Annotated in this window: 67 protein-coding genes and 1 riboswitch; of the genes, 19 read left to right on the plus strand and 48 right to left on the minus strand. The window is 38.1% G+C overall.

The features are described 5' to 3' along the window. Positions 1-25: 25 nt before the first annotated feature. A complete protein-coding gene (locus C7B89_RS23565; protein ID WP_425269304.1) occupies positions 26-121 on the minus strand; it encodes a DUF771 domain-containing protein in 96 nt (31 codons plus the stop codon). A gap of 183 nt (positions 122-304) precedes the next feature. Continuing rightward, positions 305-496 (minus strand): helix-turn-helix transcriptional regulator, encoded by a 192-nt coding sequence (locus tag C7B89_RS22070; RefSeq protein ID WP_158539210.1) that lies wholly within the window; start codon positions 494-496, stop codon positions 305-307. Between the two features lie 443 nt (positions 497-939). On the opposite strand from C7B89_RS22070, the gene C7B89_RS22075 reads away from it, so the two are divergent. Together C7B89_RS22075 and C7B89_RS22080 are read left to right on the plus strand one after the other, a co-directional pair. Further along, positions 940-1,332, plus strand: a complete 393-nt coding sequence (locus C7B89_RS22075; RefSeq protein ID WP_115674599.1) for a helix-turn-helix domain-containing protein — start codon at positions 940-942, stop codon at positions 1,330-1,332. Further along, complete coding sequence (locus tag C7B89_RS22080; RefSeq protein ID WP_115674600.1) at positions 1,307-2,368, plus strand: ImmA/IrrE family metallo-endopeptidase; 1,062 nt, start codon at positions 1,307-1,309, stop codon at positions 2,366-2,368. Before C7B89_RS22075 ends, C7B89_RS22080 begins: the two co-directional genes overlap by 26 nt. Positions 2,369-2,453: 85 nt before the next feature. On the opposite strand, the gene C7B89_RS22085 is transcribed toward C7B89_RS22080, so the two are convergent. After that, positions 2,454-3,362 (minus strand): tyrosine-type recombinase/integrase, encoded by a 909-nt coding sequence (locus tag C7B89_RS22085; RefSeq protein ID WP_115674601.1) that lies wholly within the window; start codon positions 3,360-3,362, stop codon positions 2,454-2,456. Positions 3,363-3,494: 132 nt separating this feature from the next. Beyond that, positions 3,495-3,678, minus strand: a riboswitch (cobalamin riboswitch). A 214-nt stretch (positions 3,679-3,892) separates the two neighbouring features. Here C7B89_RS22085 and C7B89_RS22090 point away from each other — a divergent pair. Next, positions 3,893-4,660 carry a GNAT family N-acetyltransferase gene (locus C7B89_RS22090; protein ID WP_054549244.1) on the plus strand — a complete coding sequence of 256 codons (768 nt, stop codon included), beginning with the start codon at positions 3,893-3,895 and terminating at the stop codon, positions 4,658-4,660. Positions 4,661-4,823: 163 nt separating this feature from the next. Here the strand turns inward: C7B89_RS22090 and C7B89_RS22095 are convergent, their stop codons facing one another. Continuing rightward, the gene (locus C7B89_RS22095; RefSeq protein WP_048395723.1) at positions 4,824-5,204 is read right to left on the minus strand and encodes a PH domain-containing protein; all 381 of its coding nucleotides are present in this window, start codon (positions 5,202-5,204) and stop codon (positions 4,824-4,826) included. A gap of 110 nt (positions 5,205-5,314) precedes the next feature. Here C7B89_RS22095 and C7B89_RS22100 point away from each other — a divergent pair, with 110 nt between their 5' ends. Beyond that, positions 5,315-5,704, plus strand: a complete 390-nt coding sequence (locus C7B89_RS22100) for a YhfM domain-containing protein (RefSeq protein WP_244205761.1) — start codon at positions 5,315-5,317, stop codon at positions 5,702-5,704. A 38-nt stretch (positions 5,705-5,742) separates the two neighbouring features. On the opposite strand, the gene C7B89_RS22105 is transcribed toward C7B89_RS22100, so the two are convergent. From C7B89_RS22105 to C7B89_RS22200, 20 genes are all read right to left on the minus strand, one after another. Further along, positions 5,743-6,477, minus strand: a complete 735-nt coding sequence (locus C7B89_RS22105) for an ABC transporter ATP-binding protein (RefSeq protein WP_244205756.1) — start codon at positions 6,475-6,477, stop codon at positions 5,743-5,745. A 6-nt stretch (positions 6,478-6,483) separates the two neighbouring features. Then, complete coding sequence (locus C7B89_RS22110) at positions 6,484-7,233, minus strand: ATP-binding cassette domain-containing protein (RefSeq protein ID WP_054549247.1); 750 nt, start codon at positions 7,231-7,233, stop codon at positions 6,484-6,486. Further along, complete coding sequence (locus C7B89_RS22115) at positions 7,226-8,038, minus strand: ABC transporter permease (RefSeq protein ID WP_054549248.1); 813 nt, start codon at positions 8,036-8,038, stop codon at positions 7,226-7,228. Before C7B89_RS22115 ends, C7B89_RS22110 begins: the two co-directional genes overlap by 8 nt. After that, the gene (locus C7B89_RS22120) at positions 8,035-9,003 is read right to left on the minus strand and encodes an ABC transporter permease (RefSeq protein WP_048395731.1); all 969 of its coding nucleotides are present in this window, start codon (positions 9,001-9,003) and stop codon (positions 8,035-8,037) included. Before C7B89_RS22120 ends, C7B89_RS22115 begins: the two co-directional genes overlap by 4 nt. Continuing rightward, positions 8,993-10,579, minus strand: a complete 1,587-nt coding sequence (locus tag C7B89_RS22125; protein WP_244205757.1) for an ABC transporter substrate-binding protein — start codon at positions 10,577-10,579, stop codon at positions 8,993-8,995. Before C7B89_RS22125 ends, C7B89_RS22120 begins: the two co-directional genes overlap by 11 nt. Before the next feature lie 28 nt (positions 10,580-10,607). Further along, complete coding sequence (locus C7B89_RS22130) at positions 10,608-11,414, minus strand: urease accessory protein UreD (RefSeq protein ID WP_115674604.1); 807 nt, start codon at positions 11,412-11,414, stop codon at positions 10,608-10,610. Further along, positions 11,407-12,036, minus strand: a complete 630-nt coding sequence (ureG, locus tag C7B89_RS22135) for an urease accessory protein UreG (RefSeq protein WP_054549250.1) — start codon at positions 12,034-12,036, stop codon at positions 11,407-11,409. The genes C7B89_RS22130 and ureG overlap by 8 nt, the downstream gene beginning before the upstream one ends. Positions 12,037-12,053: 17 nt before the next feature. Beyond that, positions 12,054-12,794: an urease accessory protein UreF gene (locus C7B89_RS22140; RefSeq protein WP_244205759.1), complete on the minus strand. Its 741-nt coding sequence runs from the start codon at positions 12,792-12,794 to the stop codon at positions 12,054-12,056. After that, on the minus strand, positions 12,736-13,182 hold the full coding sequence (locus C7B89_RS22145; protein WP_048395740.1) for an urease accessory protein UreE: 447 nt from the start codon (positions 13,180-13,182) through the stop codon (positions 12,736-12,738). Before C7B89_RS22145 ends, C7B89_RS22140 begins: the two co-directional genes overlap by 59 nt. A 53-nt stretch (positions 13,183-13,235) precedes the next feature. Next, positions 13,236-14,951: an urease subunit alpha gene (gene ureC, locus C7B89_RS22150; protein WP_054549252.1), complete on the minus strand. Its 1,716-nt coding sequence runs from the start codon at positions 14,949-14,951 to the stop codon at positions 13,236-13,238. Further along, on the minus strand, positions 14,948-15,316 hold the full coding sequence (locus tag C7B89_RS22155) for an urease subunit beta (RefSeq protein ID WP_016992588.1): 369 nt from the start codon (positions 15,314-15,316) through the stop codon (positions 14,948-14,950). The genes ureC and C7B89_RS22155 overlap by 4 nt, the downstream gene beginning before the upstream one ends. 15 nt (positions 15,317-15,331) lie before the next feature. Beyond that, complete coding sequence (gene ureA / locus C7B89_RS22160; protein WP_036080666.1) at positions 15,332-15,634, minus strand: urease subunit gamma; 303 nt, start codon at positions 15,632-15,634, stop codon at positions 15,332-15,334. A 468-nt stretch (positions 15,635-16,102) separates the two neighbouring features. After that, entirely contained in the window at positions 16,103-17,347 is a 1,245-nt protein-coding gene (locus C7B89_RS22165; protein WP_115674606.1) for a methyl-accepting chemotaxis protein, read from the minus strand. Positions 17,348-17,507: 160 nt separating this feature from the next. Beyond that, positions 17,508-18,926, minus strand: coding sequence for an aspartate ammonia-lyase (aspA, locus tag C7B89_RS22170; protein WP_004230240.1), 1,419 nt, complete (start codon positions 18,924-18,926; stop codon positions 17,508-17,510). A 155-nt stretch (positions 18,927-19,081) separates the two neighbouring features. Next, positions 19,082-19,711 (minus strand): NAD(P)-dependent oxidoreductase, encoded by a 630-nt coding sequence (locus C7B89_RS22175; protein ID WP_115674607.1) that lies wholly within the window; start codon positions 19,709-19,711, stop codon positions 19,082-19,084. Between the two features lie 70 nt (positions 19,712-19,781). Then, a complete protein-coding gene (locus C7B89_RS22180; RefSeq protein WP_048394490.1) occupies positions 19,782-20,195 on the minus strand; it encodes an Rrf2 family transcriptional regulator in 414 nt (137 codons plus the stop codon). A gap of 105 nt (positions 20,196-20,300) precedes the next feature. Further along, the gene (locus C7B89_RS22185) at positions 20,301-20,507 is read right to left on the minus strand and encodes a thymidylate synthase (protein WP_115674608.1); all 207 of its coding nucleotides are present in this window, start codon (positions 20,505-20,507) and stop codon (positions 20,301-20,303) included. A gap of 44 nt (positions 20,508-20,551) precedes the next feature. After that, positions 20,552-20,737, minus strand: a complete 186-nt coding sequence (locus tag C7B89_RS22190; protein WP_048394492.1) for a hypothetical protein — start codon at positions 20,735-20,737, stop codon at positions 20,552-20,554. A gap of 184 nt (positions 20,738-20,921) precedes the next feature. Next, on the minus strand, positions 20,922-21,899 hold the full coding sequence (locus tag C7B89_RS22195) for a thymidylate synthase (protein ID WP_115674609.1): 978 nt from the start codon (positions 21,897-21,899) through the stop codon (positions 20,922-20,924). Between the two features lie 47 nt (positions 21,900-21,946). After that, positions 21,947-22,855 carry a hypothetical protein gene (locus C7B89_RS22200; protein ID WP_115674610.1) on the minus strand — a complete coding sequence of 303 codons (909 nt, stop codon included), beginning with the start codon at positions 22,853-22,855 and terminating at the stop codon, positions 21,947-21,949. 190 nt (positions 22,856-23,045) lie between these two features. Here C7B89_RS22200 and C7B89_RS22205 point away from each other — a divergent pair, with 190 nt between their 5' ends. The 3 genes from C7B89_RS22205 (at position 23,046) to C7B89_RS22215 (ending at position 26,269) form a co-directional block, all read left to right on the plus strand. Beyond that, complete coding sequence (locus C7B89_RS22205) at positions 23,046-25,238, plus strand: ATP-binding protein (RefSeq protein ID WP_115674611.1); 2,193 nt, start codon at positions 23,046-23,048, stop codon at positions 25,236-25,238. Beyond that, the gene (locus tag C7B89_RS22210) at positions 25,213-25,839 is read left to right on the plus strand and encodes a response regulator transcription factor (protein ID WP_115674612.1); all 627 of its coding nucleotides are present in this window, start codon (positions 25,213-25,215) and stop codon (positions 25,837-25,839) included. The genes C7B89_RS22205 and C7B89_RS22210 overlap by 26 nt, the downstream gene beginning before the upstream one ends. A gap of 229 nt (positions 25,840-26,068) precedes the next feature. After that, positions 26,069-26,269, plus strand: coding sequence for a cold-shock protein (locus C7B89_RS22215; protein ID WP_004230248.1), 201 nt, complete (start codon positions 26,069-26,071; stop codon positions 26,267-26,269). Positions 26,270-26,382: 113 nt separating this feature from the next. On the opposite strand, the gene C7B89_RS22220 is transcribed toward C7B89_RS22215, so the two are convergent. Continuing rightward, entirely contained in the window at positions 26,383-27,681 is a 1,299-nt protein-coding gene (locus C7B89_RS22220) for a hypothetical protein (RefSeq protein ID WP_115674613.1), read from the minus strand. Between the two features lie 150 nt (positions 27,682-27,831). Here C7B89_RS22220 and C7B89_RS22225 point away from each other — a divergent pair, with 150 nt between their 5' ends. Together C7B89_RS22225 and C7B89_RS22230 are read left to right on the plus strand one after the other, a co-directional pair. Beyond that, entirely contained in the window at positions 27,832-29,361 is a 1,530-nt protein-coding gene (locus C7B89_RS22225; protein WP_115674614.1) for an AbgT family transporter, read from the plus strand. Positions 29,362-29,374: 13 nt separating this feature from the next. Continuing rightward, positions 29,375-30,565 (plus strand): amidohydrolase, encoded by a 1,191-nt coding sequence (locus C7B89_RS22230; protein WP_115674615.1) that lies wholly within the window; start codon positions 29,375-29,377, stop codon positions 30,563-30,565. Between the two features lie 183 nt (positions 30,566-30,748). On the opposite strand, the gene ccsB is transcribed toward C7B89_RS22230, so the two are convergent. Further along, positions 30,749-31,918: a c-type cytochrome biogenesis protein CcsB gene (gene ccsB / locus C7B89_RS22235; protein WP_112118749.1), complete on the minus strand. Its 1,170-nt coding sequence runs from the start codon at positions 31,916-31,918 to the stop codon at positions 30,749-30,751. A 343-nt stretch (positions 31,919-32,261) separates the two neighbouring features. Here ccsB and C7B89_RS22240 point away from each other — a divergent pair, with 343 nt between their 5' ends. Next, positions 32,262-32,999, plus strand: coding sequence for a class I SAM-dependent methyltransferase (locus C7B89_RS22240; RefSeq protein WP_115674616.1), 738 nt, complete (start codon positions 32,262-32,264; stop codon positions 32,997-32,999). A gap of 14 nt (positions 33,000-33,013) precedes the next feature. On the opposite strand, the gene C7B89_RS22245 is transcribed toward C7B89_RS22240, so the two are convergent. The 3 genes from C7B89_RS22245 to C7B89_RS22255 are packed head-to-tail and all read right to left on the minus strand — an operon-like array spanning position 33,014 to position 34,517. After that, positions 33,014-33,448, minus strand: a complete 435-nt coding sequence (locus C7B89_RS22245; RefSeq protein WP_115674617.1) for a GNAT family N-acetyltransferase — start codon at positions 33,446-33,448, stop codon at positions 33,014-33,016. Continuing rightward, a complete protein-coding gene (locus C7B89_RS22250; protein ID WP_387254474.1) occupies positions 33,445-33,927 on the minus strand; it encodes a GNAT family N-acetyltransferase in 483 nt (160 codons plus the stop codon). The genes C7B89_RS22245 and C7B89_RS22250 overlap by 4 nt, the downstream gene beginning before the upstream one ends. A gap of 2 nt (positions 33,928-33,929) precedes the next feature. Beyond that, positions 33,930-34,517 (minus strand): SMI1/KNR4 family protein, encoded by a 588-nt coding sequence (locus C7B89_RS22255; RefSeq protein WP_115674619.1) that lies wholly within the window; start codon positions 34,515-34,517, stop codon positions 33,930-33,932. Positions 34,518-34,723: 206 nt separating this feature from the next. Here C7B89_RS22255 and C7B89_RS22260 point away from each other — a divergent pair, with 206 nt between their 5' ends. Continuing rightward, entirely contained in the window at positions 34,724-35,275 is a 552-nt protein-coding gene (locus tag C7B89_RS22260; protein ID WP_048394516.1) for a GNAT family N-acetyltransferase, read from the plus strand. Between the two features lie 51 nt (positions 35,276-35,326). Here C7B89_RS22260 and C7B89_RS22265 read toward each other — a convergent pair whose 3' ends face one another. Both C7B89_RS22265 and C7B89_RS22270 read right to left on the minus strand, forming a co-directional pair. Further along, positions 35,327-35,884: a histidine phosphatase family protein gene (locus tag C7B89_RS22265; protein WP_115674620.1), complete on the minus strand. Its 558-nt coding sequence runs from the start codon at positions 35,882-35,884 to the stop codon at positions 35,327-35,329. Continuing rightward, a complete protein-coding gene (locus tag C7B89_RS22270; RefSeq protein WP_241489975.1) occupies positions 35,877-36,437 on the minus strand; it encodes a hypothetical protein in 561 nt (186 codons plus the stop codon). Before C7B89_RS22270 ends, C7B89_RS22265 begins: the two co-directional genes overlap by 8 nt. A 518-nt stretch (positions 36,438-36,955) precedes the next feature. Here C7B89_RS22270 and C7B89_RS22275 point away from each other — a divergent pair. Both C7B89_RS22275 and C7B89_RS22280 read left to right on the plus strand, forming a co-directional pair. After that, positions 36,956-37,126 carry an aspartyl-phosphate phosphatase Spo0E family protein gene (locus tag C7B89_RS22275; RefSeq protein ID WP_004230265.1) on the plus strand — a complete coding sequence of 57 codons (171 nt, stop codon included), beginning with the start codon at positions 36,956-36,958 and terminating at the stop codon, positions 37,124-37,126. A 172-nt stretch (positions 37,127-37,298) separates the two neighbouring features. Then, on the plus strand, positions 37,299-37,769 hold the full coding sequence (locus C7B89_RS22280; protein ID WP_048394519.1) for a hypothetical protein: 471 nt from the start codon (positions 37,299-37,301) through the stop codon (positions 37,767-37,769). A gap of 124 nt (positions 37,770-37,893) precedes the next feature. On the opposite strand, the gene thrS is transcribed toward C7B89_RS22280, so the two are convergent. The 10 genes from thrS to C7B89_RS22330 form a co-directional block, all read right to left on the minus strand. Further along, positions 37,894-39,810 carry a threonine--tRNA ligase gene (gene thrS / locus C7B89_RS22285; protein WP_115674621.1) on the minus strand — a complete coding sequence of 639 codons (1,917 nt, stop codon included), beginning with the start codon at positions 39,808-39,810 and terminating at the stop codon, positions 37,894-37,896. A 379-nt stretch (positions 39,811-40,189) separates the two neighbouring features. Beyond that, entirely contained in the window at positions 40,190-40,420 is a 231-nt protein-coding gene (locus tag C7B89_RS22290; RefSeq protein ID WP_048394522.1) for a hypothetical protein, read from the minus strand. A gap of 14 nt (positions 40,421-40,434) precedes the next feature. Then, complete coding sequence (locus C7B89_RS22295) at positions 40,435-40,791, minus strand: hypothetical protein (protein ID WP_054549268.1); 357 nt, start codon at positions 40,789-40,791, stop codon at positions 40,435-40,437. Positions 40,792-40,802: 11 nt separating this feature from the next. Next, the gene (locus C7B89_RS22300; protein ID WP_115674622.1) at positions 40,803-41,399 is read right to left on the minus strand and encodes a hypothetical protein; all 597 of its coding nucleotides are present in this window, start codon (positions 41,397-41,399) and stop codon (positions 40,803-40,805) included. A gap of 121 nt (positions 41,400-41,520) precedes the next feature. Continuing rightward, positions 41,521-42,027 carry a hypothetical protein gene (locus C7B89_RS22305; protein WP_115674623.1) on the minus strand — a complete coding sequence of 169 codons (507 nt, stop codon included), beginning with the start codon at positions 42,025-42,027 and terminating at the stop codon, positions 41,521-41,523. 123 nt (positions 42,028-42,150) lie between these two features. Then, positions 42,151-42,615 carry a hypothetical protein gene (locus C7B89_RS22310; RefSeq protein ID WP_054549271.1) on the minus strand — a complete coding sequence of 155 codons (465 nt, stop codon included), beginning with the start codon at positions 42,613-42,615 and terminating at the stop codon, positions 42,151-42,153. Between the two features lie 47 nt (positions 42,616-42,662). Continuing rightward, the gene (locus C7B89_RS22315) at positions 42,663-43,148 is read right to left on the minus strand and encodes a GNAT family N-acetyltransferase (RefSeq protein ID WP_115674624.1); all 486 of its coding nucleotides are present in this window, start codon (positions 43,146-43,148) and stop codon (positions 42,663-42,665) included. A gap of 15 nt (positions 43,149-43,163) precedes the next feature. Continuing rightward, entirely contained in the window at positions 43,164-43,511 is a 348-nt protein-coding gene (locus tag C7B89_RS22320; protein WP_016993931.1) for a DUF3147 family protein, read from the minus strand. Then, complete coding sequence (locus C7B89_RS22325) at positions 43,511-43,909, minus strand: MarR family winged helix-turn-helix transcriptional regulator (RefSeq protein ID WP_036219134.1); 399 nt, start codon at positions 43,907-43,909, stop codon at positions 43,511-43,513. The genes C7B89_RS22320 and C7B89_RS22325 overlap by 1 nt, the downstream gene beginning before the upstream one ends. 34 nt (positions 43,910-43,943) lie before the next feature. After that, positions 43,944-44,477 (minus strand): hypothetical protein, encoded by a 534-nt coding sequence (locus tag C7B89_RS22330; protein ID WP_115674625.1) that lies wholly within the window; start codon positions 44,475-44,477, stop codon positions 43,944-43,946. 187 nt (positions 44,478-44,664) lie between these two features. Here C7B89_RS22330 and C7B89_RS22335 point away from each other — a divergent pair, with 187 nt between their 5' ends. Next, entirely contained in the window at positions 44,665-44,961 is a 297-nt protein-coding gene (locus C7B89_RS22335) for a hypothetical protein (RefSeq protein ID WP_081977528.1), read from the plus strand. A gap of 14 nt (positions 44,962-44,975) precedes the next feature. Here C7B89_RS22335 and C7B89_RS22340 read toward each other — a convergent pair whose 3' ends face one another. Further along, positions 44,976-45,959, minus strand: coding sequence for an HD domain-containing protein (locus tag C7B89_RS22340; protein WP_115674626.1), 984 nt, complete (start codon positions 45,957-45,959; stop codon positions 44,976-44,978). Next, complete coding sequence (locus tag C7B89_RS22345) at positions 45,949-46,596, minus strand: class I SAM-dependent methyltransferase (RefSeq protein ID WP_115674627.1); 648 nt, start codon at positions 46,594-46,596, stop codon at positions 45,949-45,951. The genes C7B89_RS22340 and C7B89_RS22345 overlap by 11 nt, the downstream gene beginning before the upstream one ends. Positions 46,597-47,712: 1,116 nt before the next feature. Here C7B89_RS22345 and C7B89_RS22355 point away from each other — a divergent pair. Further along, entirely contained in the window at positions 47,713-48,366 is a 654-nt protein-coding gene (locus C7B89_RS22355) for a FusB/FusC family EF-G-binding protein (protein WP_115674629.1), read from the plus strand. Positions 48,367-48,447: 81 nt separating this feature from the next. Here the strand turns inward: C7B89_RS22355 and C7B89_RS22360 are convergent, their stop codons facing one another. From C7B89_RS22360 to C7B89_RS22375, 3 genes are all read right to left on the minus strand, one after another. Then, complete coding sequence (locus C7B89_RS22360) at positions 48,448-48,825, minus strand: hypothetical protein (protein WP_048394545.1); 378 nt, start codon at positions 48,823-48,825, stop codon at positions 48,448-48,450. 157 nt (positions 48,826-48,982) lie between these two features. Then, the gene (locus C7B89_RS22365) at positions 48,983-49,429 is read right to left on the minus strand and encodes an HTH domain-containing protein (RefSeq protein WP_115674630.1); all 447 of its coding nucleotides are present in this window, start codon (positions 49,427-49,429) and stop codon (positions 48,983-48,985) included. 733 nt (positions 49,430-50,162) lie between these two features. Continuing rightward, positions 50,163-51,059, minus strand: a complete 897-nt coding sequence (locus C7B89_RS22375; RefSeq protein ID WP_048394548.1) for a TetR/AcrR family transcriptional regulator — start codon at positions 51,057-51,059, stop codon at positions 50,163-50,165. Positions 51,060-51,253: 194 nt separating this feature from the next. Between C7B89_RS22375 and C7B89_RS22380 the strand changes: the two genes are divergently transcribed. Beyond that, a complete protein-coding gene (locus C7B89_RS22380) occupies positions 51,254-51,667 on the plus strand; it encodes a gamma-type small acid-soluble spore protein (protein ID WP_066036862.1) in 414 nt (137 codons plus the stop codon). A 147-nt stretch (positions 51,668-51,814) separates the two neighbouring features. Here the strand turns inward: C7B89_RS22380 and C7B89_RS22385 are convergent, their stop codons facing one another. Then, positions 51,815-52,315 carry an RrF2 family transcriptional regulator gene (locus tag C7B89_RS22385; RefSeq protein ID WP_115674631.1) on the minus strand — a complete coding sequence of 167 codons (501 nt, stop codon included), beginning with the start codon at positions 52,313-52,315 and terminating at the stop codon, positions 51,815-51,817. A 170-nt stretch (positions 52,316-52,485) separates the two neighbouring features. Between C7B89_RS22385 and C7B89_RS22390 the strand changes: the two genes are divergently transcribed. From C7B89_RS22390 to C7B89_RS22400, 3 genes are all read left to right on the plus strand, one after another. After that, on the plus strand, positions 52,486-53,127 hold the full coding sequence (locus C7B89_RS22390; protein WP_054549282.1) for an FMN-dependent NADH-azoreductase: 642 nt from the start codon (positions 52,486-52,488) through the stop codon (positions 53,125-53,127). A gap of 14 nt (positions 53,128-53,141) precedes the next feature. Next, positions 53,142-53,579 carry a carboxymuconolactone decarboxylase family protein gene (locus tag C7B89_RS22395; protein ID WP_054549283.1) on the plus strand — a complete coding sequence of 146 codons (438 nt, stop codon included), beginning with the start codon at positions 53,142-53,144 and terminating at the stop codon, positions 53,577-53,579. Between the two features lie 1,333 nt (positions 53,580-54,912). Continuing rightward, positions 54,913-56,415, plus strand: coding sequence for an SH3 domain-containing protein (locus C7B89_RS22400; protein ID WP_115674632.1), 1,503 nt, complete (start codon positions 54,913-54,915; stop codon positions 56,413-56,415). Between the two features lie 408 nt (positions 56,416-56,823). Here C7B89_RS22400 and C7B89_RS22405 read toward each other — a convergent pair whose 3' ends face one another. After that, complete coding sequence (locus C7B89_RS22405) at positions 56,824-57,432, minus strand: YpjP family protein (protein WP_112118773.1); 609 nt, start codon at positions 57,430-57,432, stop codon at positions 56,824-56,826. Positions 57,433-57,462 lie beyond the last annotated feature (30 nt).

The raw sequence follows: 57,462 nt of genomic DNA on the forward strand, positions 1-57,462 counted from the left end.
CAACCTCCCGGTAGTTTGATAGGTTTTAACCAAAGATTGAATGAAAATTATCATCTAAGAACTTTGCCATTTGAACTGCATGAAAAGACCATTTTTCACCTGTTACTTTTGGGTAGAACAAAACCTCCGTTTTTCACACTAGTATCTCTTTAAATCTCGTTGGAAAAAGAATATTAGCTTTTATCCATTCATGTTGACCAATAAACCCCACTTAATTTTTCATGTCTCAATTAATCAAGTTCTACTTTCCTAGTTGTGCTGTTGTAAACTCGATTACCACACTCCATAACTACTAAATTCATTTCTAAATCTCTTCAAATAGTTCATTCCACGGAACACCTAGTTCTTCACCTAATAACTTTGCTTCTGAAATAGTAAAGTCCATTTCTTGTCTTTCTTTTAACCCATATGTGACACGATGAATGTTTAGTTTTTTTGCTAACTCACTTTGAGTTCTTTTTTCATTTTTGCGAATTGCCATTAAACGGTAATACATAATATCTACCCCACCTTTAAATTTTAAATATAATATTTTATCAATTAAAACAAAATATGATAAAATTTTTATCAAAAATGATAAAAAAATTGACATTATGCATTTTATCTTTTATATTGTATATAGATAAAAAAATTATCAACCATTTTTTGGAAGTTGTTGTGAAATATTCTTCTACTAGTTTTTCTAAGTAATTATTATACTGAACATTAAGTCCCTGCCAGGTAAAATGTTCCATTTATAATCATTCTTAAATAAATAGTAGGAATTCCTAAATTTAATGATGTAACTTTTTGTGTTTCTTTAGACTTTCCTCATGCAGAAAGAACACTTCATATGTTTGATATAAGTTTCACCTCTCTTATGTATCTCCGATTATATATGATATTTTTTTTATCGTCAACAAAAATATTGATAAAATTTTTATCAAAGGAGTTTTTAATATGACATTAAGCGAAAGATTAGTATCTTTACGCGAAAGTAAAGGTCTTACTCAAGTAGATGTTTCCGAAAAATTAGGAATAAAAAGAGCAAGATATAATGCTTGGGAGCAAGGCTTATCTCAACCAAATATCGAAATGCTTAAATCTATCGCGGAGCTTTATAATATATCAACAGATTATTTAGTTGGTAAGAGTGATATGGTTAATGCAGAAATTGAACGTATGTCTTTAGATTCCGACATTAGAGTTATCCAACGAGCTGCATTAGAAATGACACCTGAACAAAGAGAGAAAGCAATCGAAATGTGGGATGTTTTATTTAAAGATGTTATTTCTAACGCTAAGAAGCAAGAAGGTGTAAATAACTTTGACAAAAACAGAGAAGAAGATTGATTTCGAAAAGGCAAAAAGAACCGCAACAGATCTCTTAGAAATTCATGAAGTTAATGAATTCCCAATAAATATTTTTTCAATATTTGAAGAATACGACAATCTTAATGTAGTTACTTATAAAGAAATTATGAATAGTTGCGGATTAACTAGACAACAAGTTATTAAAAATTGCAAAAGTACAGAAGGAGCACTGAGTTATAATGTTAATTTGGACGAGTATATACTCGCTTATAATGAACAAATAACTAATACAAGACCAAAAGAGATGATTTATTGGACTTTGTGTCATGAATTCGGGCATTACATTTTACAGCACAATAAAGAAAAAGGTGTTGAAATGATAAGTAGAAGATTATTAGAGCCTACAGACAGAGATCCCTTTGAAACTGAAGCTAATTTTTTTGCTCGTTTTTTCCTTACACCTCCTTCAATTATTGTTGCAGCAAACATGAATGATGCTAACAAGATTTCCTCTTATTTTGGCGTTTCATATACTTCTGCAAAGATAACAAGAAAATACATTACTGATAGTATGAAAAAAGGAATTATATTTAGTATCCCAGATATTTTAAAGTCGTGTTACTCAAAATTCATTAAACGTATTAATTATGGTAAAACATGTGTTAAATGCAATAGTTATTTTGAAATAGAAAATCTTAAAAACTGTTCGATTTGTAATGAAACAGTCTTCAATAAATATAAAAAAGGGGATAATCCAATGACGAAATATATTGGAATTAAAGTAGACCATAATGGTAGAGCTAAGTCTTGCCCACGTTGTCAAAATGAAGATTTAGATTACGACGGAAATTTTTGTAATGTTTGTTCAGCATATTTGGTAAATGAATGTGCAGCTATATATGATCATAATCCATTTGTGGAACAAGAAGAGCTTTTAGTAGATTCTTGTGGAACAACATTATCTGGGAATGCTCGTTATTGTCACAAGTGTGGAAATCCTTCAACATTTTTGAATAACAACTATTTAAATGCATGGAATTATAGAAAACCTATAATGAGCGATTCACATTATTAAAATACAAATACATATTTAGGGCTGAGTAACTTCTAGGATATTGTAGTACATAAAAAAGAGGACGAAATTTCGTCCTCTTTTTTTCCTATATATCCATATTATTCAGCGGATTATACTTATCATTTTGTTCATGTAAAGCAGTTCCCCACAATGCCAAATATTTTTCTGTCATTGAAAGCGATGTATGTCTAAGAATCTTTTGTAGTGTAAATACGTCACCACCATTCAATAAAAACTTCTGAGCAAAGGTATGTCTAAATGTATGAGCGGAAAGTCGTATGTCTTTAAAATTCATTACTTCTTGTAAATTCTTGAATACACCCTTTGTCGCTTCGTATGATATTTGTTCACCGTTTCTATGCACAAAAACAAATTCTACTTCATCATCAAAATATTTCTCATAATAAAGTTTCAAATCCATTAATTCTTTATATAATTTTTCAGTAAGTGGTACTGTTTCTAATTTACGATTCTTACCAAATATGCTGATATGCCTGATACTCACATCTGACCATCTTAATCCTCGCATCTCTCCTAAACGTATACCTGTTCCAAGGAGAGTTATAATCATTGCAGTATTCCTATAAGCTGTGAACTCATGATCTTTACGTTTCATACGTCTATAGTATCGTAACATCTGTCTTATATGCGCGTCTGTGAAAACTTCTATTCGTTCATCTGTTTGTTGTTTCTTTAATTTTAAACATGGATTATGTTGTAAATACTCATTTTCAATAAGGTGATTAAAGAACGCTTTAAGATTCTTTACCTTATTGTTAATTGTATTAGGGCCATTGCCCTTTTCGTTCTTACAATATGTTAAATACAATCGTAATGAATTCGCAGTAATGTCTGATACATCCTGTATACCGTTTTCTCGTAACCATAATTGAAAACCTTTGAAAAAACTCTTGTAATTAATTAAAGTATATTCACTCGCATTCATCATTTTTCTTTCATCCAAAAAATCTTGAATTGCAAATTTTATCAACATTAAAACACCTTCTCCAATTTATTAGATAATCAGAAAAGGGTAATCTACTTGTACATATTCCTGAAATCGCTCTAAACGTTGTTATATCAACCTTTTAGAAAGACCTTACTGTTTGATTCCTCGTAGGTTTATGGTGTGTACTCGTAACAGGCAGGTATCCTGACTCATGATCATCGCTTCTTTTCTCCTTCCCGTCCAAAGACAGTGGATACTGAAAAGTCGCTCACATTTACAGTTGCGGGACAGTGTCGGATTCGCACCGACTTCCCTTTTAAGCAAATTGCACGCAATTTACACCTATTACTACACGCTATTCAGTTGTCATAGGAATCGAGTGTACTCCACATTCCTATTAGATTACTAAAATCAATTGTAAAGTAGTGTTTTTCTAAAGTCAAATATCACAATATTTTCCAAACTACTAATAAAGTTATAGGGGGATATAAAAAAAGGTGAACTGCGTATTTTTTATCTTTCATTGACTTTATAATGAAAGATAGTGTACTTCTAATAGTGGAAGGATGAAAAATATGAAAACAAGTCAACAATTAGTAACGAGTAATTTAGAGGAAAAAATGAAACTATTTACTCGAGCCGTTTCTGGACAAATTATAGAGGAAGCTCATTTTGTCATAGCCAATACGAATATTCCAACTGATACATTTAATTTGTTAGTAGCGAAATCGCCTATAATTCATAAGGAAAATCATCTTAAACAAAGGATTAATCATTTCATTGTGAATAAACTTCCCTTCAGCACATGGGTGGATGCCAACTATCTAAGCGATGATTGGCTACAGCTGATAAAAGACTGCAATTTACAGGAAGCTGAACGAAATATGATGATGAAGCTTGACCATACACTTCACACAGGTCCACGAATTTCCAATTATCTTACCATCACAGAAGTAAGTAACAAGGAAGAGCTTCTACAATATAAGGAAGTTTTTCTAAGTTTATTTGGAGAAACAGCAGAAAGAGATGCATTAGAAATTTACTTTCATCAATTCTCACAGGAAAAACTAGCATCAAATGCTCGCATGTTTATTGGTTGTATAAAGGAAGTACCTATCGCTACGGGATTATTAATCGACAGTAAACATAGCTATGGGATTTATGATGTGATGACAAAAGATGCGTATAGGGGCAAGGGTTATGGCAGTGAGATGTTTCAATTCCTACTCAGTCAAACAATCGATAAGCAAAAGCCCGTAGTCTTACAGGCATCAGAGGATGGAAAAAATATTTATAAACGCTTCGGGTTTAAAGAAGTCGGAGAAATGATTGTATTTGAATAAAACTTCGCCAAGGCGCTCTTATTTACACTTGACAGTATTTTCGAGCTTACCGTAATCATGAAGCCGATTTAAAATCCCTTACACCGCCCCCTTCCTGGCACGACAGAAAAGCCTCGCAAATCTGCGGGCTTTTGGTTGTGCACACGTACTATTAGCACCTTCATTACGTCCCCAAAACATACTGTGCTAAGACGCTTTGCACCTTATAAATATTTGTCGCCTTATTGAAGTTTTTTTGAATCGGTAATGGACTGCCAGACACCCATATTTTAAGCTCTGCATCTAAATCAAATGTTCCAGCTGTTTCGACTGAAAAATGAACGATATTTTTATAGGGAATGGAATGATACTCTGTTTTCTTGCCAGTCACTCCTTGCTTATCAATGAGGATCAATCGTTTATTGGTAAAAATAAACGTGTCTCTAATAATTTTATAGGCGTTCTTGACTGTCTCGTTTGGAATTAATAAATTATGGACCTCCTCCTGTAGTTTTTCTAAATTCACCTCGCTTGCATTGCCGATCAATCCATCAAATAAGCCCACTATCTGTCCCCTTTCGCTCTCGTTTATTTAATGTATTACAAAAAAGTGAGAGCTACGACAGGAAATGGTGGTATTATTTAGCCTATAGAGGGGGTGAGTGGTTGCGAATAATGATAGCTGCCTTAGTGTCTCTACTAGCCGTTGTTTTACTAGGATGTAATGAAAAACCAGATGATAAATTAGCTAAGGTCAGCATTTCTATTGGTGCTAAATTTAACAAGGTGAACACTGATTTTTTTAAAGAATATACGGATGAAGAAGCACTTACACTATTCCAACAAGCCATTGCAACAACAGTCAAAAACGAGGGTGTTGTCAATATGGCTTCGCCAGAATATGATGTACAAATAGTGGACAAGGCAGGAAACAAATATCGCTATCATCTTTGGTTAGGTGATAAAGGGCAAAACAGTAGTTTGATGCATGTCGAGGATACGCATACTATCTACACAATATCTGAGGAGTTCACTGAAAAATTAGCTGCGCTAGTTCACTCATAAAAAAAACACTTCCCATTCAAAGGAAGTGTTTTGCCAAATCAATGATCCATTGCCTGAAACAGCATTTTTGCATAGCTGTCCGTGAAGGTAAAGCCGTTATTCTCTTTGTTGCTCTCATCAACAATGGTTCCAGCCTTCATCACATAAATGCGATCGCATAAATAGGAAACAGCCTTTAAGTCATGAGAGATAAAGAGAATGGCCATTGCCCTTTCTTTATTCAAGGTCTTTAATAAATCAACGATTTCTCGTTGAATCAAGCGATCTAGGCTTGAAATAATTTCATCACATACGATTAATTGTGGCTCGACCAAAAGGGATCGTAATAAATTAACTCGCTGTTTTTCTCCGCCACTTAGCTCAGAGGGCAAGGCATGTAAGATATCTGTGGGTAGCTTGACCTTCTCCAGCATGGTCTGTAAATAGGTGTCCGTTATAGGTTGCTTATGCTGAAGCGGCTCTCTTAATAGGTCCCTTACAGTCCACACGGGATTTAAAGCGGCTGTTGCATTTTGAAAAATAATCTGGCAGTTGTCATAAAAAGCTGCGCGACGATGCTTGGTTATTGGTTGCTGTTGAAAGTATACTGCCCCTTTTTCAGGAGCTTCTAGCTGCATAATTACTTTGGCCAATGTGCTTTTGCCACTGCCACTTTCTCCTACTAAGCCGACAATTTCCCCTTTTCCTACAGTAAGATGAATATGATTTAATATTGGGCGTCCCTTTCGATAGCTTTTACAAATATTGTGAACCTGAAGTAACAAAGCCCACACCTCCTCCTAAAAATGATGCGCTACTAGCTGCCTAGTGTATGGATGCTTAGGCTGCTCAAAGATTTCTGTTACTTGCCCTCGCTCCACAATTTCTCCATTTTTCATGACGAGGATAAAATCCGCGATGGAAGCAGCTACATCTAAATCATGGGTAATTAAGAGTACGGTTGTTTCTAGCCGTGTATGAAGCCTTTTCAATTGTTGAATAAATTCCTGTTGATGCAGCATATCTAAGGAAGAGGTTGGTTCATCCGCTAATAAAACAGCTGGCGCCAGATAGAGAGCACAGGCAAGCATACAGCGTTGTAGCATCCCTCCTGAAAGCTCGAAGGGATAGCGCTCCAACACATCTGCTGGTAAATGTAAATCCTGTACAATATGCTTCATTTTAGCTAGAAATACTGCCTTTGTCTGCCCCATCCGTAAGGCCGTTAATCCATACAATTGCTGTTTCATTTTTTGCGTTGGCGAAAAGCTATTAGCAGCATCCTGAAAAATCGTAAAGAAGTGCCTTTGGCGTAGTACAGATTGATCCTGTTTTGCTAATTCCACTATATTTCTTCCATTAAAAAAGATTGAGCCTTCAACTGTTGCTTGCGCTGGAAGCATGCCTAGAATGGCAGAGAGCATGGTGCTTTTTCCACTACCGCTTTCACCTATCATCACGGTAATCTGACCTTTTGGCACCGTAAACGAGAGATCGTTCAATATAAATTTTTCGTTTATTCGAACAGTAACATGCTCTATTTTAAACATGGGTCTGTCCCCCTCTCTGCTTAAATCTACTACCAATAGCTTGCACGCATAAAATCGTTACGAAAATGAACATCCCAGGAAAAAGGCCCATCCACCAAGCCCCGACAAGTAAATCATTTTGTGCCGTATAGAGCATCGTCCCCCACGATGGAATGGACGGTGGAACACCGATACCTAAAAAGCTTAAGGATACTTCCGTAAAAATAGCACCAGCAAAATTAAATATCGTCACGACAAAAATGGCGGGAAGACTATTACGCAATAAATGACGAAAAAGAATCTTCCACAGCGGCGTGCGGAACATCTTCGCCATGTGGATAAACTCTAATTCCTTCAACCGGATAAATTCAGAGCGCACGATACGGGCAGTGACAAACCAGCCTGTGCACCCCATAATCATTGCCATGCGCCATACACTTCCTTGCATAATCGCTTGAAGAGCAAGCACAATCACTAAAGATGGAATTGTTAAAAATGCCTCTAGTATACGCATCATCACTGCATCAATAGCTCCACCGAAATAGCCACTTATACCGCCATAGATAATGCCAATTATGCTGGATAGAACAACCGATAACGTAGCGATAAAAAGGGTCACTCTACCACCAACGAGTAGGCGGGAAAGAACATCTCTACCTAGTTGATCTGTGCCAAGGAGGTGTGTTCCATTAGGTGCTTCATAAATATGATTCATATCCATCGCGTTTGGCTCAAAAGGCACTAACCATGAGGAAAATAGGGTGAAGCCTACTAAAAGACCAAGTATCACTAGCCAAAAGATGAGCATTTTTTGCTCTTTTCTCATACGATTCCCCCTCTTCTTAAGCGGGGATTGAGACAAATCATGAGGACATCAATCACAAATAAACAGATAACGACTACTACGCCAGTGATTAAAATGGCACCCATCAGCACAGGAAAGTCCTTTACCATCACTGCTTTCACTAAAAGCTGACCTAAGCCTGACCAGCCAAATAATGTTTCAACCACGATGGATCCTCCAAAAAATGATGGGATGGTCACACCGACATAATTGATATATGGAATAATGGCATTGCGTAAAATCATCTTACGAATAGCTCGCTCTGGTACTCCGTTGGCACGTGCCACCTCTACATAATAACGATGCTTCTCTGCCTTCACATTTTCCTGTAAAAAACGTGCGAATACCCCGACATGTGCCAGTACAAGGACCGATAAAGGAAGAACCATATGGTATAGTCGGTCCACAAGGCCGCCATCCCCTCGTACATCCTTCATCCCCGATGAAGGAAACCAGCCTAGTTGTACAGAGAACACCATGATGAATAAAATGCCAAGCCAAAATGGAGGGATGGCTGAGCTAGCAATACTTACAAAGGAAAGTCCGCGATCTAATAACGAACCCTCCTTCATGCCTGCCTGTAAGCCGAGCCATGTTGAGGCAATGGCTACGATGCCTAAAGTTCCAACAACGAGCTGTAATGTATTTGGTAAACGTTCTTGTATAATTGTCGCTACTGGTCTGCCTTCTTTTGCCGAGTAGCCTAAATTTCCTTGCATCGCTTCACGGAGCCACACACCATATTGATAGAGTATCGGTTGATCCAGACCAAAAGCTGTTTCAATGCGTTCTTTCTCCGCTGTCGATAACGTTTGGGCATTGCCACCATAATACGCTGCAGCTGGATTACCAGGAGCCGCATGCATCAGGAAAAAAGAGAGGAAGCTCACGATAATGAGGACAATTGTCCCCATTATCACGCGCTTCCCGATCCATTTAGCGATCATGCCATTTCCACTCCTCGACATTCCATAGGAAGCCTGCCCCATGATGACCTAAAATGCGCTCTTTGACGCCACTAATCTGCTGATTAATACCATACACAGCATCCACATAGGCAAAGTAGGCGAATGGTGGATCTTGTGCTAGCTCCTCCTGTAATGCCCCATAGACTTCCTTACGTTTTTCAGGATCAACGGTTGTACGCCCCTCCTCTAGCAATGCATCCACTTTCGGGTTGTTATAGCTACCATAATTGTAGCCAGCACTTGTGAGACTGGATTCACCAGAATGGAAGAGACTATACGTATGATGGTCAGCATCATATGGGCTTCCCCAGCCAACCATAAAGGCTTCTGTTTCTTCAATGACAATATTGCTCCAATCGAGTGCAGCTACTTGCACATCTGCCCCAATCTCTTTATAGCCTTCTGCCACATAATTAGCCATGTTCACACGCACTGTGTCAGTAATAGGTGCCGTAATAGTAAACGCTAATTTTTGACCATCCTTATAGCGGAAACCATCCTCAGCTAGTTGCCAGCCCGCTTGGTCGAGTAGCTCGTTTGCTTTATCAAGGTCATATTTATAATGCTCAATGTTGGCGTTTACAAAGGCATGCTTTTGTAGCGGTGAGTATGCTTCTGTACCGTATCCATGTAAAATGCCTTTGACAATACCTGCACGATCTGTCCCATAGCTAATGGCCTTGCGAACAGCAACGTCTTGCCAAATAGGATACTTCATATTAAAGAGAACACCACGATAATCTGCTGATTCCACCTCGTATAGCTTTAAATGCTCAACCTTCGATAGCTCCTCTACCTGATTCGGGTCTAGTAACGCTATATCGACCTCACCCGATTTTAGCTGGAGCGCACGCACATTACTATCGGGGATAAATTTAAAAATTACTTTCTCGATAGAAGCTTTTGTGCCAAAGAAAGATGGATATGCCTTTAGTGTCAGGCTTGTCCCTTTATCCCATTGTTCAAACATATACGGACCCGCACCGATTGGCTGCTGGTTAAATGTAGCGGTTCTCATCTCTTGCCCCTCAAAGGCATGCTTTGGTAAAATTGGCACCGTTAATTTGTCTAATAGCGGTGTAAATGGCTCATCTAATTGGATAGTCATCGTCATGTCATTGACCTTTTCCATTGACACAACATGGCTAAAATCAGACTTTAAATATGAACCGTTTGCATCATCCAAAATACTGTTAATGGTAAACATAATATCGTCCACCGTTAATGGGTGCCCATCATGGAAGGTTACATCCCTGTGATTCGAAATGGTATAAGTCATCTGGTCATCTGATATTTTAATACTTTGAGCAATATCATTGATGGGTACATTATGCTCATCAAAGCGCATCAGACCTCTAAATAAAAAGGCATCTAAATTGGTTTCCTCCAAAAGAGGATTTAAGCCTGCAAACTCAGACTCTGAGGCAAAAACAAGCTCATTTGCCTGGGCAGATGATGTAGCTGTCGGTTGTTTCTCTCCTCCTTGATTAGACGAGCAGCCCACAAAAACTACCGCTAGCACCATCAAAAGTATCAATACGGAAAACTTTTTCAATTTACTATCTCCTTTATCACAACAGAAATTACAGCAATGCTGCGATGTACTCGAACATGCGGTTTATTTCTTTGTGAAGTGTTCGTTGCTCCTTGGCAAGCCATCTACAATGAATGGCTTGATCTGTCAATTTTGTCACACTCGCCTGAAAGGACTTTTCCTGTTGGATTTGATCCTGTAAATCCCTTATTGGAAGTTTGTTAACCGATGGAGAGACAATCCACAAAGAACCAATATAGCGTGCCTTTTCAAGCAAGCCGATTTCGGCAAAATTCATCTCCTGCGGCTTAAACTGCAACGAGTCATAAGCTATCAAAGTATCCTCTACATAGATCTTGTATTTGGATTGGAATGTTTGATAGTCAAAGATTTCTCCTCGCATTTCTCTACCTGGAGCAACAATTTCTCCCCAGATCAATGTCGAGCTTTCCTTCATACGAATGGTTGTATGTACCTGAAATTTTGCTCGTTCAAATGGAATCGTCACTTCAGGGAGCCATTCTAATCTCGCCTGCTCTGCAAGTTCCACCGTTATAGCTTGTGTACAAAACTCACCATTGTGAGAAGGGTAAATTTTTAATGCTGATTGTTGCTTTAGCTTCACCTGACTATCTGGCGCTAGTGTAACCGTAATTTCATTGCGATCTCCCGCAACCATGCCCCCTGAGGATTCCATGATAAAAACGGTGGCTGCTGGATGATTGCCTTCGTATAGTTCACGACTGGCCTTTAATGGGGGTTGCTGGTACACATGAACCAGTCGTGTATAGCCCCGTCTCGGTTCAAAGGCCATCTCTAATTTGCCAAAATGATTAACTTTGCTAGGGTTAAACATCTTCTTCAACTGCTTCGGCACCTTCAAGTAACAAATGGTGCTGAATCCATTCAACCACCTTATCTACATTTGTTTGGGAGCGAACATCCGCAAAAATATATGGACGTCCACTACGCATTTTTTTCACGTCTTGATCCATGAGCTCCAGATCAACCCCAACATGAGGAGCTAGCGAAGTTTTATTAATTAGCAATAAATCTGAACGTGTTAGCGCTGGACCACCCTTACGTGGGATGTCCTGTCCTTCTGCCACATCAATGACATAAATATAGCCATGCACGAGCTCAGGACTAAATGTTGCCGATAGATTATCGCCACCGCTTTCAATAAATATAATATCTAAATTAGGAAAGCGCTTATTCAAATCATCAATGGCAGCAAAATTCATGGATGCATCCTCTCGAATGGCTGTATGTGGACAACCACCTGTTTCTACTCCAATAATTCGCTCCTCTGCTAACACACCGTTTGTGATTAAATACTGCGCATCTTCTCTTGTATAAATATCGTTGGTAATGACAGCTACGTTGTAGTGTTCATGCATTACCCGTGTTAATTGATCGACTAAAGATGTTTTGCCTGATCCAACAGGCCCACCGATACCAATACGTACTGGTTTCATGTATATCCTCTCGCTTTCTATGAAATAAATAATCTCGAAAATAAAAACTCATGCTTCATGGACGCCAGTTCAATACCTAGTGCATTATTGGCTAGATCATCCATTGTTAACGTCAACACCGTTTCGGCTGCTTCCTCCACAGGGGCTAATAGCTCATGTAATGCTTGCACACCTGTATTTTGACCAAAGGGTACAGCACGGACAGCATTTTGCACTAAACCACTAATTGATGCGTACATAAAGGTCATGATTGCATGAAAAACGTTCACACCTAGTGCTTCACAATAAATCCCATAGAGAACTGCATAATGGCCTTTTACTTCTTCATGGTCAATCTTCTCTTTCCATTGCAATAAAAAAGGACTCTCCATTAGAGGGGCTACTGTTCGCATAAATTGCTTCCCTACATTGACACTAGCATCTCTAGATTCTTTCGCTAGCTTCATTGCCCCACAAAGTTGGTCGAGCTCAATAAGATGAGCAACATCTCTTCTTTTAGCTGCATGGAATGCCTCTTGAATAAGAATTGCATCACCGTAAACTACATTGTGAAATAAATAGACCTGACAAAACTCAACTAATTGTTCCTTTGTGCGAATGATATCTTCCTGAATATACGTTTCCATACCATAGGAATGTGTATAGGAACCGATTGGAAATGCGGAGTCATGAATTTGCAATAATTGTAATAAGGATAAATTAGTGAGCGTGTCCACGGTATTTGAACGGTTGCTTGAAGCGTCGTTCAGTTGTTTCATAGTGCACCCCAATTTCATCTAATAATGGATTAATCGTATGATCTGCTCGTACGATGATTTCATTGTTTGCAATCAAGCTAGGAGTATGACGGTTGCCCAATTCAAAGGCAGCTTTCCCCATTTCATACATATCTTTTGGTGTAATGACGATAACTGGCTCCAATTTTGTACGAATTGCAATTCGTCGTTGCTCATCCTCGAATAATAGGTCACCATATTGTAGAGGCTCTTCACCCTCTATACGTAAAGCGATATCTGTTCCTTGATCCGTTGCTGTGCGAAGAATGCGTTTGCTTAATTCCTCCCACTCTAGCTCAATCCATTCCGTTGCCTTTTGTGGATGTTCTTCTTCATTCGCTATATTGCCAATAATTTTTTCTATTAACATATGGTTTAGCTCCTCTTTTTCTTTGTATTCGCTGTTACACTCATATCATGTGCTTAGAATAAGAAATAGCGTTGTGCCATTGGAAGTACATCCACTGGCTCACATGTTGCTAGCTCCCCATCAATTTTCACTTCATAGGTTTCTGGATTAACATCAATCTGCGGAGTGGCATTATTAAGCTTCATGTCAGCTTTACGAATATTTCGGCAATTTGAAACCGTGCCAATCATTCGTTTTAGGCCTAATTTTTCTGGCAAGCCTTCTTCCACAGCAATTTTCGGTAAAAATGTCATGCCGCAATGCTGTGGTCCTTGACCGTAGAAGCCATATGTTCGACGGCCTTTCATTGGCTGTGGTGTAGGAATGGAAGCATTTGGATCACCTGTTATGCCATACACAGCAATACCAGCCTTAATGACAACTTCCGCCTTCACCCCAAAGAACGCTGGGTCCCATAGGACAATATCCGCTAATTTTCCTTCTTCCAGCGAGCCTACTTCATGGCTTATGCCATGGGCAATAGCTGGGTTAATATTTAGTTTTGCTATATAACGCTTAACGCGATAATTATCGTGATCCTTGCCTTCATCCTGTGGTAATGGACCACGCTGTTTTTTCATTTTGTCTGCTGTTTGGAACGTTCGGATTGTGACCTCACCAACACGTCCCATCGCTTGTGAATCGGAAGACATGATGCTCAAAATCCCTAAATCCTGCATAATATCTTCTGCTGCAATTGTTTCTGGGCGTATGCGTGAATCTGCAAATGCCACATCCTCTGGTACATCATGCTTTAGATGGTGACAAACCATCAGCATATCTAAATGCTCATCAATCGTGTTTGTCGTAAACGGTTTCGTAGGATTCGTCGATGCTGGCAAAATATTAGGTAAGGATGCCATCACTAATTGGTCTGGAGCATGACCGCCACCCGCACCTTCCGTATGGAAAATATGAATGACACGGCCATCAATCGCATTGATTGTATCTTCTACAAACCCTGCTTCATTCAATGTATCGGAGTGGAGGGCAACTTGAATATCATATTCATCTGCCACCGATAGACTTTGATCGAGTGCAGCTGGTGTGGCACCCCAGTCCTCATGTATTTTCAACCCGATCGCACCTGCACGAACCTGCTCGATAATAGGCGCAGGATCAGATGCACTACCCTTTCCAAGCAAACCAACATTGATGGGGAATCCCTCTACAGCCTGTAGCATGCGATGCAGATGCCATTCACCAGCCGTTAAGCTTGTCGCTTTTGAGCCTGCTGCTGGACCTGTTCCACCGCCTATAAATGTCGTTGTCCCTGCTAATAATGCTGTTTCCACCTGATCAGGGCTGATGAAATGGATATGCGTGTCGATTGCTCCTGCTGTTGCAATAAGCCCTTCGCCTGCATAAACCTCTGTTCCCACACCTATGATCATATCCTGATTCACACCATCCATACTGTTCGGATTGCCTGCTTTCCCTATACCGATAATGCGACCATCTTTGATACCGATATCTGCTTTTACAATCCCTGTATAGTCGATAATCATAACATTGGTAATAACTGTATCCAGCACACCTTCATTGCGTGTATTTTTACCATTTTGCCCCATTGAGACGCGTAGTGATTTACCACCACCAAAGACCCCCTCATCACCGTATGAAGTATAGTCCTTCTCAATTTCAATCCATAAATCCGTATCGGCTAAACGGACTTTATCGCCCACAGTGGGGCCAAACATTTTCGCGTAAGCTTCATGTGTTACCTTCATTTTTCTTCCGCTCCTTTAAAGCCACCTTCAATTGCCTTGTCCAAAATTTCGTCCTTATGGTGGGTAGAGCCCTCTGTTAACATATTTAAGCCAAAGACATGTTGTTTACCACCAAATTCGACAAGCTCCACCTCTTTTTCTTCCCCAGGTTCAAAACGCACGGCTGTACCTGATGGAATATTGAGGTGCATACCAATCGCATCTTGTCGATTAAACGCTAGAAATCTATTAACCTCAATAAAATGAAAATGGGAACCTACTTGTATCGGGCGGTCACCTGTATTCGCCACCAATACCTTTTTCGTCGCTCGTCCCACATTGATTTCAATCACTCCGTTTTTCGGTCGAATTTCTCCAGGAATCATCCACAAACACTCCTTTTACTGAATTGGACGGTGAACTGTGACCAGTTTCGTCCCATCTGGGAATGTACATTCAACCTGCACATCTGAAATCATGTCCCCGACACCTTCCATCACATCTTCCGCTGTCAGTACATGCTTGGCATCACTCATAAGCTGTGCTACCGTTTTACCATCTCGAGCACCTTCCATAATAAAACTGCTAATTAGAGCGACAGCTTCTGGATAATTCAGCTTTAAGCCCCGAGCTTTTCTTTTCAGCGCAAGTTCTCCTGCCACATGGAGGAGTAATTTTTCTTGTTCAACTGGTGATAGCTTCAATCCAATCTCTCTCTTTCTTTTATTCAGAATTATCTTTCAATAATATTTTTTCGAGGCATGACTTCCTTTCAATTTTTTGTAATGGTCTTACGATTCAGTTTTAGTTACATTTAGTTGTTGTCTTACAAATTATAATTTCGCAAGGGATATGCGAAGAGAAATAGAAATGACTTGTTGACCCGGCGAGTGCGGGTTGCAATAGTTGAAGTGAGTAATAGAGGTAACAGCTAGTCCATTATAAGAAACTCGATTAGAAAATTCAACATTTTTATTTATCTGTTAATTTACAAGTTTACGAAATAAATAATAAAAAAAGAGGCATATTTTACAGAAAATTGGTCGTCTGTAAAAAAGCCTCTTCTCGAATGTGTGACAGGAAGATAAAAATTATACTAAAAAACTTATAAAATTATTAATATGTGATAGTTATTTCAGGGCTAAAAAATCTTGAAAATATCAATTTCTTACCTAGACATGAAATTGATTTGTTAACTTTTGTAAGTTATCCGCTTGGACACTTAAATCCTGTGTGACATGATTAACTGCTTGCATTGAGGCTGTTTGCTCATCCATTGAATGTAAAACAGCTTCTGTATAATTCGATAGCTTGCCCATGCCAGCTGCGATGGTTGTCACAGTGGATGCCACTTCATTGGCGCTACTTGAAAGCTGCTCAGCTGTCGTCGAAATATCCTCCAGCTGACTTGTCATCTGACTAACATGCTGTGAAATTGTGCCAAATGATTTTGTCGCTTCGTCAATGACATACACTCCTTGTTGAACATTTTTCAAATCATCTTCTACTGATGAGGCTACTTGTTTTGTATCACTTTCTATTCCTACAACTAAATCCACAATTTGCGTAGCAGAGTGCTTTGATTGTTCTGCTAATTGACGCACTTCTTCAGCTACAACGGCGAAGCCTTTACCATGCTCCCCAGCGCGTGCTGCTTCTATGGCCGCATTTAATGCTAGTAGATTTGTTTGATCTGTAATGGTAGTAATCATATCTGTCATTGATTTAATATCTGACATTTTAAGGGATAATTGCTGCATCAATCCACTTGTTTTTTCTGTTGAAGAGGAAATAAATTGCATTTGCTCTTTTGCCACATGTAAAATATTTGCACCATTTCCTGCTATCTCGCTAGCATCTTTCGCATGCACAAACACATCTTGTGTGGCTACTGTAATTCGCTCAATGCCATCAACGGTTTCTTGCATAGATTTAGCACTATCATTAGCCGATTGTGCTGCTTGCTTCAAGCCCTCTGACGTCTTCTCCATTTGTTGATCTACTTCTTCCACAGCAAGCGTAATTTCATTCGTACTCGCAGATAATTCCTCGATGCTTGCTGATAAATCTGTAGAGCTGTGCGCAATTTTTTGTGTCATTGTTCGTAATTGTTCCTGCATCTCTAAAAAGGATTGTGCTAGTTGAGAAATTTCACCATTATCACGAACCTCAATGACAACGGTATCTAATTGACCTGCCGTAATTCCTTGTGCAGCCTCTGTGATTTGTTTGATAGGCTGTATCACTTTGTAGTGGACATACACTGTGTAAGATAGTGTAATAACAATTCCTACAATCGTTAACACGGTAGAAAACCAATCTAATGTCGTTACATTGGCTAAATCGATAAATAAAATAACGATCATTAAAACATTTAAAACGGAAAAGCCAAGTAAACTCTTTTTTCGTAAACTCATTACAAATTCCCCCAACTAAAATATGTCTTCCATACCATTATTATAGTTGAATAATCCTAAAATACATAAGGATACGCTCTATTTTATATGAGAAAAGGTCTACAAAAAAAAGACTATAGACAGCCTTTTAGGGCATGTCTACAGTCCATCATTGCTCGTTTTATTTTAATTTCATGATACTAGAACCCGCAATACCTGGGTGTGTCATTTCATATGGATCTAAAATCAAGTCTAATTGTTCTTTTGTGAGGACGCCTTCTTCAATGCAAAGCTCACGAATTGAACGACCTGTTAAAATAGCTTCACGTGCTAGACGAGCAGCTACTTCATAACCGATGTGAGGGTTAACTGCTGTTAGCACGCCTACACTTTTTTCTACATATTCTTTCATGCGCTCTTCATTTGCTTCAATATCTTTTAAGCAGTTTTCTGTAAACGCACGGAATACATTATTCATAATGCTAATCGATTGGATTAGGTTGAACACTAATACAGGCTCCATTACGTTTAATTCTAATTGACCAGCTTCCGATGCTAGAGAAATTGTATGGTCATTCCCAATTACTTGGAAGGCTACTTGATTCAGCACCTCAGGCATAACTGGGTTAACTTTACCTGGCATAATTGAAGAACCTGGTTGACGAGCTGGTAACAGGATTTCTCCTAAGCCTGCGCGAGGACCAGAAGCCATTAAACGCAAGTCATTAGCAATTTTAGACATATTAATCATACAGATTTTTAAAGCGCCTGATACTTCTGTGTAGGCATCTGTATTTTGTGTTGCATCCACTAAATGCGTTGCACCTTTTAATGGTAAACCAGAAATTTCAGCAAGATGCTCATCAACAGATTTAATGTAGTCTGGGAAGGCATTTAAGCCTGTTCCGACAGCCGTTGCACCCATGTTCACATCATATAAATTCGGGCGAGTTTGACGAATGCGTACGATGTCACGGTTGATCACGCGGCAATAAGCTTCAAACTCTTGTCCTAAGCGGATTGGCACGGCATCCTGTAAATGCGTACGTCCCATTTTAATGACATGAGCAAATTGCTCTGCTTTTTGATGGAAAACGGATTGCATATAATCCATCGTTACTAATAATTCATCTATTAAATTTAACACAGCGATATGAATAGCTGTTGGGAAAGCATCATTTGTTGATTGTGACATATTGACATGACTGTTTGGGCTTACTGTGTGATAGTCACCTTTTTCTTTCCCTAAAATTTCTAGGGCACGGTTAGCGATGACCTCATTGGCATTCATATTGATGGATGTACCTGCACCACCTTGAATTGGGTCTACAATAAATTCAGCATCCCATTTGCCATCAATCACTTCTTGCGCTGCTTCGACAATTGCCTCACCAATTTCTTTTGATAATAGGTGTACTTCCATATTACTTAATGCAGCTGCCTTCTTCACAATCCCCATTGCTTTAATAAGTGATGAGTGAATTGTGTAGCCTGTAATTGGGAAGTTTTCCGTAGCACGTAGTGTTTGAATTCCGTAATACGCCTCTGCTGGTAATACGCGCTCACCTAAAAAATCTTTTTCTATTCGTTGTGTTGACATTATTGTCGTCTCCTTTTATGTAATACTCACACTTGATAGTAGCTAATAAAAGTCGTATTGTAAACAGTCATTTTTCTGTAAACGAAAAAAATCCTTCAAAAAAGCAAAAAAATCACAAAAAACCGAGCGCATTTCCTACGCTCGGTTGCATTTTATTATTTATTTGACGTTACTGTGAAACGGCTATTAACGTGCTGTGGGTTTTCTAATTCATCGACGACAGCCACTGCGTAATCGGCATAGCTGACATAGCTTTCCCCCGCGTCATTTACTAATAAGTGGTCGACTCCTGCGGTATAGTGACCTGTACGTGGTCCTTCTGGATCGAAAAATGCAGATGGACTAATAAATGTCCAAGTAATGGATGATTGTTGTAAATCCTGTAGGTTTTGTCCTTGATATTGCGCTGTTGCTAAATACATGGCTGGGAAATCTGGTGTATCCATCACACGCACTTTTTTCTCTGGGTCCACAAATAGGCTGCCCGCTCCCCCTACAACCACTAATTTTGTAGGAATACCTTGGAAAATCGAGATCAAATGACGACCCGCTTTGACATGTAAATCTTCTTGTCCAGCTGGAGCACCGAATGCATTGACAACGACATCGAAGCCTTTTACATCATCTTGCGTCACATCAAACACATCTTTTTCAATTACTGGAATAGCAGCTGTCATTTTTGCTGCTGAACGAACGATGGCTGTGACCTCATGACCACGTTGTACCGCTTCCTCTACTATTTTTTGTCCAGCTTTTCCTGTTGCACCAATTACGGCAATTTTCATGATTTATTCCTCCTAAGGTTTAGTTGTAACCATTTTAGTTACAGGTTAGATACAAGAAGACCATCTCCGTCTAAGTACGAAGCTGATCTAGCACATCCTGTAGCGTCTGTGCTTGTAATTGCTCTTCCATTGCCAGCCACACAGATGTATAGACACCCTCTAATGTATGCTTGATTTTTTGACCTACTGCACACGCTGGATTGGGCTCATCATGAATGGCAAATAACTGCTCTGGCCCATCAATTGCCTGATAAATCGCTAGCAGTGTTAAATCCTTTGGCTCTACTAATAGCTCATAGCCAGCCATGCCAGAATGAGAAGAAAGTAAGCCAGCTTTTTTTAGCACACCAATCATTCTTCTTACGACTACTGGATTGGTATTCACACTTCCAGCTATAAAATCGGACGTAAGGAGACTTTTATCAGAGGTTGTAGCAATGAGCGAAAGAATATGGATCGCCACCGAAAATCGACTGTTCACCATATGTATCACCACCTGTTGTAACTATTATAGTTACAGGTGCAGAAAAAAGTCAAGCCCTGTCACCTGTATATATTGTGCCCCGTTATGCTGTTGCTAATGTATCGCTTATATTTTTTTTACGTAAATGACTAATTCCTGTCGTATTTGACCGTTGTCCTCATAAAAATCTAAATTATGAAATTCATATTTAAAGTGACCTACAGGAAATGTCACACTTTCTCCTTGCGCTGCTGCCAAAATGCCTGCTACATCTTGTGACACCATATGTAGCAGCTCTTCCCCAGAATAAGAATCGATAAAAATAATGTTCATAAAAAACACCTCCATAGCCATTATAGCTTAGGAGGCGCTTACATTTATAGTGTATCTTTATAACCTTTCAAACGAATCTCTTCGATGATTTGCATCATTTCTTGAATTTGCTGCTGCGACAATTCGATCTTGTTACAAGAATATGCATGTTGCACAGAACCCATGCTTTGTTCTGGCTCGCTTTGCTGTCGATCATATTCATCTACTAGAAGTACCATTGTATTTTTCACAACTATCACCCCTACAATATAATGGACTATTCCCATTATACCAAATAATGCTAATTATACCATAATAACTATAATTAATTTCTTTTCATCCAGTCATCCAACTACTTGCCTATTTCGTAAAACAAATAGTTAGTCCTAGATCTTTGTTTGAAAAAAACAGCAACCAAAATGGCTGCTGTTAGCATTATACGGCAATTGGTGCTTTAATCGCAGGATGTGGATCATATCCTTCAATCGATAAATCCTCAAGCTCTATATCAAAGATGGATGCTTTATTTGGATTGATGTGCAATGTTGGTAGGTTTCTTGGCTCACGTGATAGCTGTTCTTTCACTTGCTCCACATGGTTTGCATAAATATGTGCATCCCCAATGCTATGAATAAATTCGCCAACCTCTAGGCCACACTCATGTGCAACCAAATGTGTTAATAAGGCGTAAGACGCAATATTGAATGGACAGCCTAATAATGTATCAAGGCTTCTTTGCATTAACTGGCAGCTTAATTTACCATTTGCTACATAAAATTGGAACATCACATGGCACGGTGGTAATGCAGCTTTACTGCCCTTTGCGCCCGCATTAATGACATCCTCAGGATTCCATGCATTGACAATGATACGGCGTGAATCAGGTTGATGCTTAATCTGATGAATGACATCCTGTAGCTGATCAAGGCTATCGCCATCAGAGGTTGTCCAATGGCGCCATTGTTTGCCATAGACATTTCCGAGATCTCCATATTGCTGTGCAAAGTCATCATCTGTTAAGACACGTTCACAAAATGAGGCAAGTTCTTTTTGATACAATGTGTTAAATGACTCGTCTACTAAACAGCGTCGACCAAAATCTGTCATATCAGGACCTTTATACTCATCAGATTCCACCCATTTTTTAAATGCCCATTCATCCCAGATGTGGTTATTATGCTGCAATAGGTAACGGATATTGGTATCCCCTTTAATAAACCATAATAATTCACTTGCTACAAGCTTAAAGGGCACACGCTTTGTCGTTAGAAGAGGAAAACCTTTGCTTAAATCAAAACGCATTTGATACCCAAAGACACTGTATGTACCTGTCCCCGTTCGATCCTCTTTCTTTGTGCCATTTTCTAATATATGTTGTAGTAAATTTAAGTACGCGAATTCTGGATGCGTCATTTTTCTTCAACAGCTCCTTCAAGTTTGCTGTTGATCATTATACCATTTCACAACGAATTATTGTTGAGCTCCCTTGAAATTTCACTCTCTGTTGTGACGAAAAAAGTGGGCAGCAGGATGATATTTAATAAAACAGGTCCAACAATCACTAATAAATCAATGCCAGGACTAAAGTATAATCCAAATGCTGTAATCAGACCCGATAATACAAGGAACACGATTTGTGCGACAATGATCAAAATCGGCACCAATTGATACAGGTAATTGAGTTTACGGAACTGATGCATATTGTCTGGGTTTTTAATGATTTTCCTTTTTAACCGTCTGGATAAAATAAGACAAGCAAGCAGTTGGATAGCCATAAAGCAAAAATAAATGACACTGTATAAAAGCAACTGACTTTTTTGAATGGTGCCATCAAAATGGCCCACTCTTTGGTTTAATAACTCTTGGACTGCCCCCTCATAGACATATTCACGTTCACTTAAAAAAGTAAAGGGCTCCATAAAGCCAAGCGCTGTCCAATCCTTTGTATTGACAGTCCACTTGGATAATTTACTTGCTAAAATACGCAATTGAATAGGATCTTGCTCGCCAAACATCCCTACTAGATGACGATAGGGAATGGCTACTTTTAGCTGACCATCCTGCTTTTCTTGAAATAAATCCTGAATATAAAAGGTATAGGCAACATCGGATTTATTGGCCTCATAACGAGTCTCACCAATTTTCCAATGATTAGCTAAGGAAGCTTGAATGCCATTTTTCATTTCTGTATAGGGCATATCCTTATGTAAATGCTTCGGAATCTTATAAACAAAATGATGATCACTACCTATGAGACCAATTTCTACCTCGACTTTATCCTGATTCACCGTTTTGGCCTTCGTGGTCAATGGAATGGTGATCATAGCGATGAGAAAAAAAAGAATAAGTGTTAAAATGCCTTTTTTCACGCAAAAGTCCCCCTATTCGTCACTAATGATTAAATTTACCCTATCATAGCCATGTCCGAAAACACTATTTCGTTATTCCGAAAAAACAATAGTGGTTTTCCGAAACTCGTTATTTCGGTATTCCAAATTTATCAATAATTAGCGATAATATATAGGAGATTATGATCATAAGCAAATAAGAGGTTTTACAATGAAAAAATGTACTTATTGTATTTTTCTTACATACTTAATACTCGGTATTTATGTGTTAGGTATTACCATCAAAACACCCTTTGTGAGTCTCACTCTCGATACAACAAACGGTCAGCCTGTTATTATGGACAGCTATTACCCTCAATGGGCAGAGCAAAAAAATATTGAAAAAGGAGATGTGATTGTGGCTATCGATGGGCAGCCAGCCATGAAGAATCGCTACGTTCAACAGCAAATGATCATTAGAAGCGCCAATGCATTAACGATCCAAAAGGCTGATAAGAGTATTCAAACCATTGCTGTCAAACATCGAGACATGCCAGAAGAATTATATTTGCAAATTTTGTTCCCTATCTTTTATTTTTTCCTAGCTTTTGGTGTCGCACTTTATGTTTGGCGACGCAATCAAAATAATCTTTCAACGTTTTTATTGATCCTATTTTTATTAACTTGTTCGACCGCCTATATCAGTACTGGCGCATCAGCTAGAGGAAATATGATTGGGATGTTTGTCATTAGTAGCTGTATTATTTTATGCATGGTTCTCTTTATTCACTTTTTACAACACTTTTTCAAATACCTACAAATTAAGTGGACCTACCCTCACAGCAAATGGCTGTACTTATTAATACTGTTCATCCCTGGCTTTTATCTAATGGAGGAAATTGAGCCATCATTACGTGAGTTCACACCTATATTGAACCTAAGTTTATTTGCTGTCCTGGTAGTCTATGCAATTTTTATTTTAGTAACGAGTTATTTACGTACTAAATTGGCCAAAATTCGTTTAATTGCGCTTGCCTTTATCGTGCCGTTTTTACCTTTTTTATTATTCTTCGTTACACCTGAAATATTAGGACATAAGCCGATACTACACGCTGAAATCGCCGCATTATTTTTATTATTTATTCCGTTCTCTTTTCTGTTCATTCAGGTGAACGAACGATTATTCGATATTGAATACCAATTATCACGATTACGCTATTATTCAACGCTAGCCTTTTTCAGTGCGCTTCTGTTGACAGCAGGGATTGCCCTGTTATTCATGGGGGAGCTATCCATCGTCCATGTCACAAGTATTTTTTTACTTGTCTTTATGGTGATCATTGCAAGCTTTTATATAAAAGAACGCATTGATTTTAAGTATCGAAAAATTATCTTCTCTTCTACTGGAAATTATGTACATAATTTATATGCAGCCGTTCAGCGTATGGGCAAAGCAAAAAACCAACAAGAATTATTGGATCGTTTTAAATATGAAATCACCGAGAAGCTTGGAACCACAGCGTTTCATATCCGGACAATAACAGACGATTCTCCACAGCATGTAAGTTACTATCCGCATTTACTGTTACATGATGCTGGTGAGGAAAAGATTATGTTAGAAATACGCCATGCTCTGCAAAAGGAAGAGCTGCTTTGGTTAGAATTGCTTGCACTGTATGTGTCCATGTTTATCAATAACTTACAGCAAATTGAGGATTTAGTGCGTGAAATTCAGCATATAAAAAATACCAGCGATACACCGCTTCCTTGGCTCGATAAATTGCTATGGAATATTATTGAGAAGGAAAAGAGTATTTTAGCACAGGAATTACATGATACCATTTTGCAGGAGCAGCTTCATTTAGCCAGAGAGCTTGATGTCCTAGCTGGCTCCCCTACTATTCAGAAGGAGACCGTGCTAGCTATACGCGAGCAGCTATTGAATGCAACGAAGGACTTACGAGAATATTGCGAGAACTTAAGTCCCCCACTATTGGATACCTTTGGTTTACAAATGGCATTAAAAAAACTCATTCAAAAGGTAAAAATAAGGGCTGATTTTTTATTAAGCGCCCAAATTGATCGTGTAGAATTTCAGGATGTCACCCTGCATCTCGTAGTCTATCGTCTTGTTCAGGAGCTGTTAAATAATGCAATCAAGCATGCCGAAGCAACAGAGGTTTCGCTTCAATTACAAGCAATCCCTCAAGGCTTTATCCTTCGATACGATGATAATGGTATAGGCTGCGACATTGACGATTTAATACAGTCCTCTGCATCAATGGGCATTAATGGCATTCGCGAACGTGTCCGTGCTTTTAATGGTGACATTACCATTCAATCGAGCCTTAACGAGGGCATGCATATTTATATACAAATACAAGAGGACGGGGATTCATATGATGAACATACTTATTATAGATGACCATCCTGTCGTTTTAGATGGTACGAAAACATTGTTGCAGGATTTAGCCAATGTTCAAATCGAAACAGAACAGGATTGCGCAGCCGTTTTATCAAGAATGGATACAGCTACCTTTCAGTTGTTTCTCATTGATATCAATATGAAGCCAATCAACGGCATTCAACTATCAGAGATGATTAAGAAAAAACAAGCAGATGCATTGATTATTCTTTACACAGGCTACGAACTTTCCGATTATTATGAGCTATTGATTGAGAAAAAAATTGACGGTCTATTATCAAAGCTAGCGACAAAGGAGCAAGTGATCCAAACCATTCAAGCAGCCATAAGAGGTGAGATTTTACTGGCAGCCGATTTCATAGACTTTGTTCAGCAACGCACCAACCTGCCGAATGTGCAGCAGGAGGTTCTACTGAGCGATAAGGAACAGGAAATACTACAGCTCGTTGCCCAAGGCTGTACAAATAAAGCCATCGCCTCTGCAATTGGTGTCACCCAGCGCACGGTGGAGAACTATTTATCGAAGCTATTCGTCAAGCTAAATGTAGAATCGCGGGCAGAGGCGGTCATTGTTGCGAAGGAAAAAGCATGGATTAAATAATGAGGAAATAGCGTTTCTTTACTATTAGATTACAAATGTAAATTTTTCCTTACTAAAAACGGAATTTACTGGATATACAAACAATTCTGTACTATAATAAGGGTAATAATTACATTACTTCATTGCTATGATTAAAAACACGTATTCAAAAGTAATACGAGCTTTTGAATACGTTTTTTATATGTGATAGAAGCAATTGATTGTTGAATTTTTTTGGGAGGGTGTTTACATGACACAAGGTACAGTAAAATGGTTTAACGCAGAAAAAGGTTTTGGCTTCATCGCAGTTGAAGGTGGCAATGATGTATTCGTACATTTCTCAGCTATCCAATCTGATGGCTTCAAAACTTTAGAAGAGGGCCAAAAAGTTGAATTCGGCGTAGAAGAAGGCAGCCGTGGACCTCAAGCAACGAATGTAGTGAAACTATAATCTTCACTTAACATAGACGTGCATATAAAAAGAGACATTCGTAAATGGATGTCTCTTTTTCCTGTGTCAGGATTTGCACAGGTAGCCCCACCGTATGAGCCATTCCATCCTGACTAATATAAATGAATTTGATAATACTTTTTTGGGCGTCCACGTGTGGTGGACGTGTTGCTTGGTAATTCGTGTGCTAAATTTTTTTCATGGAGCTGCTTTAAAATGCGGTTTGCAGAGCGTACCGTAATGCCAAGATGTGTACTGAGCAGTTCTCCACTGACGATCGTTGTCGTTAGTTTTTCCAGCATCGCTTCTATTTTTTGTAATTGTAATAAGGGAATATCATATGTCGTACTTAAATTTTTTAGATGCTGTTGTTTTTCATCGTCAAACTGTAGCATCGTTCCATATAGTAAAGGCCCGATTTCTCTTGAATTTTCAATAATGTATCCCTGTGTTTCCTTTGAAGAGCAGAGGGTTGCGGCTTTTTTAGCAAACTCCTGACTTTCAATTAGAGAGTCACCAATTCCCCACCCTATTCTAACAGGAAACGATAGCTTCTCATTTAAAAAATCAACTAAATGACAATGTGAATAACGATTCGTTGTACTTAAAAATTGCTTATACGTCGTGATAATGGCAATAAACGATGCCTCACGATGTACGATAAATGAGCTAGCATACAGTTGTTTGAAATCTAATATAGTTTTATATAAGGCAATTTGCCGATATTCTAGGTCTTCTATATTCGATTTATCGATCGGAATTAAAATATGCACTACCACTACTTTATTTTGGTTAAGCTGTCGAATTTGCAGTTGATTGAGAAAATGATCTAATGTTAATTGCATTGCATATTGAGACGGGTAAAAAGCGATAAATGGTATATTTTGATCAGCTAAGCGCTCCCGTATTTCTGCAATGCGGGTAAAGCTCAAATCAATCTTGTTTTCCTTATGCAATTGTAGATGCCATTCAGCAGCTTTATCGACAATATCGCTACTTGCGTACTCGCTCATCGTTTGGCTAAAAAGATAAGGTTTTTTTCCTATCGACCATTCATGAATGCCCAAATAGCCGTTTTCCTCATAGCAAAAGTCGATGGCAATGCGATTCATAGCAATCTTTTTCTCATAAAAAAGCTCCGTAACGGTACGGTAAAAATCACGCTCTGAAATATCAAAATAATGCATGGGTACCGTTGCTTCTTGAAAATGCGTTTGAGCATAAAAATATGGAATTTGTCCGCTAAAAAGCGCTCCATCTCCCCCTTCCAAATACTTTTCTAAAAGCTCATTCAAATGTTCAAAATCAGTATAAGCATAGTAATGAAATTCACAAAAAGAGGGTTTAATTTTTTCAAGCTGTTGAACCCATGAAAGTGAGCGTTTTGCGGTAAAAACATTAATTTTATACATACATATAGCTCCTTAATAAAAAATAAATATTGAAAATAGTCAGAAAATATGGTTTCTTTGTATAAAGGACATAGATTTTCAATGTCTTAAAATAGAGACATTGGATTCTTAAAGGTTAAGTCTAATAAAGTATAAAAGGAGATGAAATTTATGCAAGGGAATTCACAAACAATTAAGAAAAAATCTTGGATTGACAATATGTTAGATAAAATCGAGCGTGCAGGTAATAAGCTACCGGACCCTATCACGTTATTTATTATTCTAGCAGGTGTAGTACTAGTTTTATCATGGGTTTTATCCATGCTCGGTATTTCAGCAGTTCAACCTGGGACCGAAGATGTCATTCAAGTAAAAAATCTGCTAAGTCAAGAAGGACTTATCTTAATTTTAACGCAGATGGTTTCAACATTTACAGGCTTCGCTCCATTAGGGCTAGTAATCGTGACAATGATTGGTATTGGTTTAGCTGAGCAAACAGGCTTAATTTCAGCTGTCATGAAGAAAATTGTGATGTCAGCACCTACAAAATTAATTGTACCTTTTATCATTTTTACAGGTTTAGTTGGTAACTTAGCGGCTGACGCGGCATTTATCATTTTACCACCAATTGCAGCCATGATTTTTATGAGTATTGGTCGAAATCCATTAGCAGGCTTAATTATTACATATGCAGCTGTAGCTGGAGGCTTCAGTGCGAACATATTAATTAGCTCTCTAGATGTATTATTATTAGGGATTACAGAATCAGCAGCACAAATAGCAGACCCCGCGTACACTGGTCGTGCAACGATGAACTACTATTTCTTAATTGCTTCGACGTTTTTATTAGTCATTATTGGTACATGGGTTTCAAAGAAGTTTACAGAGCCTCGCTTTGGTTCTTTTCACGGTGAAATTGAAAAGCTAGAGCCATTGACAGCTTTAGAGAAGAGAGGATTAAAGTGGGCTGGAATCGTAACGCTAGTTTATATTTTAGTCATTGCTTTTACAGTCATACCGTCGAACGGTCTTTTACGAGATCCTGCCACAGGTGGCTTTTTAAACTCACCTTTCATGGCAGGCATTGTACCTATCATGTTATTCTTCTTCCTATTACCTGGGCTTGCCTATGGGATAGCAGCGAAGGAGGTTAAAAACGATAAGGAAGTTGCAGAGAAAATTTTTAAATCCATTGCAGATATGGCACCATTTATTGTATTAGCATTTGCCGCTTCACAAATGATTGCCTTTTTCAACTGGAGCAATATTGGTTCTATTTTAGCCATTAAAGGTGCAGAGCTTTTACAAGCATTGAATTTTACAGGTTTACCAATGATGATAGGTTTTGTTTTAATATGTGCCTTTGTCAACCTATTAATCGCCAGTGCTTCTGCAAAATGGGCTTTACTTGCACCAATTTTCGTACCAATGTTCTTATACTTAGGCTATTCCCCAGCGGTTACGCAGATGGCCTATCGTGTAGGGGATTCGATTACAAATCCAATTACCCCTATGTTACCGTATTTCGCGATTTTACTATCATTTGCAAAGCGCTATGATAAAAATATCGGAATTGGTACGCTTATCTCTTCTTTATTACCGTTCTCGGTGTTTTTCGCAATCGGTTGGATTATCCTCTTCGCCATTTGGTTCCTACTAGGTTTACCGCTTGGCCCTGGAGATTATATTTACTTAAAATAAGGAGTGTTAGAGAATGACAACATTACAACAACAGTTAGCAGATTTATTAAAACATTATGAAGAAGAGACAATACAGCTTCGTCGTCATTTCCATGAAAATCCTGAGCTTTCCTTTGAGGAAGTTGAAACGCCAAAAACCATTGCTGCCTTTCATCGTGCATTAGGTCATGAGGTTCGTGAAGGTGTAGGTGGCAATGGAGTTGTGGCAAAGCTAGTTGGTGGAAAACCAGGGAAAACAGTAGCGTTACGAGCAGACTTTGATGCTTTAGCCATTACGGAAGAAACCGGCTTACCTTTCCAATCGAAAATTAAAGGGCGTATGCATGCTTGTGGCCATGATGGACACACAGCTTCCCTCTTAATCTTAGCGAAGGCGTTTAATCAAATGAAGGATGATTTAGAAGGAACAATCGTCTTTATTCATCAACATGCTGAGGAACTTGCGCCAGGTGGAGCTATTTCGATGATTAGAGATGGCTGCTTAGAAGGTGTAGATGTTATTTTTGGGACACATTTATGGGCACCCACTGATCTTGGCAAAGTGCAAACAGCTAAAGGACCATTAATGGCTGCAGCAGATGGTATTTATATAACGATAAAAGGCAAGGGCGGCCATGGTTCAAACCCAAGTGACACCAAGGACTCCATTGTCCTTGCAGCTCAGTTTATTACAAATTTACAGCAGCTTGTGGCACGTCGCATCAACCCATTACGTCCAGCAGTAGTATCAATTGGCCATATTGAGGCATTAAATCCATTCAACGTCATTGCTGATCAAGTGTACATGAAGGGTACGGTGCGCACTTTCCACGAGGAGGAGCGTAGTTTGTTAGAGCATGAAATCGAAGAGCTTTTAAAGGCAACTTGTTATTTAACAAAAGCTGATTACGAGTATGAGTATGTGCGAGGCTATCCGCCTGTTGTGAACCATGATGCAGAGACTGAGCATATAATGGCGTCCGCAGAGAAAATTGCAGATGTTGAGACTGTTGAAATAGTTGATCCCAATATGGGCGGTGAGGACTTTGCCTATTTCTTAGAGGAAATCCCCGGTGCATTTTTCTTCACAGGGGCGAAAAACCCTGATTGGGACGAAGTCTATCCACACCATCATCCGAAATTCGATATCGACGAGCGCTCATTACGAATTGCCGCCAACGTTTTAGGTCAAGCAACGCTAGACTACTTCGCAAAAAATAATTAATAAAAAGCATTACGAAGTGCTACATGCATTTCGTAATGCTTTTTTCGGTTGAATATTTTAATAAGAAGAAAAGGATGGCCAAAGCTAAGAGGTTCTCTGACTAGTTTGAGCGCTCTCTCCTCACTTTAGAGCGGGCTCCTCCTCAGTCAGGATCACTTAGGAGTCAAGACCCCCTACCTCTAACTAGGCATAGGAATGTAAGCCGGCAATGACTAGATTGACAAATACTTGGTTGAACACAATAATGCCGAAGCCGATGATGGCCAACCAGGCTGTTTTTTCTCCTTCCCAACCTTTGGATAAGCGGAAATGGAGGAAGGCTGCGTAGAATAAAAAGGTAATTAATGCCCACACCTCTTTCGGGTCCCAGCCCCAATAGCGACTCCAGGCAATTTGCGCCCAAATCATGGCGAATAGCAGGCCACCTAATGCAAATAATGGGAAGCCGATAACAACTGCGCGATAGGAAATCTCATCCATTAATTGTGGCTGTACGCGGCTTGTCCATGGCTTTAATAAGGCACTCACTGATTTTCTTGTGATGAATCGAATGACACCATATAAAATAGTACCCACGATAAATGCCCAGACAATCGAGTTTAATTTCTTGGCATCTATTTTATTTGTGATTTCGACACCACCGATTGCTTCACCCTTCTCGGTGACGGCTCCTTTACTGACAATCAGGGGCATCATGGAGTAAGTGGCTTTTTCTTGCTGTCCCTGTGCATTATCGAATTGTACCTGCACCTCTTCTGTGGCAAGGCTGAAAAACGTCGATACGCCAATAAAGCCAATGACAACCACCAAACAATACAACACAAACTCAAGCCCGTATGTACTGATAGATTTTTTGGAAACATCCAGCGTTCTTAATAAGTAAATTAAACCTGTAGCAAAGGATACAGATAAAATGGCACTAGAAAAGGCCACAGTCATGACATGAATTGTTAACCAGTGACTTTGTAATGATGGAACAAGCGGCGATACTTCCTTCGCGAAAACGCTTCCATAACCAAGGATGATTAAGGATACAGGAATCGTGAATAAGCCAACCACGATTTGCTTATATAAGAAATGGATAATTAAGTAACTTCCTGTAAGCATGATGCCAAAGAACGTCATAAATTCATACATATTACTGACAGGTGCATGGTCAACCGCCACCCATCTGACAACAAAGTACACGAGCTGTAGGGCAAAGGCTATATAAGTGAGCAATAGTCCTAGCTTACCGAATGTTTTTCTCTTTGATTTGACTGCTAGCCCTAATGGCACAATAGCAATGAGTAGTAGAATAAAGGCAATAAATAAGGCATTGCTACTAATGGATAATAAACTTTCTTGATTCAATAGAATCCCTCCAACGTCTCTTTTTCGGAATATGCTTCCAAATAGTAAGAACGTTATAGCGTGTAAGAAGTGCCATGTTTTCCCTTTAAATATTTTTATTTTTTCAAATTGTTACATTTTTATGACATGGAAATGGGGATGTGCTTGGTAGGATCAATCATTATGTAGAGGGAACGATAAAATATCCCATTAAATGGAAGATAACTGTATCAAAAAATGGTATGCCTCTATCTACATCTTACAAAAAATTGTAATAAAAGTCTATTTCTTTTTCTATCTACATGGGACAATAATGATGCGCACAAATAACATAACGTTATGTTTCATAAACTGGAGGCTTTTAATGAAACAAAATATTTATGATAATCCGATATTTTTTCATCACTACAAGACATTGAGACAAAAAGCATCTAATTATAACCGTCTTTTGGAGCAGCCCACGATGAAGGCTTTACTTCCACCGTTGACAAATTTACAGGTACTCGATATTGGCTGTGGTATGGGGGATTTCGCCAAGTATTGTATCGACCATCAAGCCAAGCACGTAACCGCATTAGATGTTTCGAGCAATATGCTGTCCGTCGCTAAACAGGAGCATGCCCACTCACAAATTGACTATCAGCTACAGGCAATAGAGGATTATGAGGCTCCTTCGGATAGCTTTGATTGTATAACCAGCTCCCTATCTCTTCATTATGTCAAAGATTTCGATGCGGTCATTGGTCAAATTGCTCACATGCTACGTCCTAACGGTGTATTTATCTTCTCTGTAGAGCATCCTATTGCTACAGCTCGTCATACAACAGATGATAATTGGGTATATGATGACAATCATCAACGTCTGCACTATGCTGTGGATCATTACCAGGAAGAAGGCTTGCGTGAGCAAACATGGTTGGTGGATGGTGTTGTCAAATATCATCGCACTATAGCGACACTGGTCAATACATTGATTACCCATGGGTTAACCATTGATAAAATCGTAGAACCAATTCCAAGCACAGCAGCCATTCAACAGCTTCCTTCTATTGAAAAGGAGCTACGCAAACCATCCTTTTTATTCATCAAAGCAAAAAAATAAACGAAAGCCTCACCCTAGGTATGTGGTGAGGCTTGTTTCATATAAATAATTTCTGGGTCTCCCTCATCCAAGTTGTCGATAAAACCGCTTTTGATAAAGCCTAGGTTATGAAAAAGCTGGTGCATACGCCTATTGGATTGATTTGTAGAGGAGAAAACCTTTGCTGTTTTAGCCATTTGGATATAAGCGGTCATTAAGGCAGATGCGATCCCCTTTCTGCGCTCGGACGGCTTGACAATGACTAAGGAAATAAAGCTATAGCCAAAAAAGTCATTGCTAAATAGCAAAAACCCCCCAATGGTATCAGCGGATTGGTATAGCAAACAGCGTTTCTCTTTGATAGCTTGCTGAATTTCTTCCGCTCTGGATGAATCTCCAATTACTTCTTGATCGATTGTACAAAGTGCTTGTAAATGCTCCATTCTTGCTTCAATTATATGATGGCTCAATTTTCAACCTCCTTCATATAATAGCTCATCACCTTTAGCTCATCTCGAAGTCCCATCGCCTGTCTGCCTTCATCGACAAAGCCACATCGCTTATAAAGTTCTTGAGCAGCTCTATTTGGTACATTGACCCCGAGCACCAGCTCATTGATGTATGGGAAATGCTTGCGAACAAAGTCAGGCAATAATTGGAGTGCTGTCTTGGCATAGCCTTTGCCCTGCTCATAAAAATCAGTGGAAAAGGAACGGATTAATAGCGCCTGTTCGTTGGAGGAGTAAGGCGTCACCCCCTCTTTTTCATGTAAGACAAAGAACGTGACTAGCTTGTTACCGTCCATTGCTAAAATGGCATGTCGACTATTATCCTGCTTAGCAAGTGCAATACTGTCTTTTGGAGACTTTGTATAGCGTAGCTGTTCTTCTGTTAGGGTATATTGTTCTACTAAATTTTGTGCTTTGTCCTCATAGAACATGAGCTGCATAGTCACTCGAATTCCTCCTCGTAAATAGCGGTAAATTCATATTCTCCCTCTATAAGTTGCTGTAAATAATCCTCAAACGAAGCTGCAATCACCTCAAAGCTATCAGGATCATGGACATAACGAACCACCTGGCCAACTTGTCCCGCTTCATTTGGCGTAAAATCAATATATAGGCTTGATGTGCCCCCATTATTCATACAATCTGCAAAGCATAGCCGTTCATTTAACGGGACATGCATATTAATCTTTTCATCTACTTCCACATACGCTAAAAATTCCTGATAGCGCTCATAAATTGTTTCACGTTTATCATGATAATCTTTCACGATTTGCTCCACCGACTTTAAATAATACGGATAATCCCCTAAATCAGAGCCTAGCACTAAAACACAGATCGTTTCTTGCCCATGCTGACAATAATATGTACCATTGACATCCTGTAATAGCTCCACCAAAGCTTGTGGGCAGTTCGGAAATACTTCTAACAAGGCCTGAATTTGTGCCTCTGAAGCACCAAAAGCCTGTTGTAATTGTTGCTGCTCTTCTTGTGGTAAGTATTGTAATAAATTCGCAAAATATGTTGTGCGCATCTTAATCCCTCTCTCTCTTTAACTATGACATATTTTAACATAATTTCTTCCATTCTCTTAGTCCCTCATGCTACTATGGAAGTATGCACAAAAAAGGGGTGGGTTTATGAGTGTAAAAGATGCAGTAGACGTGAAAATATTACCAACAATCGTAGGGTTGTAACGCTACTTGCAGCCCTTATATATATATAAGGGAGAATACAATAATGGAACATTATTTGAAAACATTTTTAACAGGTCAATCGATCACTTTACAACAAATGACTACTGCTGACCTAGAGGCTTTTATAGCAATCGAAAGCGAAATCACCTCTTTGCTACTTGCTAATGATGAGATTCCCTTTCCACAAACTGTAGAGGATCACACCGCTTTCTTTAACAGTATCAGCGGAAAGAAGGAGGAATACTTTTTCGGTATCTATGAAAAAGCGTCACAACAGTTAATAGGCTCCTGTGGCGTTTATGCAGTGAATTGGCAAAATAGCACTTGCTCAGTGGGCATTTCAATTGGGAAAGAGTGGCACGGCAAGGGCTATGGCACGGATGCAATGAAAACGCTTATTGATTTTATCTTCCAATATATAGCTGTTCAGAAAATCAAGCTTCAGGTTTTTAGTTTTAACCCAGCAGCTATTCGCTCCTATGAAAAATGTGGCTTCACAAAAGAAGGCATTTTACGCCAAGAAATTTTCCGCTTCGGTACATTCCATGACGTAGTTTTATTTGGCCTCTTACGCTCCGATTGGGAGAGGAATTAACAGAATAGCACAAGAGAGATACTATGATTGCTGTAGTATCTCTTTTTTTGTTCAGTCCTCTTGCCACACGCGTGTTACTTCCTGTAAGGATAGCCCTTGAAATGTTAATCGATAGATATCTGGCATACTTAACGTTTGCCAAAATGCATAATCGTACTGGGCATCAAAATATTGCATCATCAATGCCATGATATTGCCATGTGTACCGATAACGACAGACTCCTGTGGATGCGTGAGAAGGATGTTTCGCAAACTTGGAATAGCGCGAGCCATTGCCTGTTGATTGGACTCCCCACCTGCCCATGCAAAGCTTGGCTCCTGCCACACCCGTTGAACTGCTGCATGAAAATCCTCCAGCTTCCCAGTAGCAAGTTGTCTTTCTTTTAAAGCATCTATCGTTTGAACGGGTAAAAGACGAGCCTGTGCAATCCCCTCCACTGTTTGAATGGCTCTACGATAAGGACTAGCATAAACTGCGTCGATTCGATGATGCTTCAAAAGATTTGTGACACACTCTGCATCCCTTTGTCCCTGAGCAGATAGTGGACGATGATATTCATCCTCTGAATAATGAGCATGTGCGTGTCTAACAAAATAAATTTCAGTCATCTGTTTCTCCTCTTTGATCTTTAGCTAAATGAACCTTCCAAATCCCCTCTTGCTGTTGCAGAGCGTATGTTTTTATGTAGCGCTGACTCCCAACGGAAATTTCCAGTTGAACGACCTGTAAATCAGGGGTGCTCGATTCATTAATCACTATTCGATCATAAAATCTATACATGAAATAGGTAACAAGCAAATCACCTGCAAGTGAATCGGTATAGTATTGCTCAAACAATTCTTTTGTGGGGAATGCATCATTGCTGTAAGTAATCGCATACAATGCATCCATACGAGGTTCCTCCACTAAATCAAACATAATTAGCAGCATTTCCTCTGGCGAAAAGGTCTGCAAATGACGAATTTCTCCATCGTTTAAAAATGCTTGATAGGCCTCTCTTTTTTCCAAAGATAAATCGGCTACATAGCTAAATTCAGTGGATGTGGATGTCGATGTCGTATCCATGTCATACACAATGGTCGGTTCCTGTAAGGGCTTCTCCCTTTCACATGCCGTTAGTAAACTTAAAAAAGCAATGATTGAAACCAGTTTTTTCATCATGCGCTACATCACCTCATCTACCATCCATTATTCCATTAATTTCAAAAATTCTCAACATTTCACCATAGACAATGAAATGTCCCCATTTCTAAACAACAAAAAAGGGAATTTGCTAAAATGTGACAAGATATGAATTCTGTGATTAATTATCGGAAAATTCAATCTCTAATCACAACTTTTTTCTTAGTATAAAAGACTTAAGACTTCTCCATTTTCCCCTTAATATTTTCTAAAACAAAGAACGTGAATAACCCTATCCAGCACATGAATAGGGTTTTAAGTCATGCATTAAATTCTATAAAAGGGGAATTTTACAGTAATTTTTATCTATAATATATAAAAATTTTCAACCAGGCTAAATAGGATGAAGTACCCTATCTATGACTAAATTACGAATTTAAGAAACGATACACAATGTGACATTTTTTTTAATATAAGTGATATACAATGAAAAAGTTGAATCGAGGTCATAAAAATTTATTTCAAGAATATGGATAAAAAATTAGGAGGAAAATATCTTGGTTAACTTATTACTTAAACAATTCTTGAAGGCGGAAATTGAGATCAAACGAAGAATTATGTATAAAAAAGCAAAGGATCTTGGTTTCACCCACCCTATTGTAGTAGATTACAGTCAAGAATTGGATGTCTTACTTAATAGATATTTAAAACAAGCACAAGCTTCCTAATCATAACGAGGCATATAATAGAAGAAAGTATAGATATGATAAAGCCAGGCCATGTTTTATTGGCTGGTTTTATCGGGGATGATACATGCATTCACCTAGCCATTTCTCAGAATGTATAGAGAATGAAAAAGTAGGCGATGTTTTTGATAAGAAAACATTTGGAGGTTGAATGATGCACGTATTCATCTTAACTTTTATGGTTGTTTCCAAAATATTATTGCCACCTCAACATTCAGTAGACCATACATCACCCACACTTTGCACACCAACTGAAATAAATACACTATATCAATACCCAAACAACCAATTTCAATCGTTTCGTGATGAGGACACATTTTATCAGCAGCTTAATCGTGCGATTTATGAGGAATATACCAATGCTTCATTGAATATTCGTCAAAAGATGGCTTTTAAAGATGTAGCAAATGCGACAAAACGTTTTTATTTACAAACAGATGGTAAACAGGAAACAATAGACCTCTCTCAACATACTTTTATTCATCCCAATCGACAAGTTTATTTTTTAGCATCCTTTCAGCACAATACCGATGAATCCTATCGCAAATTTCTTGTCATCGACGCTGAAACACAAGAAGTAATACTGGGACATTCGCTTTTTCAAGAAAGTTCCAAGCACCTTTAATTCATTGTATGCACACCATGTAGATTCTAGTAGTCATTTCAAAAAAATAGAAGTAAAAATTTCTTAACAATTAAAAAGCTTGCGATGAATGACGAACATTCATCGCAAGCTTTCTTTACTTGAATTAAGCTAAACTTTTTTGTTGAATGGCTGCTGTGACTTCTTCTATTAATTGCTGTAGTGACTTATCAGTGGAATTTTGCTGACCATGTCTGCGAACAGCTACAGTTCGGTTGGCAACCTCACGATCACCGATAACCACAATATATGGTATTTTTTGCAATTGGGCTTCTCGTATCTTTTTGCCGAGCTTTTCTTGGCGGTCATCTAATTGCACACGGATGTCTGCTTGTTGTAAAGCTTCAACAACTTGCTTGGCATAGCCTTGATGTGCCTCAGCTACCCCAATCACTTGGACTTGCTGTGGTGCCAGCCAAGTTGGGAATGCTCCGCCAAAATGCTCGATTAAAATACCTAAGAAGCGATCAATTGAGCCAAACACTGCACGATGGATGACAACAGGTCTCACCCTTTCATTGTGCTCATTAATATACGTTAAATCAAATTTCTCTGGTAGCTGGAAATCAAGCTGAACCGTTGCACATTGATGACTGCGCTGAATCGCATCTTTAATATGGATGTCAATTTTCGGTCCATAGAAAGCCCCGTCCCCTGCATTAATTGTATAGGTAATACCTAAATTGTTTAGGACATTTTCAAGTGCTGCTTCTGCTTGATCCCACAGTGCCAAATCACCCATATAATCATCTGGTCGTGTCGATAATTCAATCGTATACGCAAATCCAAAGACGTTGTACACTTCATCTATAATCTTTAAGGCCAGTGCAATTTCATCCTCAATTTGCTGTGGTGTTGCAAAAATATGGGCATCATCCTGACAAAAAGTTCGTACACGTAACAGACCATTCAAGGCGCCACTAAATTCATGTCGGTGCACTTGCCCAAATTCTGCCATACGTATAGGTAAATCCCGATAGGAATGTAAGGCATTTTTGAAAATCAGCATATGCCCAGGACAGTTCATCGGCTTTAAGGCAAAGCTTTGGTCATCCACCTGTGTGAAATACATATTGTCCTTATAATGATCCCAGTGACCTGACTGCTCCCATAAGCGTTGGTTCATCATCAGCGGTGTTCGCACTTCCCTATAGTCATATTTTGCTTGTAAATGTCGCAAATACGATTCCAGTTCATTGCGTAAAATTTGACCATTGGCTAAATAGAAGGGCATGCCAGGTGCTTCCTCTGAAAACATAAATAACGATAGCTCTTTACCTAGCTTGCGATGATTTCGCTTTTCTGCTTCCTCCAAGAAGATAAAATGATCGCGCAGTTCCTCTTTTGTAGCAAAGGCAACGCCATAAATACGCTGAAGCATTTGATTCTTGCTATCGCCTCGCCAGTAAGCGCCTGACAGATGCATTAATTTAAAATGCTGTAATTTGCCTGTAGACGGGACATGTGGACCACGACATAAATCATAAAAATCTCCCTGCTCATAAATCGTAACTAGCTCATCTACAGGAATTGCCTCCAACAGCTCTAGCTTTAACGCATCATGGGCGAATAATTGCTTTGCTTCTTCACGTGAAACCTCGCGTCTATGAATCGGGATATTTTCCTGTACAATTTGTTTCATTTTCTTTTCAATTTGCTGTAAATCACTCGGTGTCAGTGTATCAGCAATATCTATATCATAATAAAAGCCATTTTCAATGACTGGTCCTACTCCAAATTGTGCATGTGGATAAAGTCGTTTAATTGCCTGAGCTAATAAATGGGCCGTAGAATGGCGAATGACCTCGATCCCTTCCTTTGAGCTTGCATCGTACAATGTAATTTGTGCATCTTCCATAATCGGGCGCGTCAAATCAATGATGGTTCCGTTAACACTCCCTGCGACTGCCTTTTTACGAAGCTCTGGACGAATCGCTTGTGCAATATCGGTTAGTGTCACACCTTTAGTAAATGCTTGTTGTTGACCATCTGGAAATTGAATGTGAATACGTTGATTTGACATGTTTCTCTACTCCTTTTAGTAATAAAATCAATTACACCTTGGCATAATTGTGTAGATAAAAAAAACACATATCCGCCCCTAAGAAGGGACGAGTATGTGTTGATTACCCGTGGTTCCACCCAAATTCCCACTAGTTTATAAGCTAGTGGCTCATTGATTTTGCTGTAACGCCGCAAAAAAACGGTGCAAGTTTCCAAGCACGGCTCCAAGGTAGTAAGATGGGAATACGACATTAGGAAGCTTGCAGCCAAGGCCTCCCTCTCTATAAATGGTTAATCGCATCTCTTGTCCTTATCATTGCCCATTTCATTTTGTATGAAATTGTTAATTACTATAACGAATAGTGAATTCTTTGTCAAACACTAAAAAAGAAAAAAATTTAGCGACGGACTTGCAATGGGCGTTCTGGACGTTGAACACAATAGTGACAATGCGGGTCATCACATGCCTCCTCTTGCCACTCATTACACATCGCACAAAAATAACTATCAAACGTGTCATCATAGATGATGGAATTTTGACAACTCGGGCATTGTTGATTTTTTTGAATCGTACCGATGATTTCTAGCCCATCAATAATCACTATATCTTCGCGCTGTTCAATTCGCATTTTATTATTATCTCCTAATGATTTTTCACTTCTAAGGTCTCATCTTCAGATTGCCATTCTACATGGATCATTGGCTTTGTTTCTCGTTTAAAGATTTTCTCACTTTCTTTTTTTGTGAAGGAATAATAGCCATCTTTATTTAACTGAACATCACTTAAATTTTGGGATTCTTTTGTCCCCTCAATTGTAATTTCTAAAGGCCCCAAATCATCATCATCTCCCAGATAAAATAAGCGTAAGCCCACCTCACCATTACTATGATAGATGGCTTTCCAATGCTCACTTTTGGCGATATAATGTATCTCCTGCTTGGGACTTTGACAAGCTGTCAATAGGATGATGAGGGCAAGTGGAAACATCCATTTTTTCATTAAATATCCCCCTAACCTTGTATGGTGATAGCCCACCCTGTCGGCTTTTCTTCAAAGGCATCCTCGTATTCTGTAAAAACAAAATGAAGTCCACTTAAATCATCTGGCAAGGGTGGTGTCACCACATACGTACTGCTTTCATGTCCATTTGAGCCACCTGTACCTTTACTTCGGCATTCATAGGACGCATCAATGTATAGACCAAAATGTTTTCGTTCTAATTTTTGCTGAATCGTTAGCTGAGGTTCTTGCTGCTCATCCCAATCGATTAATAATTGCACTACACTTGCATTGTCATATTGACGAACATAAGAAACCGTATACAAACGCTCTCCCTTTGCTACCGTTTTCAATACAGGGATATAGTGACGGAAGCCTGAAGGTTCTACCTTTGAAGTATAGTATTTTTCTGATTTAATCAACTGGAAGAACAACGCTAAAAAAGTATCATCGAAACCATATTGCTGTGCCCATTTCGAAATGGTATCATCCGAAGGCAAGCCTGGAGTAAGAGCAGTTTGCTCTTTTCGTTGCTGCAAAAGTGCACATATTTGCTCATCTATTGTGACAAGCTTTGAATCATTGTATTTGCTATGTTGTTCGGACATCTATATCCTCCTTCCTCCTGCAAGTCCTTCTTCTTTCTATACGTTATTTTCCGCAATTGGTTCCATAAACAGCCTATTTTTACTTGTAAATACCAAAAAAGCTATCCAATACATTGGATAGCTAGTTCGCTAGCATATCATTGTGCCAGCTAGTCGAGTCTGATAATTGATATGTAACCATATTGGCTGTCACAGCGAGAATAACACCCGCTCGGGACATATGAGAGGTATTTGGCTTTGCTAATACAAGGACCACGTAGCCCTCTCCACGTCCTTGCTCATCAAGCGCATTCGTCGCATTGATTTCAAAGGTGGAATACGTTTGCTCATTCGTTGCATACAGAAGTCGTTCTTCATCATACACGCCATGTTCTTTTAAATTATAGCTGACAGGCATCCACCCTTCAGACCATTCAATACTGCCTATCATTTCTCGTTTCCTTCTGGCAAGACGTCCAATGGAATACCTAAAATATATCTTCATAATCGCTTGATTGTCTTCATTTTTTCCTTCACAAGTGGCTGTCACTTCAAGCATAATATCATTTTTTAAAAGCTTTTTCATAAACACTAATGTCACAGTGATAACACAGATAAATAGTACTATACCCAAGATGATAAATGCCATTAGGTCCCTCCTAGTATCACAATTGCTGTTAATACAATATTACCATGTTCTAGGAGGGATAGGAGCTTTTCACCAAACAATCTTAGAAATTGACACAGGCATAAAGGATAAGACAAAAAGTGATTATTTGTTGGCTTGAAGCTCAACTGTAAGCGTAAAAGGTATTTTTAAGTATTCATAGTGTATCGTTACTTTCTGGTTGTTAGATGCTAGAACTTGTACTGCATAATGCTGTGGCTGCTCGCCAATAGCTTGTTGATTTATGTATCTTTGAGGTACGATCGTTCGCTGTGCTAATTTATGAAAAGATAGTTGATCATTTCCCTCTAGCTTTGTTTCCGCCTCAAAAGGTTCTGACATACTTATTACAAGCTTCGTGTTATCAGGACGCTGATCATTCACCAGTATTTGCTTTAGCTTAATTTCACGCAGCCCTGTATTTTCAAGTGCGATGATTTTGATTGCTTCATTGCCTTGTTTGCTGCTATAGCTTTGAATAACAAGTGGTGGATTGCTCTTGAGATAAATCATAAAGATTGCCCCGACCACTAGCACACTCAGTACTAAAATAAATAGTATTTTTTTCATACTTTCCCTCTCTTTCCTCCCAACTAGTATAACAAAAACAACCTGACTTATTGACAGTCAAGTTGTTTTTGTAACCGTAATTCATCTCGTATTGGAATACCATCATTACCAATGAGTGGGATAGAAGGCTTATAGGCTCTTGCTTTTTCCACTGCATTACGCAGTATTTCTATTAAACAATAGCCTCGTTTTTGATAGAATTTCAATGCATGTAAATTATCGTTTGTTGTAATAAGTGATATGCTTGTACAGCCCTGCTCCATTGCTGCTTGTTCTACCGCTTTCACAAGAGCAGAACCAATACCTTTCCCCTCAACCGTACTATCTAACGAAATGATTTCACAGTCCTCTTCCCGCATGATATAGGTGATTAAACCGATCATCATTTGTTGCTCATTCATAAAAGCAAAGCCCGCTAATTCACTACAATCATAAATGCCACTGGAAATGACCATCTCTGTCGTACCCCAATGTTCCTGAAAAAATTCGCTTACAGTTCGTTTTGGTAGTTGATGTATGGCAATAATCGTCATTTTATAAACTCCTTCTTAAATGGAAATATGAAAAACCCCTGCAATCGCTTTTTGTATGCCTAAAAATACAGCCCAGGATAGCACACCAAGTCCAATAGCTAGTACAATATGTACAGAGGATTTCATCGCCATGTAAATCACAAATAGCATGCACATCGTTGCGGGCAAGCCAACGATAACGCCTACCGTAAAGCGTTGAATATGCTCACTCGACTCACTTTGCACTGTCAGCCAAATAATGCTTAAAATACTCACCAATGGCAACGCAGCAATAATTCCTCCATAGGTAGGGAATCGTCGTGCAACCTCCGTCACAACGCCAATGATAGCTGCTGAACTCAAAATTTTAAAGAATGTATACATTATTTTGCCACCTCACTTAGACGTCGAAACGCCTGTAGAATGGCTTGCTGTTCCTGCTCAGTTAGCTGATTAAGTGCATGCTGTAGCTTATCATCATCTAGCTCCGAGTTTTTCTTCAACACTTGTAGCCCTTCTGCTGTCAAATGTAGCATGACCTTACGCTGGTCGTCACTTGCACGCTCCTTCATCACCCAGCCATGACGCTCTAGCTTTTTCACATGCTCTGATGCCGTATTAGGAGAAATATTTAGTAACCCTGCTATATCACGCACCGTCACTTCCTCTTCCTTTTGTATCATTTGCAAAATACGCACACTCTGATGGGAAATAACATCTTCATGGGTTGTATGTAGATGATAGAATATCGTTGTAAAATAATCATTTATATCTTTAATCATTGTAATAACTCCTTTAATATATCGTTCAAAACGATTATATCGTATACAACGATATATTAAAAGTGACCTCGTTAAAGTTTTTATTTTCAGATATTTTCTTCAGTAAGCTTAGCATCTGATAGCCATCTGAGGGTAAACCTGCATAGGGCTTATACCAGTTTGGATAAATTAGCGGGACTGCTGTTGCAAGAAATTGAAAAGTATTCAAATAAAAAAGGCTATTGAAAAAATAGTGTATCCCTGCATAAGCAGCAAAATAACGGGCTAGATAGCTGGCAAAAAGTAATACTGCTAAAGTCATGATAGGGCCACCCGCTATAAATCCTAGCGACTGCTTGCGCGTTAAGCTACTCCCTTGTTGTGGGGTACAGAAGCCAAACAATCCCCATCGAATATGGAAATGTATACGACCTATACGCAAGTTTTCAGGAAGATGTTTTGCACCTAAATAAACATGGACTCGTTCCTTTGAACATACTATAACACCCAATGTATGCCCAATTTCATGCAGCAGCGTAGAGATTGGTATGCCTACTACATATAAAAGCATAAAGGATAGAATGGACATTACTACTCACCCCCTCTCAAAAATTCTATCTATTTTTCATAAACATCTATCTTTCTGCGCTTCTTGCTAAATAGTATCAATGGGTACTTGTGAACACTTACGTTCTACAGTATTATTACTCTATTCTGAATTTAATTGAGGGCATCCCATGTTATACTTTCTCTATTTTTTAGTAGGTGGCACAATCATGGTGCTAGCGCTACTACTTAGCCAATCTAAGTATTTATTTTTATCAGGTATTATTACGGCCTTACCGATATTGACGCTCATTAATATGGGCATGCAAATGAAAAATATGAAAGAAGATACCTTTCATACTGTTCTTCAAAACACGGTATTTGGAGCGGTTGGCATGCTGTTATTTACCGTGCTCGCGTTCCTCCTAACAAGCTGGTTTAAACCAGGCATTTCCGTTATGAGTGCGCTCGCTGTCTATGCCGTATTTATGCTTTCTGGCAAATATATTTTATCCATGTTTGCCTAAAGAAAGGAGCTGTCCTATGACAGCTCCTCATTGATTATTTTCACATAAACTCCCTGCTCAAACCTTTCCAAAGCAGAGACATTCATTGCTTTGACATAGTTAGATACCTCGCTCGCCTTCCATAGTCGCTGTTGATGATAGATAGCTGGATCGATGAGTCGCACTTTATTGCGAAAATGAATGTCATGATTCTCTTGTTCTTCTCTTACCTCTACATTTTCATGTAATTGTTGTACAAGAGCTTGAACGTCTCGATCATGTGAAGCCTTCATCTGCTGCAATACCTCATGATCAGTCTTTAGGAAATCTTCAAGCGTTAGAATTTGTTTTGCTAGCGACAGTTTTAATACATTCGCTAACGAACTTGTCTCATAGATATTTAAAGGGTGCAAGAAAAAATCTAACACTTCCTGATAATAAATTTTTACAAACCATTCTGCACGCTCAATCGTTTTAACACACAATTTCCCCTGAAAAACGAATAAGTCCTGTAAAAATTTTTGGATATCTTCCAAGGCTAAATTTCCATAAAAATACATATCTCTTAATCTATAATCTATACGATCCGCACACAATGCTGGAGCAGGTTGTTCAAGTAACGACCATCTGGATGTATCTAGTATGTTCTCTACCTCGTAGCCATATTTTTCAAGAATCGCAGGTATCGAAGACAGTTTGATAACATCCATGAATATCGCTTCATGGTAATCTTCCGCCTCATTTTCAAGGACAACATCCACCACATGGGAAAAAGCGGTATGGGACACATCATGTAATAAGCCTGCCACCTGCTCCTGCAATGAACCGCCAAGCTGTCTAATAAGCAGCATGACACCTACAGAATGCTCAAATCTTGAAATAGTCCACTTGCTATTTACTAGAAAGCCTGCCCCAGCCTGATGAATTTCCTTTAAGCGTTGAACTGGCTTACTTACAATCAATTCCTCTAACAAACCATCTATCTCGAACTCCCCATATAAGGGGTCACTAATCAGCATTTATATTCTTCCGACTAATCACAAAGACTCCACCACAATGCGATAGTGGGTAAAATGTTAACTCACAAATTTCCTGTAAGGCGACCTTTAGTTCCTCATGGACAAAGTAAAATTCATCCTCATCCCAGTATCCCTTGCTATCTTGACGACATTGCTCCAGCTGCTCTCTTGTCTGGAAAGCTACATCGCCAATTAAAATTTTCCCTGTTGGTGATAGGTGCTGTAATAATTGTGTGATATACAAAGACTTTTGCTCATCTGTAAAATGATGGAGCGCATACGTACTAATAATCGCATCATAGGGCTGCTGTAATAGCTCCTGTGGCAAGCCATTCATTAAATCCCACTCCATTAAGTGAGCCTCTGGCATTTTTTCCTTGGCAATGGCAATCATGTTCGCAGAAAAATCAAAGCCATAAATCGAATGCCCCTGTTCATAAAGCTTCGCCGTTAATACCCCTGTTCCAAAGCCAATATCTAAAACTGTGGAAGCGGGAACAGCCATCACTTCATTGAAAATTTTATTTAAAATCGCTTTATAGCCTGCAAATGGGTATTGATACTTTTCCTCACTGTGTTGTACCGTTTGGTCGTATCCATCGGCCCATAAATCAAAACCTTGTTTATTTAATAGCATAGTGCCTCCTACAATGTATAAATTCTCCAAGCATTCATTAATTTACGTTCAGTCATCTGTTTCATCATAAATCCCCCTTCATTAACCAATTCAGTCCATTATACCAATTTATTACCTTTCCAACAATTCAGAAAATAAACAGTGCTTTATCAATTTTCAAATTTTCATAAGCTGTTATAATATCAATATGTATAAAAATTACAATAAACATTCTGGATAATATTTTATTATAAATTACCAAAATATTACCACATTCAACTTTTTACGATATAATAATACTGGGTAGTTAAAATATAAAAGGAGATGACTTAATGCAAGGTACAAACAAAAAGGCGTTGTTATGGATTAGCATTATAATGAGCTTAATGTCCATTTTCTTTGCATCTTTTGGTTCTAACAAATTTGGAGCCCCATTCCCCTTTATAAGTTACATCGGTGAGAATGAGTTATCATCCGCAATTGCTCTATTTACTATAAATGGCATTACTCAAATTCACTTTAATATACTTTATTTCTTTATAAATGTTACACTAATTTACTTTATTCTTTTTTATGGTAGAAATATAATTAGTTCATTAAACTTAAGTAATCAATCCTAATTCTTATACATCAAGATTACAAAAATTAGCCTAACAAAAGAAAAATAAATAGTGTCCTGCATATAATGAAGATGGAAATGTTGATTATAGACAAACAATTTCGTCTAATAAATTTGCATGAACCTTTGCATCTTATACCATTGTAAAGGGAGTAATTTCAAAACAATTCAAGAGCAATTAGGACATTCACATGTTAATATGTCTATAGGCACTTATGGTCACCTGACTGATGAAGATAAAGCCAACGATTTGAAGATATTTAACAAATTAATGTAGATTGGTCGCTTTTTGGTCGCCTGTTTAATTCAACCTATTATAAAACCTCATGTAAAACCCATATAAATCAACGTTTTCTTTAAAGGAGGGATCTAAATGATCGCATTCACTTGTAATGCATGCTCTAGAACGACTTCTTTAGGTCAAAGAGGTCAAGATTAAGTTATAAACTAACAGAAATTGAATGATCTCTTTAGGCCAAAAAGTAAACAAATAGCCTAATAAACAGGAGAGATTTCAAATGGAACAACAAACAATTCAGCCGTTTTTAACGGTTGCCAACTATCATTTACTAGAACAGCAATTAAATAAAATTTTACATGCACTGACAACAACAAAGGATAAAAACGTTATCCTAGCAGTACGTGGCCTTGTTGATACGGAGGTAACGACAAAATTAGCATTATCAGCAGCAGAAACAATGCTGATTGAACAGCTTTTTACTGTCACAGATCGTGCACAAGGTGATGCATTTTTAGAGCAATTAAAACCATATGTCATCCCGTTCAAGCCGGTGACCGCTAGTACGCTTAAAGCCTTATTTAAAAAAGAAAAGAAGCTCAAGCTACCAAATCTAGAAGCACTCGATTTTCAGCAAATTTGTTATCTTGCTTGGGATGATGCTGGCACACATCGAAAGTATGTTGTCCTTGAGCAAAATGGGCAGCTAAAAGGGATCAAAGGGATATTTGCCAATAACACGGTTCGCGGCATTTGCGCTATCTGTAATCGCCATTCAGATGTAGGCTTATTTACTACGTCCATTAAAGGACAGGTGGTTGGCACGTTTACCAACCACAGTAATTACATTTGTGCAGATAGTCAAACATGCAATGAACATGTTACGGATATGAACAGAACACTGGAGTTTTTCGAGCGTATTACACAAAAATAAATGAACGAAGGCAGAAATGTTGTGCAAACAACATTTCTGCCTTTTAACTTTAAAAGATTAACTTTTCGGGTTTAGAAAAAGTTATCGGTTGGGATTACGATCAATAAATTCCTCTATTTCATCGGCTAATCCGTACACAAGATGGAAATAGTGTTTCTCCGACATGACACCCTTTTTTCGCCATTTTTGCATTTCTTCATAATGAAATTGATAAAAATAGCCTTCTACATCTCTTCTAGCAATTCCTTTTTTCTCCGCCATCTCTGCAATCGAAAGACCTTTCCTCCACTCTTGGTCGTATTCCTGCACTGTCATGCCCAAAAATTTACTTATAGCTTCATAATCATATTTCACATGGTATACAAGAATACCTTCCTTATTTTCTTCTGCATATACGGTTGAAGAAAATGAGAAAACTACGATAAATAAAAGCACATACACTTTATTGGCACTTTTCATTTTGGAACCCCCATACTTTTTGAGGTTAATGTGTGTGGTTCTCATCATTACTATGTATGAAGGAAATCGTGGAAGTGATGAAGAATGTCAGCGAAGAAGAGAAGATTTTTTATTTATCCTTCGTGAATGATTTAGTCCAAAATACCAGGGCTTGTCATTAGTCATGTAATACAAAATGAAGCATGATACTATTCACGCAAATTTTCAATTCTACGTTCTTATCGATCGATATCTCTTGTCTAAAATCGATTAAGTCCTTTTCCTCTACATGAATCATTTTCGCGACACTAGCCGTTGAAAACATGTATTCCTTAATGAGGTCATTCAAAAGCAATGCGGCTCTTTCCCTTGCATCAAAGCCTTCAAAGCCAACACATAACATAACTATTTTTTGTTCAATCTTATCTAGCTGCTCCGTCGTGATGCTGCCCTTGTTATTCAATAAACTATCCAGCTCATTCATTGGTAAATCAAATATTTTCGCAAGTTGCTGATGATTGAAACTGAATTTTTCAGCCACTTCTTGAATTTGCTGTCTCAGGTAATCGAATCGGGAAATATCCGTGACAAAAGATACTTCTGCCCTATCCTTCCATTCTTTCACAGTAGTAACCCTCTTTTCATTCTTTTTTATGTATCAAATGAAACTATATTAAAAATGAGGACGCCAAAAAAGTGGCAGTATTAATAAAAAAACGGAAATCGTAATAAAAATGGTAGTGGTTGTAGGGGATAATTTTTGGCGATATGGACCATTATAAAATCCCGAAAACTGCAGTTTATTACGATAGAGGACAAACAATAAACTATATATGGCGATTCCCCCAGCCACCCAGCGTATGAACCATCAACATTTATTCCAAAAGAGGTATAAATAAGCCTGGCGCCTCCCCACATCACGCATCCAATAATGGAAAAAAGGATAATAATTCTTATTAATTCTAAAAATATTTTAAATGTAATCATCCATAGTTCTCTTATTTCCTTCACCAGCTCTCTCCACCTCCACAATCTGTAAAATTATTATAACACTTCCTGAATTAGTAATTCACTTAAACCGAGAATGTATTGTCGTCTATGGTGAGCTTACTTGTTGTGTCTTAATACGGTTTCAACATGAATTGGGTAGGAATTATAGAACAAAGTATAATTGGTGGGAAATGTATACTTTTATTATTTCCGCTTTATGAAAAATGACACGATTCCACCAAGTATCGAATATTCACTGACAAAAGAATGAAAAAACTTAATGCCCTCACTAGTATTAATAGCCAGCGAATACAAAAGAAAAAACCAACTTTATGCTAAAAAGCTGGTCTAGTTATTCAATCATTCATTTATGACTTGCTGTTTTTCATCTTCATAAAGAGCCAGAAAAGGTTGGCTATTTCTTCAGCTTCATATTTATAAATCGTTTCAGCGAAAGAAGCACGAAATGGCTGTAGCATGATCTCTAAAACACTCATGCGGGGTGTTTCTCTCTTCATTTCATCCAAAAGTAAGCTAGAGAGTTCGAGTGATTTTTGTGGAAGTTCGATTGTCGAGATTTTTTTACAAAATTTCTCTAATTTCTCTTGTATTTCTTTACTAGTAATGGACTTATAGGCTAGATCCTTTTCTAATAAAAACATTTCCTGTGGCTCTAATAGAATTTCTCCACTCTTAATCATTTCTGGCAGAAAACTTTCTACATATTTCAATGACCGAGTAACCACTTTTTTTAGATCTATCGTCATATTAGTAGCCAAATTCCAATAAAAAGATAAATATTGGAATGTGCCAAAAAAGACGACCGCACACTCATAATAATAGTGCTTTCCTTCTTCTCCATAAATATCATAGAATCTGTTTTTTAACCAGGTGATTTCATGAAAGCGATGTTCCGCAAGAATTTCTTGCAGCTCTTCATCATGCAAAAAGGAGATTTCTCGAAATAATGGCATTAAATTATATTTTTCTTTAATTTTTAATGTGGCGATTAATTGTTCAATTAAAACGTCTACATCATCTTTTTTCTTACCAACTAAAATTTCCTCTTTTAAAACATTTCGCTCTTGACGATTTTGCTCTAATACGGCTTTCAGGCATTCGTTTTTAGATGAAAAATAATTATAAAATGTACCTTTCGAAATATTTGCCTTATCTAAAATATCCTGAACCGATGTATGCTGATACCCTTTTTCAGTAAATAATTGTAATGTTGATTCGATAACGATTTGTTTACGATCTTTCATACATTTCTCCAATCTCTAAACACAATAACGAACTTACTACAATTATACTAGGAAAACTAGATTTCTTAAACTATGCAAATTTGATACTAGAGGTCCTCACTCTGTAGTGCCAGTCCAAATCGGTTAGGTTTTTCTAAAATGTATGGATAGTAAAAAACCTTCTGCACACACTACTTTTCAGGAGGTGATATTTAATGGCGAATAATAACAACAACCAAAATTTCAACTCAAAAATTCCTAATGCAGCTCCAAACGCAATGAATTCAATGAATGTTGAATTCGGGAACGAGACTGATGTTAATCAAATCAGACAACAAATTCAACAAGCTGAAGCTAAAAAGCAACAGGCTTCTGGTTCTATGAACGCAATGAAGTCAACGAACGTTGAATTTGGGAATGAAACTGATGTTAACCAAATCAGACAACAAATCCAACAAGCTGAAGCTAAAAAGCAACAGGCTTCTGGTTCTATGAATGCAATGAAGTCAACGAACGTTGAATTTGGGAATGAAACTGATGTTAACCAAATCAGACAACAAATTCAACAAGCTGAAGCAAACAAAAAATTTGCTTCTGGTAAATTTGCTAACGAAAATAATTCAAAATAGCTTTCATTCAACATCCGCAGCCGGCATCCTTGCCGGTTTTTTGTTTTTCACAATTTTGGTTAATTCCTTCAGGATAAAATTCCCGCTTTAGATTTTCATTCAGGTAAACCGAATTTACATACATCGAAAATGATTCGATTCAAGTTATCAAATTGTTTTTTTAAAAAAATTTTTTGCTTCTTCTATTTGCTCCTTTGGTAGAGTCCGCAGTAATTCTTCTTCTAACCACGCTATCGTTTTGCTTCTTAAATAATTTCGCATGTGTTCTTCCGCTTCCAGCATGACACTATTGATCGTACAGTTCGATTGACTTGAACAAGACTCACACTTTTGGTTTTTATTTTGATAAGCAAAATTCGCTTTAATATTCTTACACTGAAATATCGGATCTTCACCTTCAACAGCTCGCACAACATCCCAAAATGTAATATCTTCAGGTTTTCTATTGAGTCGATAACCCCCTTTTACACCAGATACCGAGCTAACAATTCCTTCCTTGGACAATTTCCCTAAAACTTTTGAAAGATAGGTCTCCGATAATCCTTGAAATTCTGATAAATCCTTTATTCCTATACTTTCATTTTTTGGTACATCAATTAAATAAACAAGACTGTGTAGGGCATATTCAACCATCACACTATATTTCATTATTCCACCCTCTTAAAACATTTTGCTTACCATGATAGTAACACATTTTAGCTATACATAAATGAATCAGTTTGACAAACGAAAATGAAAAGCGTATATTGTAGACAAAGTTAATCAACGATAAAATCAATCGACGATTAGTAACAACTTTATTTAACTGGAGGATTTTTATGCGTAAACTACTTGTGATAAATGCACACCCTGAAGTGGAGTCAAAGACATCTTTGAGCCTTCAAGTATTAGATCATTTTCTAGGGACATACAAAGAAAATAAACAGGATGATGAAGTAATTGAGCAAATTAATCTATATGAAGACGTTGTTCCGATGATAGATAAGATTGTTTTAAGTGGCTGGGAACATTCACGAAATGGAGATCCTTTAACACACGAAGAAAATGAAGTTTTGGAACGCATGAATGAAATTTTAGTTCAATTTAAAAGTGCTAATAAATATTTAATTGTAATGCCTTTGCATAATTTTAATATTCCTTCAAAGCTAAAGGATTATATGGATAACATTCTAATTGCGCGAGAAACATTCAAATATACGGAAAATGGTTCTGTGGGCTTATTAAATGATGGAAGGAGCATGATCCTCATACAGGCAAGTGGTTCAATTTATACAAATGGCGATTGGTATACCGAAGTGGAGTATTCCTACAAATACCTTAAATCAATGTTTGCCTTTCTTGGAATAGAAGATTTTAATATTCTTCGTGTCCAAGGAACAGCCTTATTGAATACAGAAGATGTCTTGCAAAATGCACTTTATCAAGCGGATCAATTATCCGTTGAATTAGCTAATAAATAATGGAGGGATTCACAATGACACAACGTATGAATTATTATGAAATTGCACCAGATGCTATGAAGATAATGATGGAAATGGAAAAATACACTAAAAAAAGTAGTATTGAGAGAAAGCTTCGTGAGCTTATTAAAATTAGAGCTTCTCAAATTAATGGCTGTGCCTATTGCATCAACATGCACACTGCTGATGCGAAGAAAATGGGGGAGACTGAACAGCGCTTATACTGCATTAGCGCATGGAGAGAATGTACTTTTTATTCAGATGCTGAAAAAGTAGCATTAGAATTAACGGAACATATTACGCTTATTCCAGAAAAACGCGTTCCTGATGAATTATATGAGCGTGTGCGCAAGCATTTTGATGAAAAGGCTTATGTCGATTTGGTTATCTTGATTAATCAAATTAACAGTTGGAATCGAATTTCTATTGCTATGGGCAATGTTGCGGAATAATAAATGGCTGCCTTAACAGGTAGCTATTTTTCTTATAGTAGTTTGATATCAATTGGAGTCGTACTTTCATTTGTCAGTCCCCCCTATCTCCCTTTAACAAAATGTTCAAATGTTTGTTTAGGCAATAAAAAAATTTCCCGGGTAAGCGCAAGAAAAGACAAATTCAATCCCACATTCCTCCATCAAGCGACTGATTTCTTCATTTTCCTTGCCTTTTGAAATACTGGCAGAAGGCATTTTAGGATGGGACAATAATTATTTCCTGTTGAGTAGGTTGATTTTAAATACCTTCAATGACAATGCAATCCTAGATATCTAAGTTATTCGGAGTACATACTTTCCCTTGTCTCTCTCAGTATGTATTTTATTTTCGAAAAAAACACTCATCATGTAAACGAGTGTTTCATACTTATTATGACAACCACTTAGGTGGTGTGTTTTTTCCCAGAGTCTAAGTGAGTTTGTATCTTTTAGTTTTTATTTATTAGATTACTTTAATATCAAGTATTCATAGCTTATCGTGCTTTTTAGATTATAATATTTTTGTATATTTTTTAATATTCCTTTGGGGGTACTTAACTTAAATTCATTTTATTTCCCTGAATGCAGTTTTTTCCTCTGGCTTGAATCCAAATTCTACATTTGTGAGTGGTTGATACTTATCGTTACTTAATTGTTTGCCCACCAGCATAGTAAACGGGTTTTCTTTTAACCTAAGATAACTGCATCTGTGATTTTAAAGTGCTTATATTTATCCAATAATTCGATTTATCAAGACCTAATTTCAATAAAGATAGAAAGTTAAAGGGTTCTACACATTAGATATGACTAATATGTAGAACCTTTTCTTCATTTACTAAAGCATCTGTTAGTTAAATAACTGAACAATCCGTTGTTCGCTATAGTGTAACATGTTTACAAATGTTGGTGTAGAGAAGTGTAAGCTTATAAAAAAGTTATGATGAGATTGTGGTAGCACATCATTAGTTGGTGTGCTTGTTCTCTTGTCTACCTTCTCAGAACAGCCCTCAGACGAACCGAGTATTAGATAGACGTACTACTTGGTTACATGGACTGCTCTCAGGTCGGTTCTCAGAGGAAATACATCTTCCGCAGATGCGGCGTAGATATAGATTTGGCTTGGGCTTGTTTCAATGGACTCACTATTTACAACCCTTTCACCAAATCAATATATTAGGACTATCAGATCACTCTACTCTGTTAAATGAAAGAAACATTGAATATTACCCCTATCCCAAATATTGGGTTTATGATAACATATATCTGAATCTTTTAACTTTGGAAAATATGAAAGGAAGTGTAATAACCAGATATGAAAAAGATATTGAAACCATTAATTAGTGGTATTGTCATTGGTGCCCTCTCTCTAACTATAAATATAGATAAAAATGTATTAGCTAATGATATTGCAAATACATGTAAGTATGATTCGGCATCGAAGGTCAACCCTGATTATTCCACAATGAACTGTTTGTTAACCGAAACAGCACTGAGTTATAATGTTCCTCCTGAAATTGTGAAGGCAATAGCGGAAGGTGAAAGTGGAAATTGGCGTCATTTCGATATGAATGGTAAAGCGATTGTGACAGCTGATAATGGAATTGGCATTATGCAAATTACAAATCAAGCTGACTACAATCAAGATAGACTAAAAAGCGATATTGTCTATAATATTCGAGCTGGTGTGGAGACTCTAGATGATATGTTTAAGCGGAAGGATTTGCCTAGCATCAACAGTGGGGAAAGAGATATATTGGAACATTGGTACTTCGCTATCATGGCTTATAACGGTACTAAGCCGGTAAATAGTCCATTTGTCCAAGCAACTGGGGAAAGAAATGCAAATGCCTATCAAGAAAAAATTCTCCGAATTATTGAGAGATTAGAATTAATAGACTTAACAGAGCTGCCTTTTACACGCGAACATTTTCAATATGACTCTAACAGCAGGGAAAATATTAAATTTTCAGCGATGAACTATGATTTTGATTTACCATTAACAAAATCAAAGTACTTTTTTAAAACAAATCAAAAAGTTAGTGCAACAACTAATGTAACAGTTAGGACAAGACCTACTACGGATAGTCCTTCTATGGGTACTTTACGTACAGGCGAAATTGTTACTATTACGGGCCCTTTTGAATATGAAGCCGTATCAACGAAGAAAAACCATTTTGTTTGGTATCCTGTGAAAAGAAATGACGGGACAGAGGGGTATGTAGCATCAAGTTATTTAAACTACTCAGCGTCAACAACTACACCTCCTACTACTCCAGTAGGTAGTATAGATGTATCAAAGTTCGCTGATTACAAGGCAGACCAGTACTGGGCAGAGGATTTTCAATGGGCAGTAAACAAAGGACTTATCAGCGGTTATCCAAACGTATACAACCCTGCAACAAAGAAATACGAAAACTTACTGAAACCAAACACGAATTTAACAGAAAATCAGATGTTATCTGTACTTTTCCGTTACTTTAAGTCTGATGAATTAGCTTCAACAAAACCTAGTTCTTCATGGAGTGCAGATGTAAACTATCAACTAGCAAGTAAGTACGCTCTACCAACGCTAGGTGGTATATCAGCGTCTAAACAGGTATATGCAGTCAAAGACATCACACGTGGTAATTTTGCTCGTATCCTAGCATCTATGCATTATGGAAAAACAGTATCTCAGAAAGAGGCCATCCAGTTTCTACGTGACTTCGATTTAACAACTACTAAAACGGATGCAGAGTTTAAACCAAATGATTCTCTAACAAGAGCGCACGCTGTGGCATTCTTCCACCGTTATGAGCAAATATTCAATAAATAAATTGCTATCTTTAAGTGAAAAGGTGACTTTAAAAGTCACCTTTCTTTTATATGGTTCTCTAAATGGTGCTATAAAGCCCTATGTGGAGTTACGGGAGAGGCTGTGAAAGCATAACAAAGGGACTTGCATATCGGGTAATCAATCATAAACACAAGTCCTGTTCAAATTGAAGGAAAGCACCTTCAATCGAGAGTGCTCAATGTAGCTATTGATATCAGCTATCGCTACAATTCAATTGATAAATCTAAGAAAATCAAAAAATTAAAAATTTGGGGTACTTTTTAGGATACATGCTTTCCCCTACCTCCCCCACTCTGAAAAATTAAAAGTTATAACTCAATGACTTTTTACAAACGCTGAGATATTCACAAAAAAACACTCGTCATGTAAACGAGTGTTTCGTACTTATTATGACAACCACTTCGGTGGTGTGTTTTTTTCCCAATAGATATCGCCAAGGTTGTTGTGTGCCATGAAGTTGTCCTCGACACTGTGGTAATGGAAGTTGTAGTAGTAGCCTTCCTGCGGTCTTTTTTCTGTGCGCACATGGAAACGAATTAAATCTGTGCCTGTTTCATTGTTGATGACATTGAAAATTTTCTCACCGTAATTACCACTTGGCCTTTCAGAGATGGTTAAAGATGCAGCAGTTTGATCATCAAGATTAGCCACTGTCATTGCAATGGCTTCCTCCATTTTAGGGAAGATGATGCTGTCGAATTCATTGCTAATTTTTGGACCAATTTTTGTGCCAAATTTTATGTACGATTGTTCTCTAGCCGCATCTACAAGTAAGGCATTATAATCAATCGCTTCCTCTTGTATCTGTAGCTGCTCGTCACCGCTATTTTCATGTTCAGCAGCTAAAGCAGTGCTTGTCCCTGATGAAGGGCCGATGGATGCACGGTTCGAAGGATTTTGATCAAATGCTTCCCAAATCTCATGTGTAGGCGTTATTAAACCAAATGTTAAAAACGCAACCATGATGACTATACTTTTCTTAACCCACGTTTTCATTTATTGTCACCTACTCTTTATGTACAAATT

Origin of the sequence: Lysinibacillus capsici (assembly GCF_003367505.1) — a bacterium.
GTDB lineage: Bacteria > Bacillota > Bacilli > Bacillales_A > Planococcaceae > Lysinibacillus > Lysinibacillus capsici.

Coding starts and splice junctions, on each gene's coding strand:
- C7B89_RS22070 (WP_158539210.1), bottom strand. CDS start 496: ATGTATTACCGTTTAATGGCAATTCGCAAAAATGAAAAAAGAACTCAA.
- C7B89_RS22075 (WP_115674599.1), top strand. CDS start 940: ATGACATTAAGCGAAAGATTAGTATCTTTACGCGAAAGTAAAGGTCTT.
- C7B89_RS22085 (WP_115674601.1), bottom strand. CDS start 3,362: ATGTTGATAAAATTTGCAATTCAAGATTTTTTGGATGAAAGAAAAATG.
- C7B89_RS22090 (WP_054549244.1), top strand. CDS start 3,893: ATGAAAACAAGTCAACAATTAGTAACGAGTAATTTAGAGGAAAAAATG.
- C7B89_RS22100 (WP_244205761.1), top strand. CDS start 5,315: ATGATAGCTGCCTTAGTGTCTCTACTAGCCGTTGTTTTACTAGGATGT.
- C7B89_RS22110 (WP_054549247.1), bottom strand. CDS start 7,233: ATGTTTAAAATAGAGCATGTTACTGTTCGAATAAACGAAAAATTTATA.
- C7B89_RS22115 (WP_054549248.1), bottom strand. CDS start 8,038: ATGAGAAAAGAGCAAAAAATGCTCATCTTTTGGCTAGTGATACTTGGT.
- C7B89_RS22120 (WP_048395731.1), bottom strand. CDS start 9,003: ATGATCGCTAAATGGATCGGGAAGCGCGTGATAATGGGGACAATTGTC.
- C7B89_RS22130 (WP_115674604.1), bottom strand. CDS start 11,414: ATGTTTAACCCTAGCAAAGTTAATCATTTTGGCAAATTAGAGATGGCC.
- ureG (WP_054549250.1), bottom strand. CDS start 12,036: ATGAAACCAGTACGTATTGGTATCGGTGGGCCTGTTGGATCAGGCAAA.
- C7B89_RS22140 (WP_244205759.1), bottom strand. CDS start 12,794: ATGAAACAACTGAACGACGCTTCAAGCAACCGTTCAAATACCGTGGAC.
- C7B89_RS22145 (WP_048395740.1), bottom strand. CDS start 13,182: ATGTTAATAGAAAAAATTATTGGCAATATAGCGAATGAAGAAGAACAT.
- ureC (WP_054549252.1), bottom strand. CDS start 14,951: ATGAAGGTAACACATGAAGCTTACGCGAAAATGTTTGGCCCCACTGTG.
- C7B89_RS22155 (WP_016992588.1), bottom strand. CDS start 15,316: ATGATTCCTGGAGAAATTCGACCGAAAAACGGAGTGATTGAAATCAAT.
- C7B89_RS22165 (WP_115674606.1), bottom strand. CDS start 17,347: ATGAGTTTACGAAAAAAGAGTTTACTTGGCTTTTCCGTTTTAAATGTT.
- aspA (WP_004230240.1), bottom strand. CDS start 18,926: ATGTCAACACAACGAATAGAAAAAGATTTTTTAGGTGAGCGCGTATTA.
- C7B89_RS22175 (WP_115674607.1), bottom strand. CDS start 19,711: ATGAAAATTGCCGTAATTGGTGCAACAGGAAAAGCTGGACAAAAAATA.
- C7B89_RS22180 (WP_048394490.1), bottom strand. CDS start 20,195: ATGGTGAACAGTCGATTTTCGGTGGCGATCCATATTCTTTCGCTCATT.
- C7B89_RS22185 (WP_115674608.1), bottom strand. CDS start 20,507: ATGAACATTATTTTTATCGATTCTTATTCTGGGGAAGAGCTGCTACAT.
- C7B89_RS22195 (WP_115674609.1), bottom strand. CDS start 21,899: ATGACGCATCCAGAATTCGCGTACTTAAATTTACTACAACATATATTA.
- C7B89_RS22205 (WP_115674611.1), top strand. CDS start 23,046: ATGAAAAAATGTACTTATTGTATTTTTCTTACATACTTAATACTCGGT.
- C7B89_RS22210 (WP_115674612.1), top strand. CDS start 25,213: ATGATGAACATACTTATTATAGATGACCATCCTGTCGTTTTAGATGGT.
- C7B89_RS22215 (WP_004230248.1), top strand. CDS start 26,069: ATGACACAAGGTACAGTAAAATGGTTTAACGCAGAAAAAGGTTTTGGC.
- C7B89_RS22220 (WP_115674613.1), bottom strand. CDS start 27,681: ATGTATAAAATTAATGTTTTTACCGCAAAACGCTCACTTTCATGGGTT.
- C7B89_RS22225 (WP_115674614.1), top strand. CDS start 27,832: ATGCAAGGGAATTCACAAACAATTAAGAAAAAATCTTGGATTGACAAT.
- C7B89_RS22230 (WP_115674615.1), top strand. CDS start 29,375: ATGACAACATTACAACAACAGTTAGCAGATTTATTAAAACATTATGAA.
- C7B89_RS22240 (WP_115674616.1), top strand. CDS start 32,262: ATGAAACAAAATATTTATGATAATCCGATATTTTTTCATCACTACAAG.
- C7B89_RS22250 (WP_387254474.1), bottom strand. CDS start 33,927: ATGCAGCTCATGTTCTATGAGGACAAAGCACAAAATTTAGTAGAACAA.
- C7B89_RS22255 (WP_115674619.1), bottom strand. CDS start 34,517: ATGCGCACAACATATTTTGCGAATTTATTACAATACTTACCACAAGAA.
- C7B89_RS22260 (WP_048394516.1), top strand. CDS start 34,724: ATGGAACATTATTTGAAAACATTTTTAACAGGTCAATCGATCACTTTA.
- C7B89_RS22265 (WP_115674620.1), bottom strand. CDS start 35,884: ATGACTGAAATTTATTTTGTTAGACACGCACATGCTCATTATTCAGAG.
- C7B89_RS22270 (WP_241489975.1), bottom strand. CDS start 36,437: ATGATGAAAAAACTGGTTTCAATCATTGCTTTTTTAAGTTTACTAACG.
- C7B89_RS22280 (WP_048394519.1), top strand. CDS start 37,299: ATGCACGTATTCATCTTAACTTTTATGGTTGTTTCCAAAATATTATTG.
- thrS (WP_115674621.1), bottom strand. CDS start 39,810: ATGTCAAATCAACGTATTCACATTCAATTTCCAGATGGTCAACAACAA.
- C7B89_RS22290 (WP_048394522.1), bottom strand. CDS start 40,420: ATGCGAATTGAACAGCGCGAAGATATAGTGATTATTGATGGGCTAGAA.
- C7B89_RS22295 (WP_054549268.1), bottom strand. CDS start 40,791: ATGAAAAAATGGATGTTTCCACTTGCCCTCATCATCCTATTGACAGCT.
- C7B89_RS22300 (WP_115674622.1), bottom strand. CDS start 41,399: ATGTCCGAACAACATAGCAAATACAATGATTCAAAGCTTGTCACAATA.
- C7B89_RS22305 (WP_115674623.1), bottom strand. CDS start 42,027: ATGGCATTTATCATCTTGGGTATAGTACTATTTATCTGTGTTATCACT.
- C7B89_RS22310 (WP_054549271.1), bottom strand. CDS start 42,615: ATGAAAAAAATACTATTTATTTTAGTACTGAGTGTGCTAGTGGTCGGG.
- C7B89_RS22315 (WP_115674624.1), bottom strand. CDS start 43,148: ATGACGATTATTGCCATACATCAACTACCAAAACGAACTGTAAGCGAA.
- C7B89_RS22320 (WP_016993931.1), bottom strand. CDS start 43,511: ATGTATACATTCTTTAAAATTTTGAGTTCAGCAGCTATCATTGGCGTT.
- C7B89_RS22325 (WP_036219134.1), bottom strand. CDS start 43,909: ATGATTAAAGATATAAATGATTATTTTACAACGATATTCTATCATCTA.
- C7B89_RS22330 (WP_115674625.1), bottom strand. CDS start 44,477: ATGTCCATTCTATCCTTTATGCTTTTATATGTAGTAGGCATACCAATC.
- C7B89_RS22335 (WP_081977528.1), top strand. CDS start 44,665: ATGGTGCTAGCGCTACTACTTAGCCAATCTAAGTATTTATTTTTATCA.
- C7B89_RS22340 (WP_115674626.1), bottom strand. CDS start 45,959: ATGCTGATTAGTGACCCCTTATATGGGGAGTTCGAGATAGATGGTTTG.
- C7B89_RS22345 (WP_115674627.1), bottom strand. CDS start 46,596: ATGCTATTAAATAAACAAGGTTTTGATTTATGGGCCGATGGATACGAC.
- C7B89_RS22355 (WP_115674629.1), top strand. CDS start 47,713: ATGGAACAACAAACAATTCAGCCGTTTTTAACGGTTGCCAACTATCAT.
- C7B89_RS22360 (WP_048394545.1), bottom strand. CDS start 48,825: ATGAAAAGTGCCAATAAAGTGTATGTGCTTTTATTTATCGTAGTTTTC.
- C7B89_RS22375 (WP_048394548.1), bottom strand. CDS start 51,059: ATGAAAGATCGTAAACAAATCGTTATCGAATCAACATTACAATTATTT.
- C7B89_RS22380 (WP_066036862.1), top strand. CDS start 51,254: ATGGCGAATAATAACAACAACCAAAATTTCAACTCAAAAATTCCTAAT.
- C7B89_RS22385 (WP_115674631.1), bottom strand. CDS start 52,315: ATGAAATATAGTGTGATGGTTGAATATGCCCTACACAGTCTTGTTTAT.
- C7B89_RS22390 (WP_054549282.1), top strand. CDS start 52,486: ATGCGTAAACTACTTGTGATAAATGCACACCCTGAAGTGGAGTCAAAG.
- C7B89_RS22395 (WP_054549283.1), top strand. CDS start 53,142: ATGACACAACGTATGAATTATTATGAAATTGCACCAGATGCTATGAAG.
- C7B89_RS22400 (WP_115674632.1), top strand. CDS start 54,913: ATGAAAAAGATATTGAAACCATTAATTAGTGGTATTGTCATTGGTGCC.
- C7B89_RS22405 (WP_112118773.1), bottom strand. CDS start 57,432: ATGAAAACGTGGGTTAAGAAAAGTATAGTCATCATGGTTGCGTTTTTA.